At 43.8% G+C, this 57,671-nt stretch carries 50 protein-coding genes and 1 tRNA gene (2 of these 51 cut by a window edge); 33 read left to right on the forward strand and 18 right to left on the reverse strand.

The features are described from left to right. The 4 genes from PBAL39_RS02510 to PBAL39_RS02525 all read left to right on the forward strand — a co-directional run. On the forward strand, positions 1 to 1,158 hold the 3' portion of the coding sequence (locus PBAL39_RS02510) for a RagB/SusD family nutrient uptake outer membrane protein (RefSeq protein ID WP_008237937.1). Its footprint begins 279 nt before the window's first position; only the last 1,158 of its 1,437 coding nucleotides appear in the window; its start codon lies off the left edge, out of view; the stop codon is at positions 1,156 to 1,158. Positions 1,159 to 1,222: 64 nt separating this feature from the next. Next, the gene (locus tag PBAL39_RS24475; RefSeq protein ID WP_008237939.1) at positions 1,223 to 2,071 is read left to right on the forward strand and encodes a DUF4843 domain-containing protein; all 849 of its coding nucleotides are present in this window, start codon (positions 1,223 to 1,225) and stop codon (positions 2,069 to 2,071) included. Between the two features lie 48 nt (positions 2,072 to 2,119). Then, a complete protein-coding gene (locus PBAL39_RS02520) occupies positions 2,120 to 3,670 on the forward strand; it encodes a PKD-like family lipoprotein (RefSeq protein ID WP_008237941.1) in 1,551 nt (516 codons plus the stop codon). Between the two features lie 27 nt (positions 3,671 to 3,697). Then, positions 3,698 to 4,807 carry a TlpA disulfide reductase family protein gene (locus PBAL39_RS02525; RefSeq protein ID WP_008237943.1) on the forward strand — a complete coding sequence of 370 codons (1,110 nt, stop codon included), beginning with the start codon at positions 3,698 to 3,700 and terminating at the stop codon, positions 4,805 to 4,807. A 116-nt stretch (positions 4,808 to 4,923) separates the two neighbouring features. Here the strand turns inward: PBAL39_RS02525 and PBAL39_RS02530 are convergent, their stop codons facing one another. After that, positions 4,924 to 5,604 (reverse strand): hypothetical protein, encoded by a 681-nt coding sequence (locus PBAL39_RS02530; protein ID WP_157273871.1) that lies wholly within the window; start codon positions 5,602 to 5,604, stop codon positions 4,924 to 4,926. Between the two features lie 237 nt (positions 5,605 to 5,841). Between PBAL39_RS02530 and PBAL39_RS02535 the strand changes: the two genes are divergently transcribed. Further along, positions 5,842 to 6,498 carry a suppressor of fused domain protein gene (locus PBAL39_RS02535; RefSeq protein WP_008237947.1) on the forward strand — a complete coding sequence of 219 codons (657 nt, stop codon included), beginning with the start codon at positions 5,842 to 5,844 and terminating at the stop codon, positions 6,496 to 6,498. Between the two features lie 78 nt (positions 6,499 to 6,576). Next, complete coding sequence (locus PBAL39_RS02540; RefSeq protein WP_008237948.1) at positions 6,577 to 7,278, forward strand: DUF4288 domain-containing protein; 702 nt, start codon at positions 6,577 to 6,579, stop codon at positions 7,276 to 7,278. On the opposite strand, the gene PBAL39_RS02545 is transcribed toward PBAL39_RS02540, so the two are convergent. Further along, positions 7,279 to 8,130: an AraC family transcriptional regulator gene (locus tag PBAL39_RS02545; RefSeq protein ID WP_008237950.1), complete on the reverse strand. Its 852-nt coding sequence runs from the start codon at positions 8,128 to 8,130 to the stop codon at positions 7,279 to 7,281. Between the two features lie 145 nt (positions 8,131 to 8,275). Between PBAL39_RS02545 and PBAL39_RS02550 the strand changes: the two genes are divergently transcribed. The 3 genes from PBAL39_RS02550 to PBAL39_RS02560 all read left to right on the forward strand — a co-directional run bounded on the left by PBAL39_RS02550 (position 8,276) and on the right by PBAL39_RS02560 (position 11,220). Next, positions 8,276 to 9,190 carry an AEC family transporter gene (locus PBAL39_RS02550; protein WP_008237952.1) on the forward strand — a complete coding sequence of 305 codons (915 nt, stop codon included), beginning with the start codon at positions 8,276 to 8,278 and terminating at the stop codon, positions 9,188 to 9,190. 111 nt (positions 9,191 to 9,301) lie between these two features. Then, positions 9,302 to 10,141: an SDR family NAD(P)-dependent oxidoreductase gene (locus PBAL39_RS02555; protein WP_008237954.1), complete on the forward strand. Its 840-nt coding sequence runs from the start codon at positions 9,302 to 9,304 to the stop codon at positions 10,139 to 10,141. Positions 10,142 to 10,287: 146 nt separating this feature from the next. Beyond that, entirely contained in the window at positions 10,288 to 11,220 is a 933-nt protein-coding gene (locus tag PBAL39_RS02560) for an AraC family transcriptional regulator (protein ID WP_039866046.1), read from the forward strand. Positions 11,221 to 11,476: 256 nt separating this feature from the next. On the opposite strand, the gene PBAL39_RS02565 is transcribed toward PBAL39_RS02560, so the two are convergent. Then, positions 11,477 to 12,745 (reverse strand): hypothetical protein, encoded by a 1,269-nt coding sequence (locus PBAL39_RS02565; RefSeq protein ID WP_008237958.1) that lies wholly within the window; start codon positions 12,743 to 12,745, stop codon positions 11,477 to 11,479. Positions 12,746 to 13,249: 504 nt separating this feature from the next. On the opposite strand from PBAL39_RS02565, the gene PBAL39_RS02570 reads away from it, so the two are divergent. The 3 genes from PBAL39_RS02570 to PBAL39_RS02580 all read left to right on the forward strand — a co-directional run bounded on the left by PBAL39_RS02570 (position 13,250) and on the right by PBAL39_RS02580 (position 17,552). Then, positions 13,250 to 15,601, forward strand: a complete 2,352-nt coding sequence (locus tag PBAL39_RS02570; protein ID WP_157273872.1) for an ABC transporter permease — start codon at positions 13,250 to 13,252, stop codon at positions 15,599 to 15,601. A gap of 107 nt (positions 15,602 to 15,708) precedes the next feature. Continuing rightward, positions 15,709 to 16,680, forward strand: coding sequence for an aldo/keto reductase (locus PBAL39_RS02575; RefSeq protein WP_039866001.1), 972 nt, complete (start codon positions 15,709 to 15,711; stop codon positions 16,678 to 16,680). Positions 16,681 to 16,721: 41 nt separating this feature from the next. Then, complete coding sequence (locus PBAL39_RS02580) at positions 16,722 to 17,552, forward strand: AraC family transcriptional regulator (protein ID WP_008237979.1); 831 nt, start codon at positions 16,722 to 16,724, stop codon at positions 17,550 to 17,552. A gap of 101 nt (positions 17,553 to 17,653) precedes the next feature. Here PBAL39_RS02580 and PBAL39_RS02585 read toward each other — a convergent pair whose 3' ends face one another. From PBAL39_RS02585 to PBAL39_RS02595, 3 genes are all read right to left on the reverse strand, one after another. Beyond that, on the reverse strand, positions 17,654 to 18,469 hold the full coding sequence (locus tag PBAL39_RS02585; protein WP_008237980.1) for an alpha/beta fold hydrolase: 816 nt from the start codon (positions 18,467 to 18,469) through the stop codon (positions 17,654 to 17,656). A gap of 421 nt (positions 18,470 to 18,890) precedes the next feature. Next, positions 18,891 to 19,532: a pentapeptide repeat-containing protein gene (locus PBAL39_RS02590; RefSeq protein WP_008237982.1), complete on the reverse strand. Its 642-nt coding sequence runs from the start codon at positions 19,530 to 19,532 to the stop codon at positions 18,891 to 18,893. Positions 19,533 to 19,570: 38 nt separating this feature from the next. Further along, complete coding sequence (locus tag PBAL39_RS02595) at positions 19,571 to 20,131, reverse strand: hypothetical protein (protein ID WP_008237985.1); 561 nt, start codon at positions 20,129 to 20,131, stop codon at positions 19,571 to 19,573. 331 nt (positions 20,132 to 20,462) lie between these two features. Between PBAL39_RS02595 and PBAL39_RS02600 the strand changes: the two genes are divergently transcribed. Beyond that, positions 20,463 to 21,224, forward strand: coding sequence for a hypothetical protein (locus PBAL39_RS02600; RefSeq protein ID WP_039866002.1), 762 nt, complete (start codon positions 20,463 to 20,465; stop codon positions 21,222 to 21,224). Positions 21,225 to 21,321: 97 nt separating this feature from the next. Here PBAL39_RS02600 and PBAL39_RS02605 read toward each other — a convergent pair whose 3' ends face one another. Continuing rightward, entirely contained in the window at positions 21,322 to 21,774 is a 453-nt protein-coding gene (locus PBAL39_RS02605) for an SRPBCC family protein (RefSeq protein WP_008237989.1), read from the reverse strand. Positions 21,775 to 22,369: 595 nt separating this feature from the next. Between PBAL39_RS02605 and PBAL39_RS02610 the strand changes: the two genes are divergently transcribed. From PBAL39_RS02610 to PBAL39_RS02635, 6 genes are all read left to right on the forward strand, one after another. Beyond that, positions 22,370 to 24,178 carry a type VI secretion system Vgr family protein gene (locus PBAL39_RS02610; RefSeq protein ID WP_008237995.1) on the forward strand — a complete coding sequence of 603 codons (1,809 nt, stop codon included), beginning with the start codon at positions 22,370 to 22,372 and terminating at the stop codon, positions 24,176 to 24,178. 11 nt (positions 24,179 to 24,189) lie between these two features. After that, a complete protein-coding gene (locus PBAL39_RS02615) occupies positions 24,190 to 25,248 on the forward strand; it encodes a hypothetical protein (protein WP_157273874.1) in 1,059 nt (352 codons plus the stop codon). 4 nt (positions 25,249 to 25,252) lie between these two features. Then, the gene (locus tag PBAL39_RS02620) at positions 25,253 to 25,726 is read left to right on the forward strand and encodes a DUF4280 domain-containing protein (RefSeq protein ID WP_039866004.1); all 474 of its coding nucleotides are present in this window, start codon (positions 25,253 to 25,255) and stop codon (positions 25,724 to 25,726) included. An 11-nt stretch (positions 25,727 to 25,737) separates the two neighbouring features. Continuing rightward, positions 25,738 to 28,650 carry a hypothetical protein gene (locus PBAL39_RS02625; protein WP_008237999.1) on the forward strand — a complete coding sequence of 971 codons (2,913 nt, stop codon included), beginning with the start codon at positions 25,738 to 25,740 and terminating at the stop codon, positions 28,648 to 28,650. An 85-nt stretch (positions 28,651 to 28,735) separates the two neighbouring features. Then, positions 28,736 to 29,617, forward strand: coding sequence for a hypothetical protein (locus PBAL39_RS02630; protein WP_232282887.1), 882 nt, complete (start codon positions 28,736 to 28,738; stop codon positions 29,615 to 29,617). Positions 29,618 to 29,635: 18 nt separating this feature from the next. Further along, positions 29,636 to 31,105, forward strand: a complete 1,470-nt coding sequence (locus tag PBAL39_RS02635; RefSeq protein ID WP_008238001.1) for a YgcG family protein — start codon at positions 29,636 to 29,638, stop codon at positions 31,103 to 31,105. A gap of 31 nt (positions 31,106 to 31,136) precedes the next feature. Here PBAL39_RS02635 and PBAL39_RS02640 read toward each other — a convergent pair whose 3' ends face one another. Further along, the gene (locus PBAL39_RS02640) at positions 31,137 to 32,618 is read right to left on the reverse strand and encodes a hypothetical protein (RefSeq protein ID WP_008238002.1); all 1,482 of its coding nucleotides are present in this window, start codon (positions 32,616 to 32,618) and stop codon (positions 31,137 to 31,139) included. A 119-nt stretch (positions 32,619 to 32,737) separates the two neighbouring features. Here PBAL39_RS02640 and yiaA point away from each other — a divergent pair, with 119 nt between their 5' ends. The 4 genes from yiaA (at position 32,738) to PBAL39_RS02660 (ending at position 35,704) form a co-directional block, all read left to right on the forward strand. Further along, entirely contained in the window at positions 32,738 to 33,205 is a 468-nt protein-coding gene (yiaA, locus tag PBAL39_RS02645) for an inner membrane protein YiaA (protein WP_008238003.1), read from the forward strand. A 323-nt stretch (positions 33,206 to 33,528) separates the two neighbouring features. Then, a complete protein-coding gene (locus tag PBAL39_RS02650; RefSeq protein ID WP_008238004.1) occupies positions 33,529 to 33,894 on the forward strand; it encodes a hypothetical protein in 366 nt (121 codons plus the stop codon). 6 nt (positions 33,895 to 33,900) lie between these two features. Beyond that, positions 33,901 to 34,956: a DUF2931 family protein gene (locus PBAL39_RS02655; protein ID WP_008238005.1), complete on the forward strand. Its 1,056-nt coding sequence runs from the start codon at positions 33,901 to 33,903 to the stop codon at positions 34,954 to 34,956. 37 nt (positions 34,957 to 34,993) lie between these two features. Next, positions 34,994 to 35,704 (forward strand): hypothetical protein, encoded by a 711-nt coding sequence (locus PBAL39_RS02660; RefSeq protein WP_008238006.1) that lies wholly within the window; start codon positions 34,994 to 34,996, stop codon positions 35,702 to 35,704. Between the two features lie 167 nt (positions 35,705 to 35,871). Here the strand turns inward: PBAL39_RS02660 and PBAL39_RS02665 are convergent. The 5 genes from PBAL39_RS02665 to PBAL39_RS02685 all read right to left on the reverse strand — a co-directional run bounded on the left by PBAL39_RS02665 (position 35,872) and on the right by PBAL39_RS02685 (position 39,384). After that, positions 35,872 to 35,956, reverse strand: a tRNA-Ser gene (locus PBAL39_RS02665). Between the two features lie 97 nt (positions 35,957 to 36,053). Beyond that, complete coding sequence (locus PBAL39_RS02670) at positions 36,054 to 37,043, reverse strand: YihY/virulence factor BrkB family protein (RefSeq protein WP_008238010.1); 990 nt, start codon at positions 37,041 to 37,043, stop codon at positions 36,054 to 36,056. Positions 37,044 to 37,089: 46 nt separating this feature from the next. Beyond that, positions 37,090 to 37,497, reverse strand: a complete 408-nt coding sequence (locus tag PBAL39_RS02675) for a thioesterase family protein (RefSeq protein ID WP_008238021.1) — start codon at positions 37,495 to 37,497, stop codon at positions 37,090 to 37,092. Then, entirely contained in the window at positions 37,498 to 38,553 is a 1,056-nt protein-coding gene (gene mltG / locus PBAL39_RS02680; RefSeq protein ID WP_008238022.1) for an endolytic transglycosylase MltG, read from the reverse strand. A gap of 60 nt (positions 38,554 to 38,613) precedes the next feature. Continuing rightward, positions 38,614 to 39,384: a PASTA domain-containing protein gene (locus tag PBAL39_RS02685; RefSeq protein WP_008238023.1), complete on the reverse strand. Its 771-nt coding sequence runs from the start codon at positions 39,382 to 39,384 to the stop codon at positions 38,614 to 38,616. A 285-nt stretch (positions 39,385 to 39,669) separates the two neighbouring features. Between PBAL39_RS02685 and PBAL39_RS02690 the strand changes: the two genes are divergently transcribed. Beyond that, positions 39,670 to 40,656: a D-alanine--D-alanine ligase gene (locus PBAL39_RS02690; protein ID WP_039866049.1), complete on the forward strand. Its 987-nt coding sequence runs from the start codon at positions 39,670 to 39,672 to the stop codon at positions 40,654 to 40,656. Between the two features lie 562 nt (positions 40,657 to 41,218). Here PBAL39_RS02690 and PBAL39_RS02695 read toward each other — a convergent pair. The 3 genes from PBAL39_RS02695 to PBAL39_RS02705 all read right to left on the reverse strand — a co-directional run bounded on the left by PBAL39_RS02695 (position 41,219) and on the right by PBAL39_RS02705 (position 44,196). Beyond that, complete coding sequence (locus PBAL39_RS02695; RefSeq protein WP_039866005.1) at positions 41,219 to 41,980, reverse strand: DUF3575 domain-containing protein; 762 nt, start codon at positions 41,978 to 41,980, stop codon at positions 41,219 to 41,221. A 98-nt stretch (positions 41,981 to 42,078) separates the two neighbouring features. Then, entirely contained in the window at positions 42,079 to 43,503 is a 1,425-nt protein-coding gene (locus tag PBAL39_RS02700) for an MATE family efflux transporter (protein WP_008238026.1), read from the reverse strand. A gap of 273 nt (positions 43,504 to 43,776) precedes the next feature. Beyond that, positions 43,777 to 44,196, reverse strand: coding sequence for a thioesterase family protein (locus tag PBAL39_RS02705; protein WP_039866006.1), 420 nt, complete (start codon positions 44,194 to 44,196; stop codon positions 43,777 to 43,779). A gap of 124 nt (positions 44,197 to 44,320) precedes the next feature. Here PBAL39_RS02705 and rpsO point away from each other — a divergent pair, with 124 nt between their 5' ends. The 9 genes from rpsO to PBAL39_RS02750 all read left to right on the forward strand — a co-directional run bounded on the left by rpsO (position 44,321) and on the right by PBAL39_RS02750 (position 57,082). Beyond that, positions 44,321 to 44,599, forward strand: a complete 279-nt coding sequence (gene rpsO / locus PBAL39_RS02710) for a 30S ribosomal protein S15 (RefSeq protein ID WP_008238028.1) — start codon at positions 44,321 to 44,323, stop codon at positions 44,597 to 44,599. Positions 44,600 to 44,717: 118 nt separating this feature from the next. Then, the gene (gene pnp, locus PBAL39_RS02715) at positions 44,718 to 46,865 is read left to right on the forward strand and encodes a polyribonucleotide nucleotidyltransferase (protein ID WP_008238030.1); all 2,148 of its coding nucleotides are present in this window, start codon (positions 44,718 to 44,720) and stop codon (positions 46,863 to 46,865) included. Positions 46,866 to 47,007: 142 nt separating this feature from the next. Further along, entirely contained in the window at positions 47,008 to 48,753 is a 1,746-nt protein-coding gene (locus tag PBAL39_RS02720) for an ABC transporter ATP-binding protein (protein ID WP_008238037.1), read from the forward strand. Then, positions 48,743 to 50,506, forward strand: coding sequence for an ABC transporter ATP-binding protein (locus tag PBAL39_RS02725; RefSeq protein WP_008238041.1), 1,764 nt, complete (start codon positions 48,743 to 48,745; stop codon positions 50,504 to 50,506). Before PBAL39_RS02720 ends, PBAL39_RS02725 begins: the two co-directional genes overlap by 11 nt. 99 nt (positions 50,507 to 50,605) lie before the next feature. After that, positions 50,606 to 51,277, forward strand: coding sequence for a ribulose-phosphate 3-epimerase (rpe, locus tag PBAL39_RS02730; RefSeq protein WP_008238042.1), 672 nt, complete (start codon positions 50,606 to 50,608; stop codon positions 51,275 to 51,277). Positions 51,278 to 51,284: 7 nt separating this feature from the next. After that, positions 51,285 to 53,690, forward strand: a complete 2,406-nt coding sequence (locus PBAL39_RS02735) for a TonB-dependent receptor (RefSeq protein WP_008238043.1) — start codon at positions 51,285 to 51,287, stop codon at positions 53,688 to 53,690. A 46-nt stretch (positions 53,691 to 53,736) separates the two neighbouring features. Next, positions 53,737 to 54,801: a 3-phosphoserine/phosphohydroxythreonine transaminase gene (serC, locus tag PBAL39_RS02740; RefSeq protein WP_008238044.1), complete on the forward strand. Its 1,065-nt coding sequence runs from the start codon at positions 53,737 to 53,739 to the stop codon at positions 54,799 to 54,801. Positions 54,802 to 54,812: 11 nt separating this feature from the next. Next, positions 54,813 to 55,763, forward strand: coding sequence for a D-2-hydroxyacid dehydrogenase (locus PBAL39_RS02745; protein WP_008238045.1), 951 nt, complete (start codon positions 54,813 to 54,815; stop codon positions 55,761 to 55,763). A 74-nt stretch (positions 55,764 to 55,837) separates the two neighbouring features. After that, positions 55,838 to 57,082: a DUF1015 domain-containing protein gene (locus PBAL39_RS02750; protein WP_008238046.1), complete on the forward strand. Its 1,245-nt coding sequence runs from the start codon at positions 55,838 to 55,840 to the stop codon at positions 57,080 to 57,082. Here PBAL39_RS02750 and PBAL39_RS25520 read toward each other — a convergent pair. After that, on the reverse strand, positions 57,079 to 57,225 hold the full coding sequence (locus PBAL39_RS25520) for a hypothetical protein (RefSeq protein WP_008238047.1): 147 nt from the start codon (positions 57,223 to 57,225) through the stop codon (positions 57,079 to 57,081). The two genes, PBAL39_RS02750 and PBAL39_RS25520, sit on opposite strands and share 4 nt — an antisense overlap. Positions 57,226 to 57,271: 46 nt before the next feature. After that, positions 57,272 to 57,671: the 3' portion of a hypothetical protein gene (locus PBAL39_RS02755; RefSeq protein WP_008238048.1), read on the reverse strand. It continues 140 nt past the right edge of the window; only the last 400 of its 540 coding nucleotides appear in the window; its start codon lies beyond the right edge, outside the window; the stop codon is at positions 57,272 to 57,274.

A 57,671-nucleotide genomic window follows, 5' to 3' on the forward strand; every position in this document is an offset into this window, starting at 1 on the left:
GACAATGCCTGGCGTAAAGCCTATGAGCTGGTAGCTAACTGCAATGTGATCCTGGAGAAATGCGGTGATGCACCCAGCAGCAAATTGCCGGAACCGTATTATGGCTTGATTAAAGGGGAGGCCCTGGCATTGCGTGCGATGCTGCAGTTTGATATGCTGAGACTTTTCGGGCCAATTTATGCTGAAGAGAGCAAAACCAGACCCGCAATTCCCTACATTACCGGAACCGGCCTTCAGATTTCTCCGATACTAAGTTCTGAGCAAGTGATAGAAAATGTTACCAGCGACTTGAACACAGCCATGACATTGCTGGAGCGTACCGATCCTATCCGTACCGAAGGCGTACGTAATGGGAGCAATCCATCTGGAAGCAACGATTTCTATTATCGCCAATATCGACTGAACTACTACGCGGCGAAAGCACTCCTGGCGCGTGCCTATTTGTGGAAAGGCGACAAAGCGGAGGCCCTGACACAGGCTGTACAGCTGCTTGACGAAGTACAGTCGCCGGCAAAAAACACCTTTCCCTTTGTCACTTTCGCAAACGCCACCAATGCTGAGCGACCTGACCGCATGTTTTCTACGGAGGTGATGTTCTCTCTTTATGATGTTAACCGTATTGAAATGTATAGACGGTTGTTTGACGTCAACCTCACTTTAAATACGAAATTATCGTTCAGCAATGGCGATACCAATGGCGCGCGTGTCACGAACCTTTATGATGATGCCAACGATTACCGCCGAAGGATCTGGCAGAACGTCTCTTCCGGTGCGGTTACCGCACTTACCAATTTAAAATATCAGGATGTCGTGAACGCTCCCGGCCGCTATATGATTCCGTTGATCCGTCTTAGTGAAGTGCTCCTGATTGCGGCAGAATGTAGTCCTGATCTTACCACAGGAGTTACTTACCTCAATAAAGTCCGGACGAGCCGCAACTGTGTCAGCTTAAACCCGACTACGGATGCCGCACTTAAAACTGCCATTACTAACGAGTTCAGGAAGGAAGTGATCGGCGAGGGGCAGCAGTTCTTTTTTTATAAAAGAAATGCAGTACAGACAGTTCCGAATCATGCAGCCATCACGGGCACTAAAACGATGGTACTGACCAATTATGTCGTTCCATTGCCTGACAGTGAAACTTCGCAAAGAAACTAATGATTATTCGCAAAGAACCGATGATCAATTCATCTAAAAAAATGAACCACCTAAGCATTACAGTATGAAAAAAATATCAATATTTATCCTATTTTCCGTCCTGATTAGCAGTTTCTGGGGCTGTGAGAAGGACATCATGAGCTATGAAGGGCGTGAAGGGGTGTACTTTGCCATGCGTCACGGTAACCCAAGTCTTCCAAACTTATGGCCTTATCAGCCTTTTACAGATGTGGACTTTGTGCGGATCAATCAGGACGTAGTCGACTTCCAGTTAACAGTGATGATCACCGGTCCAGTTAAAGATTACGCGCGGACTTTTAAAGTCCAGGTTAACCCTGATTCTACCTCTGCAGTGTTGGGTCAGCATTTCGACGCCGTACAGGAAAACTGGACCATTCCGGCGGGTGCCACATCCACAAACATCACGGTACACCTGAAACGTACACCTGATCTGGAACAAGAGGTAAAAACACTGGGGCTGAGGCTTGTTCCCACCACAGATTTTGCTTTGTCGTTTCCTGAATGGGACGCCATCCCTTCACTCAACCAGGGAACGGTAGTGCCGGAGTTTGATGCCAGCCTGCACACGCTGCGACTTAATGACGTTATGGTACGGCCAGCAGTATGGGTCGGTTCCTTGCAGCCGGGCGATAGGGAATCTGGGATCATGGGTGTGTTTACGAAAAGAAAAATGGAATTTCTTACCCAATATCTGGGTCTTAAGTATGAGGACTTTGCCAGCGACCAGACGATGCCAATGGCACGTTCTATTCTGATTGGAAATGATGCAGCAGCAATATTGATTGAGAGATATAATGCCAATGATCCGATCCTTGAAGACGACGGCCGACTGATGTTTATCGGTTCTGTGCCCTGGACCTCCGTGCTTGGTGTACCATGGGTACGTCCATAATGCATCTCCGTTAATGGTATAAAAGTATGATCTCAATGAAATATTTACATGAAAATATATAAATACACCCTGACCCTTCTTGCGCTGGTCATCCTGGCGTCCTGCAGCAAAGACGAGGGCAACTACGACTATAAAGACATCAATGAACTGGCAATCTCCGGTGTAGATTCTTCCTACACCTTACTTCGCGGTTTTGATACCCTACGCATTAAACCTACTATTAATGCTACTATGGATGAAGGTGACCCTTCGAGGTACCAATACTCCTGGATCCTACGTAACAACAATAAACTGCTGGATACCATTAGCCGGGAGCGAAACCTGGAATATCCCATTGTGCTTGACCCTATTGCTCATGAGTTATATTATCGTGTAAGGGACACGAAGACAGGTATTGAATGGCGTACCAAATCGTTCCTCACTATTACTACTCCTTTTTCCCGCGGATTACTGCTGATGGGCGAGGATGAGCAGGGGTTTGCAGAAGCTGAAATGCTTTCCATGATTAATGACACGCTCCACTTGAAGCATATTCTGTCGGAAAGCGGATTACCAAGGCAACGTGAACCTGTCAGTTTTATTCATACTGGAGGTGCGCTGGACCAATATATGAAATTATGGTTGCTAAGTAAATCCGGATCTTATTACCTGGACCGGATAACCATGAAAGGCAGTATCAGTAATAACTTCGGTCGCAGTTTGTTTATATCTGACCAGATCAACCCGGAAACACTACATCCCACTGCCATCGCGCCACAAATTACTTCAGCTTCAGGAGAGATCAGCTCCAGGAATGTTCGTGCAATGTTAACAAAAGGGGGGGACATTTTTACTACCTACCTTTTGATTAATGGCGGAGATTTCTATAATAATCCGATAAACAGGGTCAGCACTGCTCAGCAGGAACGTATTCCGGCGGCACCCTACCTTTTGTATTCTCTGGGGAACATGAGTTCTCTTATCTGGTATGACACACAAAACCAACGGTTCCTAAATTTCGCCTCCTTTGGTTTTGGAACCTCCTCAGCACTACTCACAGACGCTGAAGGAAGTATTTTTCCATGGAATCAAGCTGCATCGCGCCGGACATTGGTATATGCTGAGAATACACGCAACACCGCTGGAGGTTCTACCTATGGAAATTCGTTTGCCATTATGAAAGATGTTGCTAATGCGTATTACGTTTATGAATTTTATGCCAGTGGATCAAATCCTATAAAACGTGCGGCTTACACAATCCCCTCAATGGCGACAGATTTTGATAAAGCCAATTTCTATGCTTTTTCTTCCAACCGTTCCGTCATCTTCTACTCGGTAGGCAACAGACTTTATGCCTACGATTATAACCCCGGACATGAACGACTTTATCAGTACCCGGAGATTGGAAGTGACCAGATTACGATGCTGAAGTTTGACACGCAGATAGATCACCTCACCAACAGCTTGTATATCGCCACTTATAACAGTACGACTAAAGGTACATTGCGCAGGTTTACACTCGGCAGTAATCCCGATGTGGTAGAACTAAAACCCGCTGATAACAGTACCTGGACGGGTCTTGTGAAAATTAAAGACATGAACTGGCGCGCAGTCAATTAACCTAACCGTAATCTCTAAATAAAAAAAATGAAAACAATATTCTTTTTGGGCCTTGCCCTTATACCCCTGGCGGGCTTTTCGCAAGCAGGAAGCTTTACCATCGACGGTAAAGTCAACAAAAAATATAACGGCCGTTTTATCAAAATCTTCTACGATAATGGGGAAACGAAACTGGCTGATAGTGTGGTCATCAATAAAGGGGCTTTTACACTGAAAGGACATGTGGATGCGCCGACAGTGGGTAAACTCAGCATGGGCACTACAGAGTCAGGCGACCGTGCAGATGTATTTCTTTCTGAGGGTGTCATCCGCGTTAATGCAAAAGATTCTATTCACTATGCTGCCATCGCGGGAACAGTATTGGCTGAAAGCCATGAGAAATTGGCCAGCAAGCTTAAGCCTGCAGACGATAAAATTTACAATGGACTGAATACTTTCAGAAATATGCCGGAAGGTGAAGAGAAAAAAGCCTACCTCACTAAAGTGATGTCGGGTTTTGACAGCTACTCCACATTTAAGCGTGAAACCATTCACCAGTTTGCAAAAGAAAATCCTACATCCTATGTGTCTCTTTATTATTTAGATAAAAATGCACCGGGCAGCCTTCTGAATTACGAAACTACCTATCCGTACTATGCATTGTTAAGCCCGGAGCTTAAAGCTACACCTCTGGGGAAACAAATGGAGGCACGTTTGATGGCCGTAAAGGGTGCCTTGACCGGACAGGATTACAAAGATTTCAGCTCCACGACTCCTGATGGAAAAACCTTAACATTGAAAGAGGTCATTGCCAAAAATAAGTTTACCCTTATAGATTTCTGGGCAAGCTGGTGCGGACCGTGTAGGAAGGAAAACCCGAACGTAGTCAAAGCTTATGATGCTTTCAAAGATCAAGGCTTTACCGTCTTGAGCGTTTCTCTTGACGATGACGGTGATAAATGGAAAGCAGCCATTGAAAAAGATGGCATGCCATGGTACCACGTGTCAAGTCTGAAAGGCTGGAAAGAGCCTGCTGCTGTACTTTATGGCATTAGAGCCATCCCTCAGAACGTTCTGGTAGATGGCAATGGGAAAGTGCTTGCGACCAATCTCAGAGCGGAAACGCTGTACAACAAAGTGCAGGAGCTGGTAAAGTAAAACCAATAGCGTCATAAATCCTCTGCAATAAATCCCCCCTAATAAATGCCGACCTTGCTCATGAACTGAGCAAGGTTTTTTTATGGTCAACGGACTTATTACCTAACTGATGTGTTCTAATTCTTGAAAAAGTCTGGAGATGGAATGGACTTGTAATCAAATTGAAGATCAATTTTGTTTAATTCCTGGATTTTATCAATAATTGAGCTATGAAATCTTATAAATGAAACACTATCTGTAATGGCTGTATCTGAAGTAGTTACAAGAGCATAGTTGTATACTTGCGATTGTAAATTATCAAACTTTATATAACTATTTAAATTACTACTAATACTAGTATCCTGTTTATAGACTACAGGTGAAAGGGCATAAAAAGTTGTCAGGGCTGCTAGAACATAAAATGTTATCTGAAAATTTGGATTTGCATTTCTTATGCCATTTTGAGCAGCTATAAAAATAAATACTGCTGAAATAGATGATAGAATAATCAACATTGTTACTGATGCAAAATGGTATCTGTACATTTCCATAAAAATAAGCTTGTGATGTTCTTTTTTCTGACTAAGAATTGAAAAAAGTGTTTTCAACTTTTTAAGTTCAACACCATTAATGCTCGATTGATATTCAATCGACAATCTTTCAATAGAATCAATTTTATGAAGCGGTGAAAGTATTGACATACCAATCTTGCTGGCCTCAGACCTAAAATAATATGCCATAAACTGAGATGTGATTATAATGGCAAATACTAGTGAAAACATAGTAATAGAGGGTTTGGAAAATAATTTTAATAACATAACTTTCGCTTTTATTATGAATATTTAGACGCTTTGTTTTTTGAATTTACAGTATTTTAAGGAATGTTTTGATTTTTTTTATGTAAAATACAAATAATGCAAATCGTTCATATACAGACTTATATATGATGATTTGTATAGAGGGATTAAATGAAAATTTAAAATTTTAAGAATGTTATCAGCATAAAGCACTGGCTTGATTGTTGTAAAATTTTATAGTCCATTAATCACGATAAAATGACAGCAGAAGAATACCAAAACATTTACAAAGAAGATGATGCAGTAGGGTGGTTGGCAATAGATGAAGTTGTTGATCAGCTTTACAAACAAGAACCAAGACATTACCCACCATTATGCGGATTACATTACATGGCAGGTGGAACAGATCCGATTGATGGTGCAAGTGTTTACGATAGTGAGCAGCAAACTTTTCATCGTCACATCATATCTTATGGAATGAGTGAGTTGTATTATAACCCGGAAAGCACCGAGAATGAATTCAGCAAGTGGGGCTTCGAATTTACCATGAGGATTGCGCCTTTTGAGGATGATAAGACCGACCCGCTCTGGGCAGTTGCGGTTATGAATAATCTCGCAAGATATGTTTTACAAAGTGGGAAATGGTTTGAACCTTATCATTTTGTTCCTGCAAATGGACCCATCAGACTGGATACAGACACTGACATTACCGGGCTTGTATTCGTCCTGGATCCTGAACTTGGTAAAATTGCGACTCCACATGGTGAGGTTTCCTTTCTCCAGATGGTTGGAATTACAAGCGCTGAAGTAGAGAGGCTAAAGGCTAATCCTGGAATCGAGGAGACAAAAAAGCTGATCGAAGAACTTAAAAAAGACAATCCCTTATTGATTACTGACCTTAACAGAAAAGGGTAGTTTTCAATGATAATGATGGAATATTACTGTATTTTTAGCGGTCAATAAGGAGTTAAATTTATAGTAATATTCCCTCTCATGCATTTTGATCACACTTCTTTAAAAAAGGTTTCAAACTTAAATAGTTGGGCCTTTCCCTCCGCTTTCTCATTTGAACAAGCATTGGCAGATGTAGATATTCGTTTTGAATATATTGATCTTGAGTCCATAAGAAAGGTTAGTAGGAAAGATAGAAAGCAGAAGGTTACTGAAGATCTGGTTGCTAACCTCCACAGATTGACTCAACTCAATTTGTTCGATCGTTATGAGATTCTTGGTACTCCCGCAAAACCTCTTGGTGCAAAGGTTCAGGTTACTCTTTCGACTTTAAAAAAGATCGGTGATTTAGCTTTTGTAGATTATATTTATATTCATATTATTCAAGGTGCTAAGAAAAAACGACAAATTAAATCTGCATTTTATTGTGTGAAAATGACAGTTGTTATTGAGATTGAAGGGGTCGAAAGCGGACTCCAGGATGTGGAAGACCGAATGGTAATTATTAAAGCGAAGTCTGAGCAAGATGCCTTGCAGCAACTGGAGAAAACCAAAGATGAGTATTCGAAGCCTTACCTAAATTGTGATCAAAGATTAGTGAGATGGAGAATAGAGAGTTTTGATGATGTTTATGAAACACTGATCACTAATTTCAGTGATTTGAGTAGTCCAAATGGTGCTGAAGTTTTTTCAAAGCTGCGGTCCAGACGTTTGAAAAAAGAAATGATATGGGATGGTCACTAGCTAAGAATGCTGTCTTCTCTTTGAAGCAGCATAACCCGACGGACTGATACCCCGTTTATTCTTATAATAATGTGAAAAGTGGCTTTCATCGTTAAAGCCAAACTCATTGGAAATTTCCTTGATGGAAACCCTGCCAGAAGCCAAACGCTGTTCAATCAGCTGCATCCTGTACTGATTGACGTATTCCCGGAAAGACATATCAAAGCGCCGTTTGAAATAGGAGCTGAAGTAAGAACCAGAAATGTTGAAATGAGCTGCGATTGGCTCCACCTTGATTTTTTCTGGGTCATAAATGTGCTGATGAATATAGGCAGTTAATTTTTCCTTAGCAGGGAGATGATCGCTTATGTTCAGAGAGATTTTGGGCATTACTTCTTTTATCATTCCAAAGATGGAGAGTATCTGATAGAAAACCATGGGAGAGGTGGATGCATCTTTATACTGATTGTATAATAGAATGTTATCAACCGTCTGTCTCAGGATAATTTTCTGCTCAGCATCAAAACTCAGTCTGATTTCTTTCAAGATCTTATTGTTCATCATGTTTTCCGGGCTCGCACCCAGACCTTGAAAGTGCTGGCCGTTGCTGCTGAAGTAACTGTTTGTAAACTTGATGGCAATGATCCTGGTACTTGAATTCGGCTCGAAATGATGAACATCTTCCTGCGAGATCACCAGCAGATCTCCGGCTTCAAACATTGTGTTCGTATTGTTCAGCAGGTGTACTCCACCGCCCCGGTAAATATAAACCAGCTCATAGTAATTCTGGCTGTGGTAGGGCAGCGGGAAATCCTGTTCTTCAAAATCCTGAATATTCAGCGTGTAAAATTGCTTAAGCTTAATCATTCCCATAAAGTCATTATCAGGCGTTTAAATAATCTACCCGGAAAGATGTCATAAATATACAATTAAAGAGCATAATTATACAAGCTCTAAGTTAGTGCTTGGACCTAATTTTGCCATCCGGACAACAGCGCATAGCGATTCCTAATTCATCATGGTAAATTTTATAATTATAGCCTTCAGCATTATTGCAGGGATGGTATTCCGCAGGGCAAAGCTGATTCCTCAGGACGCCCATAAAGGTATAAATGTATGGGTACTCTACCTGGCGTTGCCGGCAGTATCTTTTAAGTACATCCCAAAAATACAATGGAGTACGGAAATGCTGCTCCCGGCATTGTCCCCGTTGATTGTCTGGGCCGGAAGCTGGCTCTTCATGGAGCTGTATTGCCGCTATAAGAAATACAGTCAGCGCTCGAGAAGCACATTGGAGCTGGCCAGTGGATACAGCAACACCTCATTTATTGGATTTCCATTGATTGTAGCCTATTATAGTGAAAGAGAATTGAGTACAGCAATTGTCTGTGATCAGGCGATGTTTATCCTGTTGTCAACTGTAGGTATTATCAGTGCTATAAAGGGTAATCGTACGGAGACCGGAGGCATCAAGGCTGCTGTAATTGCCAAAAGGTTATTTACTTTCCCGCCGTTTTTAGGATGTATTGTCGCAATTGTATTGTCTTTTACTACGGACCTTAGTGTCGCTGAGCCCTTCTTTGATAAACTGGTAGTCACGGTAGGTCCGCTGGCTTTATTTTCTGTTGGTTTACAGCTAAAGTTTAATGGCTGGCGACAGGAAATCTACCAGATTTCCATGGCCTTACTTTATAAGCTGATTATTGCCCCGGCATTGGTATTGGTAGTTGTGTTATTTATTGGAATGAAAGGTCATGTAGCCCGCATCAGTGTTTTTGAAGCGGCGATGCCTACATTGGTCACCGGTAGCCTGATTGCAGAACAGTTCCGGTTAAATTCAAGACTCATCAACCTGATTATCGGCATTGGTATCATTTTAGGGTTTGTGACTACGGCATTCTGGAAGGCAATTATGGATCTGTTGGTGCTGTAGTGGTCGTAAAAAAGAATTCCTCATTTTGACTACAAAGCCACTCGTTTAGGTTACAAGCGCAGCACATTTACAAACCATCTTTGGTGTATTGAAAATTTAAACAAAAAAATCATGGTACAACAAAATGGAAATTCAGATAAAGTTTGGTTCATTACTGGAAGCTCCCGCGGCTTTGGCCGTGTATGGGCAGAGGCGGCGCTTAAGCGCGGTGATAAGGTTGCGGCGACAGCACGTAATCTGGATAGTATCGCTGAACTGAAAGAAAAATACGGCGAAAATGTGTTGACGCTGGAATTAGATGTCACCAATGCCAGCCAGGTAAAAGAAGCAGTCACAAAAGCGCATGAGCATTTTGGCAGATTGGATATTGTGCTCAATAATGCTGGTTATTCTCTTGTAGGTACTATTGAGGAGGCCAGTACTGAAGATGTGAAGGCCATGTATGAAACAAATGTATTTGGGCCACTCCATGTTATTCATGCAGCCTTGCCGATATTGAGAGAACAGGGCAGGGGGCATATCCTGGGAACATCAAGCAATCTTGGCCACGTGGTCTTGCCGGTAATTGGTTATTATTGCTCTTCAAAATGGGCTTTTGAGGCAATCCATGAAAGTCTTGCAGCAGAGGTTAAAGCTTTTGGTATCAACGTAACCATTATTGAACCGGGCGCATATGCTACTGAGTTCGGTAGCCAGGAGTCGCTGAAATTCGCTCCGGGCCTTGATATATATACTGATTTTAAAAACCAGTTTATCGAGGGTTTGAAAACAATGGAGAGGGGGAATCCTGAAGCGACACCAGATGCAATTTTCAAAATTGTAGACGCTGAGCATCCGCCGCTGAGGTTTTTCCTGGGTAACCAAAACCTGCCATGGGTGCGTAAAGCATATGACGAGCGACTGAAAGAGTGGGAAGACTGGGCCGAAGTTTCCAACGCAGCACAAGGTTAATTGAAATATAGCGGTCAAAATCCAGTTAGATCTTGATTCCAACAAAATGATAACCGATCTTTAATCTGAAATCGGTTATCATTTTTAAAAAGTTGAAATTTAATAACACTGGAACTAAGGAACATAGGAATTCAGGAAAACTGGACATGAAAAAAGAAGAGCAAAGCCCCATAAGATTTGAATCATTGTCTGACGCCCACCGCGCTATGGGTTTCCCACAGCCAAAACATCCGTTGATCAGTCTCATCAATAGTCCGCATAATGACGTCCAGCTAAACATGATGCGTAAATCTCATGTATTGAGCTTTTATAAAATCTCTTATAAGCCGAAGTTAAGCGGAAAGATTAAATACGGGCAAGGGTATTACGATTTTGACGAAGGTGGTTTGTTATTTGCCTCTCCAAACCAGGTTATCGGTAGTGAAGAAGAGTCGGGTGGTGTATGTTCGGAATACACCCTGGTCATTCATCCGGATTTTTTCTGGAATTTTCCTCTGGCTAAAAAGATCAGGCAGTATGGCTTTTTCTCCTATTCGACCAATGAGGCTTTACACTTATCCGAGGATGAAAAGGCAACCATCATGTCGATCTTTGAAATGATCGCAATGGAACTTAACAGCCGGATTGATGATTTCAGCCAGGATGTTGTCGTCGCCCAGATCGAACTCTTGTTGAACTATGCCAATCGCTTTTACAAGCGACAGTTCCTTACCCGAAAAGTTGTAAATAATGACCTCCTGCAAAAGCTGGAAGACCTGCTGGAAGATTACTTCAATCAGGAAAAAACCTTAACATCAGGACTGCCTTCTGTCAGCTATCTCGCCGATCAGCTGAACCTCTCATCAAGTTATCTCAGTGATATGCTGCGTTCCTTAACAGGACTTAATGCACAGCAGCACATTCATGAAAAACTGACATTGAAAGCAAAAGAAATCTTGTCAACTACCAGTTTATCTGCCAGTGAAATTGCCTATAAACTTGGTTTCGAACATCCACAGTCGTTCACCAGGTTCTTTAAAAGTAAAACTAGTCTATCCCCGCTTGAATTCAGGCAGACATTTAAGCAAAGTATAGCATAAATCAATGTATTTCGCGCAATAAAAAGCAGGCATGTGGTTTTCGGTATTTGTTCGCCACTTGTTCGGGTCTTGTTCGCTTCTCACAAGGGGTTGACAAGGTATTCACAAGGTGTTCAGATGGCCTGTGTAAGGTATAGGGCTATACAAAAACCATAGAAAAGCCGGCTGAATATGTCTTAAAGGGCGAGGGGTACCTTGTCAACCTCCGCACTTTATCATGAAAAGGGCATATTGCTTTTTCTTTATTGGATAATGACTATGAAAAATTGGTGGTATCAGAATAATATCGTTCCCTGAAATTTACAGCGGCATCTAAATATCTCTCTATGGATTCCGAATCCTTATCTGCAGTTTCTTTGGTTGCGAATTCCTTCAGATGGCCCAACTTTAGCAAAGGTCCACAACCAGCATCTTTAAACAACTGGTTGAGTTTTTCATTTTTTTCAAAATGATAGGAATTGAAGTCCGGAAGTGTATCTATTTCCATGTATTTTTTATCTTCCTTTACGATCCCTAAAAGACGTCCAAGTTTTTCACCTTCAGGCGTATCATTATTGGTTAAAAATAGAAAAGTATGAACTACCAGTTTAGTCCCATGTAATTTTACTACCAGATATCCAACTTTTTGATCTGACACCCGGTACTCAACCAGACTATAGTTGCGTTTCCAATGATGAGGTATCTGAGGCTGCATGAAGATTAGGAGTAGTATCCGATGCATAATGCCAGGGACGATATTTATCCTTTCTTGTAATCTTTTGAGTGTATGTGTGGTAAAGTACAATTCCAATGGAATATCCAGACCTTTGCGCTCAAAACCCAACAATGACGATTTTACAGCAAAATGTTCCCATTCGAAGTCTGGAGTAAGCCATCCCATGCGTATCACCTTGCGTTTTCCATTGGTGACTTCAATATCCTCTACCTCTGGCTTATGGGCATATATGATGATGTCATTATCTGGGTTGAATTTTGCAAAATAGGGTGTCATCGAAACATCAGCATTATAAATATGATCTTCATAGTCACTCAGAAACCCACATGCATCTGTTGTAAGTTCTCCCAGTATTTGCTGAAGGTACCGATGAAACTCACTGTCATAAGAACAGAAAGAGAAAGCCTCTTTTATTTCTTCGAACCTGGGACCGTTGGAAATATCAAATTCACCGATACATGCTGATAATGTCATTCCTTCAGAAAGGTACCAGCTAAGCGGAATTTTATTGCCATTTGGCAACTCGAGCTCCACCTCCTCAATCAGCTTCAACAGCAATTTGTTAAACTGGATGATCTTTGGCTTAGGTATGTTGGCACCGGGTGCGGATTTGGCTTTTAATACCGGATAACGCACTTCATAAAGTTTTTCCAGAAAAATAGGGGTGAACTTATTCAGCAACACCTCGCCTCCGACACGCATGATGATATTTATCGTGCGATCCAGGAATCTTTGTTTTAGTGCCTTACGCTGTTGTTCCACATTGGCTGCAGACTTGGTTGAGGCTTGTTTCTTTTTCTTTCTGTCCATCTGGATTGAAATTTGGGATCGGCTGGTATAGATAATTCTGTATTCTTAAAACGTTTACAGATGTGGGACCAAAGTAATAAAGTCAGGGGACTTATCAAAGGAATTTAACCTTCTCTATATGGCTCGCCCGATCGTCGTACACGGGCTACACACGGAAGCAGATTGACCTGGTCTCCACCCGGCCTAAACCGGGGGTTAACCCGGGGTTGACCTGGTAAAATCGGGGTCTGAGGCCTGCATTTTACCAGGTCGACCCCGGGTAGAGGCCCGGTTTACCCCTTGGAGAGGCCCGGTTAATCTTAAAGCGTGTCCGAAGGTCGTACTGCATTTGTGCCTTGCGTCAGGTTACTTAGATGTCCGAATTCGTTCAGTAACTGTTCGTATTCGCGCACAATATCATTAGAAATTAAATCTATTTGTTGATTTTTGGGCGTTTACGGTGTTTTAGACAAATGGCACATCCTTCGCATCAACCATTATTTATATGTTAAATTGAATGATCTCATGTTTCAACTCAATCTTAAAATCGCGCTCAGAAATCTATGGAAGAGTAAAGGTTATGCTGCCCTTAATATTTTCGGATTGGCAGTAGGTTTTGCCGGGTTCATCCTGATCCTGCTGTATGCCAACCATGAATATAGCTACGATACCTGGAACCCCGATGCGGATCAGGTTTATAGGATAGGCGTAAAGGCGGGTGCAGGTCAGGAGGAGTATGCCTCCAATCCTGGTGAGCTTGCCCCTGCATTGAAAAATGCTGCTCCGGAGATTGAGTCTTTTGCGAGGTATTATACCTGGGACCTCCATCAGCGCCTCCTGACATACGGAGGTAAAGAATTTTATGTCGATCACATCATGGGAGTTGATAGTAGTTGGTTTGCTGCTTTTCCTTACAAATTTTTATATGGTGACCCGAAGAGGATGCTGATCTCCGCTGATGACATTGTATTGTCGAGTAACATCGCTGAGTTGTATTTTGGTAAACAGAACCCTGTGGGCAAGTCGCTGGTGATGAACGGCAAAAAGACCTATATCGTCAGTGGTGTATATGAACAGCCCGAAACTCCTGAACACCTGGATCATGATGGTTTTGTCAAGATGTCTTCCCAGGGCGATGGATGGAACAATGGCAATTTTTACAGTTACATCAAAGTTAAAAAAGGGACCGATCTGGCATTGCTCAGCGAAAAAATCAATCGGGCACTAGTTCATCTGCCAATTACAAAAGACAATCCCTGGATCAAAGACATCAAGATCACGCTTACACCGGTAAAAGACATCTATCTTCAGGCTGCGGCGGTGCAGGATCCCGCAAAAAGGGGTAATGCAAAAACAGTAACCATCCTTGTTTTATTTTCGGCATTGCTGTTAGTGATTGCCTGTATCAACTTCACCAACTTATCAATTGCGAAGTCGATAAAAAGAGCAAAGGAAACGGGGATCAGAAAGGTGATGGGAGCAGGAAGAGGAAGTCTCGCGACCTACTTTCTTACGGAAACAGCCCTTCAATGTATCGTTTCCTTACTGCTCGCACTTGTCATTGCAGAAATTGCTTTACCAGCATTAAATACCGTGATGGACCTTAACCTGGCCTTGTTCAGTTATTCTTTTCCTGCTATGCTTACAGTTGAAGTACTCGGCGCGTTACTGCTGGTGATATTCTTCTCGGGTGGATATACCGCTTTTTTCCTGGCTAACTATGATCCGATAAAAGTGCTGAAGGGGAACTTTTCCAGGAGCAACCTGAGCTTATGGTGGCGTAAAACCCTCATTTCTATTCAGTTTTTGGTGGCTACAGTATTCATCGTATGTCTCCTGATCATCAAGCAGCAGGTCAACTATATGAAAAATAAAGATGTTGGCTTTGACAGGGAACATGTGGCAATTTTCAAAATCAGGAAACAGGAAACCAGAGCCAATTTCGCACAGATCAAGGCACGACTTACAAATATACCGGGTGTGAAATCTGTAAGCAGGGTGAACTACTTTCCGGGTTCCAATGATATTCAGATAATAGGAAGGGAATTTGATGGTCAGGCTGTTGAAGACCTGAGTGTGGTAACTGTCGATTTTGATTATTTTGAAGTCATGGGAATTGCTCCCAAATTTGGCAGGATGCCCTCAGTTCAATTTGGTACCGACAGTACCGCCGTGGTGGTGAATGAGGCTGCGGTTAAGAAGTATGGTTTGCAAAAACTGATTGGTCACAAATGGATTGACAACCGCACCATTGTGGGTGTAGTGAAAGACCAGGTTCAGAGTGGTATGGAAAAGAATACAGATCCTACTGCGTTTATGATCGAAAGTAAGGGCACTAATGGAGCCAATCATGTAGTCGTAAAGATCGAAAGCAATAATGTGCAGCAGACCATTGCTCAGATAAAAGCGACCTGGGAATCCATAGAGCCTTTTCCTTTTCAGTTTAACTGGCTGGACCAGACTTTCGAGCAGATCTACGTACAATATATCCGCCTGGATAAAATATTCAACATCTTCACTTATGTCACTATTGCACTGGCGATTATAGGCCTTTTCGCCTTAGCGTCTTTTACAGTTCAGGAACGTACCCGTGAAATTGGGGTAAGAAAGGTTTTGGGAGCTGATACGAGCGAAATCCTGAAATTGATCAATGGTGGCTTTTTGGTGTTGGTGCTCTCTGCAAATGTGATTGCTATACCTGTAGCCTATATTTTGTCCAGAAACTGGCTCAATGGTTTCGCATTCCGGACGTCGATTACCGTATGGCCTTTTGTCATCGCGGTTGTGGTTTCCATTATGATTACCCTGATTACCGTCAGCCTGCAGGCATATCGTGCCGCAAAGGCAAATCCTGTTGATGCATTGAAATACGAGTAGCTAAAAGCGTAATGTTGAGCCATACAGGCAAGTTAATTGAGCCGGACGGAAAAGCATCGTCTTGTTCAAAACCTGACCTTTGAACGGTTAACTAACAGATATTAGCTATGACAACAATAACAAAAATGCCTTTGGGTAAAAATGGGCCACTCGTTTCGAAGCTCGGACTGGGCTGTATGCGCATGTCGTCCGTTTGGGGAGGACAGACAAATGATGAGCACGAGAGTATTGCCACCATCCAGGCGGCATTGGACAACGGGATAAACTTTTTGAATACCGGCGACTTCTACGGCAGTGGGCACAACGAATTGCTCGTGGGTAAAGCGATCAAGGGGAGAAGGGATGATGCTTTCATCAGTGTTAAGTTTGGTGCCATCTTCTACAATGGTCAGTGGATAGGGTTGGATCTCCGTCCTATAGCTATCAAAAACTTCATCAACTACTCGTTGGTGCGGCTGGGAATTGACACCATCGATCTTTATCAGCCTTGCAGGATGGACAGTAGTGTTCCAGTTGAAGACGTCATTGGAACGGTTGCCGATCTGATCAAAGAAGGAAAAGTTCGTCACCTTGGTGTATCAGAAATCACTGCCGATCAGCTGCGCCTGGCCAATAGTATCCATCCCGTGACGGCATTGGAAATTGGTTACTCCCTTGCTGACCGCCAGATTGAAAGTGATCTGCTTCCTGCTGCCAAAGAACTGGGGATCGGTGTGGTTGCCTTTGCCAATACTGCAGAGGGACTGCTGACAGGTGAGATGAAAGCTCCCTTAGCGGCGGACGATTACCATCTGCATTTCTCCCGTTTCCAAGGCGATAACCTCGTAAAGAACCTGGAGAAAGTTGAAGTGCTGAAGAGAATAGCAAAAGATAAAGGATTTACACCAACTCAACTGGCAATTGCCTGGGTGAATGGGCAAGGCGACCATATCATGCCATTGGTCAGCATGAGCCGCAGGTCCAGATTGCCGGAAAACACGCAGGCGATGGAAATCGTTTTCAGCGCAGAGGAAATGGATGCCTTAAATACTCATTTTGCCCCGGGGTCAATCCTCGGCGGTACCTACCTGCAACGATAGCGAATGTCTTACAAGGCCCGTAATTTTTATATCTTTACGTAATGATCAATCCAAAAGAAATCATCCCTGGAGTGCTTTTTTACTCTTATCTCTCCACGATGAGAAAAGAAAAAGTTGGTTTTTTTGAACATACGACACTGGTGTTACAGGTTTCGGGCCTTTTTACAATGGAGACTGCCGACTACAAAATGTCTATGCGGTCGGGAGAAATGATGTTGATCCGAAAGAATCAGCTGGTTGAGCTCACCAAAATGCCCCTGGAGGAAGACAATTACCAAACCATTGTCATTGTGCTGAAAGAGGATCTGCTGAGGCAGATTGCATTGGAGCAGCAGGTAGAGATGGGACAACGATATACCGGGGCACCTAATCTCCTGATACCTGAAAATGAGTTTCTAAGTGGTTTTTTTCAATCAGTAATTCCTTATGTGCATCACCCGGATGAAAAGATTACCAATGCGATGGGCTTGCTGAAGGTAAGGGAAGTGGTGCAGCTGTTACTGTACAGTATGCCTGAGCTGCGCGGGTTTTTGTTTGATTTCTCTGAACCTCATAAGATTGATCTGGAGAAGTTCATGATCAGCAATTTTCACTTCAATGTACCTGTCGAAAAATTTGCGCAGCTGACCGGCAGAAGTCTGGCGGCATTTAAGCGTGACTTCCAGAAGGTCTTTGCGCTTTCCCCAAGACAATGGCTGCAGGAAAAGCGGCTTTCTGAAGCGCGTCATCTGCTGGAGAAAAATAAAAAATCATCGTCAATCTATCTTGACCTTGGATTTGAAAGCCTATCTCATTTCTCAAATGCCTTCAAAAAGAAATTTGGCAAGACACCAACGGAATGGTCTGTTGATGGCGGAGCTGTTAGGGCGTAATAATTAAGAATGGGTCTGGAAAATACCAGACCCATTCTTAATCATTAGTCTGTTTGAACTGGACAGGTCAAGCCTTATCTATGATCATCTGAATCCTGATTTTAGGATTTAATGAACTCCAGGATGTCTTTGTTGATGGTTTCAGCCTCAGTAGTTGGCATTCCATGAGGGAAGCCTGGATAAGAGATCAGTTTTCCGTCAGGCAATAATGCTGCTGCTTTTGGCGCCTGACCGTATGGCACAATCTGGTCGTCTTCCCCATGCAAAACAAGAACTGGCACGTTAACCGATTTAAGATCTTCAGTAGTGTCTGTCTCAGAAAAGGCTTTAATTCCTTCGTAATGAGCCAGTACAGAACCGGTCATGCCCTGACGCCACCAGTTGTGCCTGATTCCCTCGTTAACGGTTTTTCCCTCGCGGTTCCAACCGTAAAATGCTACAGGAAAGTCGTAGTAATACTGTGCCCTTGTGAAGCCAGTACCCTGACGTATTTCATCAAAAATGGATAGTGGTACGCCCTCCGGATTGCTGTCGCTTTTGATCATTACCGGAGTAATGGCGCTGATCAACACCGCCTTGGCCACGCGGTCCTGATTTTTTGAAACATACCTGATCACCTCACCACCGCCGGTAGAATGTCCAATGTGTATGGCATCCTTTAGGTCCAATGCTGCTGTTAACTCAGCGACATCGGCAGCATAAGTTTCAATATCGTGTCCGCTTGCAGCCGGGCTCGATTTTCCGTGACCACGGCGGTCGTGAGCAATTACGCGGTACCCTTGTTTTAAGAAAAACATCATCTGGGCATCCCAATCGTCGCTTGATAATGGCCATCCATGATGAAAAACAATTGGTTGTCCTGTACCCCAGTCTTTGTAGTAGATTTCTGTGCCGTCTTTTACTTTAATAGTACTCATAGTTTGATTTTTAGAAGTTATTAAATATGATTTGATTCTTTTTCACAAGCTGGTACATCTATAGGTGAATTGCTGCAGATATAGAATGACGGTTCCAATAATTCAATTTACATGCCTTTTGTTTAAGTTGTTGTAATTTAATTGTTTATGATTTTTTATGCAAGTTTTTACACGCTGTATTTCGTCAATTTACGTTTAATGCGTAAAAGGATTTCTTGTCGGTTCTAAGTACGGTATATGACTGCCCTGTGCTGGTTTTTATCAGCTTACTGCAGAGGGCAGTGAATTTAATATCTTTGTGACCATATTTCGCCAATCTGAAACTGCTTTTGATATGAGTTCGTTTTCGTATGATTCTACCAAAAAAATATGATCTGATTGAAGAATTAGATCAGTTGAATCAGTCAGAATAATCTGGTGATTATCGTTTTATCAATACAATTTTATCTTCATCACCAGTGCTTAAAATTCCGGAATTGTTGCTGTAAATCTGGTAAAGTAACTGATCAAAATTTTCACCTTCGGGAGGGATGCAGGAGGAGAGGTCACAATTGTAAAAAGTTACATACCTGCCAAAGGTTGAACCTGAAAAATCCACATTGTTCAGGCAGGCATCTTTTGATGGATTGATATTATACATTCCATTGAATGAAACATCATCAAGCTTTCCAGAAATTTCACAATTTTTGAAGGTGCTGCCATTAAAGTTTATTTTGCTGAAGGTCATCTTTGTGAATATGCAATCTATAAATTCAGTGTCATCAAATTCCTTTCCTTTGAAAATACATTTTTCGAAACTGCAGTTTGCATATTTAGCGTTGTTGCTTCCCAATGTCGTGTTCGACAAGTTTAAGTCTATGAATGCACAGTCCTCAAACTGTGCGTTATAAAAAAGCCTGGTGCCGCTCAGTTTTGATCTTTTGAAAATACATTTTTTAAAAGTCAGCTGTTCAAAAATTGCACTGTTGAAATCGGTGTCTGTGAAATCATAAGATTCAAAAACCTGAAAAGCTACCCTGGTTTTTAGTGGCCATTTTTTGCCTTTTTCTGTCTCGTTCATCATCCTTATTCAGATTGTAGATTATCATTATTGTGGTTAGACTATTGGGCTTTTAGGATCACCATCTGTACCCGTAATTTATCGCCCAAAAACTCAATTATAATGGTGTTATCCGTTTCTGTAATCAGCCTGGCACCAGTTAGCTCATTAACTTCCAGATAATTATTATTGGTGCTGAGTATTTCAGCATTTGTTCTGGCAATTCTGTGTTCGAGCAAGCCCTTATTTTCAATGATTTCGATATGTGGGCGGCTCATAATGCTATAATTGATGATTTGAACACGATATTGAGGGGTAATCTGCGTCTTAAACAATAAACCCTTGCCAGTTGCGGAAAGTATCATTGCAAAAAAGGGAATCATCATAGGCAGGATACTCAATATCAAACCTGTGAACAGGAGGCCCAGGTATATTTTGGTGATCCGATTTTTCCAAAAAACAATTAGATTGAAAATTGTAAGAAAAAGCCACAGCCAAAAGAGCGCCCGATCTCCCCAGTAGCCTGCCATGCTGGTTTGAAATTTAGCATCAGCAGTTAAATTTGCCAACAATAAAACCGAAGTAATGAGGTATATAATCAGATGTCTTTTTTTACGCGTCATCAGTTAAAATGAAAATCAGTGGTCCCTTATAATAATTTAAAACATTCTTATAGATCAAACATAGTTTTCTTTATCCACTAATGATAGCGCTTTTGCTATTTGCAATCCCTCAGTTTTTATCTGCCTCATGGAGTTGATTATCCGGATTTTCATGTCTTATATGGCCTGTCAATTTATATATTGGCCATTATATTTAATCAGATAAGATATTTCAGTCAGCAAATTATCCCTGATGAGCGGCAGATACTAATTAACATCAAACCTAATGAAGTATTTGCCTATTTTGGTCGAAGTTTACACATGATTAAAATAGTCCAAACCTATGACGCTTATGAAATCCCTACCTCAACTTGCAGCAGTGATATTGATGCAGCTTTTTTCCTCAGTAGCCTATGCTCAGCTACCTGAAGAGATCCAATGGAAACATCTGGTTAAAACCTATACTGCCGACAGCACGCAGCTCGTGCTCAGCCTGAATGGAAAGCCGCTACAGGGTAAATATAAAATCCCCCTGGATGAAAAAAGCTTTGCACTGTATGACATTAATAAGGGCATGATTACCGGAGAGGCGTTTTGGTATACCAATGGAGGAAACCTGGAGTGTAAGTTACACTATCGCAGAGGTGTCAGAGATGGTTTAAAGGAGAACTATGAAGGCAGCGGTCAGATATGGTTACGTCAGGAATACAAAGGCGGCCGACAAAATGGAATCAGCGAAATGTATAATGGCGGTAAATTGGTCAACAAGTCTGAATATAAGGACGGTAAAAAGCATGGTTTGTTTTTAACCTATGCGGGCGACAGGCTTTCGACAGAAAGCAGTTACGAAAACAATCAAAGGAATGGCGTATCAAAAACTTATGGTCCTGATGGTCAGGTGATCACTGAGACGAATTACGTGGACGATTTAAAAAGTGGTTTGAGTATCTCTTATATGATGGGTAAAAAGAATATGGAATCTACCTTCAAAAATGATAAGAAACATGGAATTTCCAGAATGTATAAACCGGATGGCACGCTGCTTTTCGAAAGTTACTTCGTAATGGGGCAGAAGGTCACAAAAGCGGAGTTTGAAAAATATGAAGACAATTAAAAAAATATGAAGAGAATTAAATGAGTACTTGCTGATCTTAGGAAGATAAGTGCCTCAAAAGCGTGTCTGATCTTTTGAGGCACTTCAGCCAAAACTGCTACCCCTGGTCTGGTATTTCAGGTTCAACCAGTTTGATGAGCTTTTCCAATGACTCCTGCCAACCCAGGTAACACATCTCGATCGGTATGATAGCAGGTATGTTTTCCTGCAGGATTTCCAATTCCGTTCCCACAAACGTCTTTTTTAAGCGGATGGTATTGACCATCGTTCCTGGGAGATTCGGATCATCAAATTTATCCGTGAATTTAAGCAGTTCATTTGGCTTCACCTCCAGATATTCGCCGCCGAAGGAATTGCTGCTCCCGGTTGTGAAGTTCTGAAATGACATTTTAAACGTTCCGCCTACTTGTACATCCATATGATGTACCGTACCTAGAAACCCGTAGGGAGGCATCCACCAGGCGAGGGCTACAGGCTCGGTAAATGCACGGTATAACTTTTCCGGAGAGGTTTTGATTACTCGGTGTAAGGTTACTTTGTTTTCTGACATCGTATAGCGTTTTTATGTTCCTGATTCTGGCCTTCGGTATTGCCCGTTTTTTTTGGTGGTTACTGCTCCACGCGATCTTTATCAAAGATGATGGTAATAAATGAAATCCAACAGGGGCTAAAACGACATTATCAGGGGTCACTTGCGGTAATGGAAAATACAGAACTGCTCATGTCCAGAAAAATGGATGACGCATTAATTTCGGTTTGCTAAAACAGCACAGCTGTTGATACTGTTGTCCAACATTGTATGTTTTTGTGGATCATCGCTACATAAAAGACAATCGGCATTAACATCCATATTCATCTCGTTTACAAGCGAATATTAAATTGCAATGAAAAATGTATTTATGAATATGCTTGATTATCAGTCAGTTTTGTGCTTGTAGTTTTTGCTGTTCAATACGGATTAAAGTTTGGTCGGTTCGGTTTCGTTCCCGGAGATTTTAATTGCTTTTATGGCCTGGTTATTGTTTTTGTACGGTATTGGTAAACCTGATCAAGCCTTGAAAATTAAATTTGATTTCTATTATGGAAATTAGTTCGGATGATGGGATCGTGATCTAAAATAAAGCAAATAAAACTAACGCCAGACCATGGAATTGAAAACTGTTATAGAGCTGGAGGTCGATGGAACCCCAATTATTCATTTTAACAACTTTAAACTGATTCAAAAATTCAACAGCCACCATGAATTCGAACTTTCGATCAATTACGATGTAATTGAAGCCAGTGGGAACATCAAACTCGGTGAAGCCCAGCGTTGGATTGGTGCTGTATTCACAGCAAGCTTCAATTCCGGTCAGAATAACTTCCGTGGGATTGTATGCGAAGTGAGCCTGTCACAACAGCATGGTTTGCGTTCCAATATCATTGTTAAAGGTTTTTCTACTTCCATTGTGCTTGAGTCAGGACCCAAACTGCAGTCATTCAATGAGAAGAAACTCGATGAAATCGTTAAAAAGGTAGCTGAGAAATGTATGCAGGGGCAGTGTGAGCTGAGTGCCAAAGCAAGTTACCAGGATCAGATTGGGTATCAGACACAGTTTAAGGAAAGCGACTTTGGTTTCATCAACCGGCTCTCATTTGAGTATGGAGAATGGTTTTACTATGACGGTGTTAACCTTTGCTTCGGTAAGCCGGACAAACTTCCTGAAGTGGAACTCACACTTGGAAGGAACCTTTCTGTCCTCAATTCCGCGGTGAGGGTATTGCCGATGCAGTTCTCCAATTACAGCTATCAGTCTTCAACGGATGATTTACTCGATGGCAAAGCGGAAGGCAGCAATAGCATGAGCAACAGCTACATTGATACGGCCATCTCGCGCTCTAAAGAGGTATTCAGCTCTAGCTCCAACTTGCCTGTTAAGCCCAGGACCATCAATAAACAGCAACTGGATACCTTGGGTAATAGCCGCCAGGCAGGTATCGCCGCCGGACTAACGGATGTTCATGGTGAAAGTACTGTTGCAGCACTTGCCATTGGCAGCATTGCAGACATTCAGGTGTCCATAAGAGAGGGGCTGGCGAGCTTCAATCAGCAGTCGCTTGACAAATACCTCATCACCGAAATAACCCATGAGATCGACGGCCTGTCCCGTTATAAAAATACTTTTAAAGGAGTTCCTGCAGATACATCCGTCATACCCAGCACTCCCTATCTGACGCCAATTGCGGAAGCTCAGGTAGCTACAGTTAAAGAAAACCTCGATCCTGAGAATAAAGGTCGCGTGCGTGTACAGATGTTATGGCAACAACACAATGACATGACCGATTGGATCCGCGTGCTGACGCCGGATGGTGGCAGCAGCGACCTGATCAGTCAGAATAGGGGCTACGTATTTGTGCCCGAAATTGGCGACCAGGTGATCCTTGGCTTCCGGTACAATGACCCCAATCGTCCATTTGTGATGGGTAGCGTGTTTCATGGGCGTACAGCGGCGGGTGGATATGAGCAAAACCACCTGAAGAGCATCACCACGCGCAGTGGTCACCTCATTGAGTTTGACGATGACCAAGAAACACAGGGGATTACCATCCGCGACCACAACAGCAACAAAATACACATCGATACCAAAGGGAATAACATTACGGTGACTGCTCTGGAGACCATGACCTTCAATGCGAAAAATCTGAACATCAATGTCCAGGAAGATATGACCGTAAACGTCAACCGCAACATGATCACTCAGGTGACGCAAGGCAATAAAATCAATGTAGGGAAGCAATATGAGCTGTTTGCGGACAACATTAAGTCGGAGGCAACCAACAATTATGTCGTCAATGCAAAGAAAGTTGACAAAACTGCCGATCATGTCAACATCAATAGTAAAGCTGAAAATCTGACCCTGTTTTCTGGAAAATCGGTGGTGTCAAAAAGTGTTGAAAAGAACAAACTCTTCTAATGGTCATGCAGATGCAGTCAGATCCAACGCCGACAAATGGGCTAGCTCCCGCGCTGAATCCTCTGGGGTTGCATCGCGTTTATGGTGTCTTATTTGAGATCATAAAAGGGGGAAAAGAAACCAGCATTCATTTTGAGGCAGCGCTAAGCTGCGATCAGAAACTCGCTGACTATTATTATATATATCAATTGAATAGGGGGCCACTGTATATCAATAACAGTATGCCCGAAATGCTTATCGATCAGCTGAATGCCAGCTGTGGCCAGGTGATCTATCCCCTGCAGGTAATCACCGGCCCGATGGGCGACTTTAAAGGGGTGAACAATAAAAAAGAAATCCTTCAACGCTGGATCGATGTAAAGCCTGAACTGGAAAGATACTATAAAGGTGCGCTTCCCATGAGTGTTATTGCCGAGATGGACAAAGCGCTGAATGACAATAGCAGGCTGCTAAACAGTATTTTAAGTGATCAGTTTATTGCTGTCTATTTCTCTGACGCTTATGAGCTGTCCAGGCGCTGGGGGGCTGGTGAAACCAGGCGTGGAATTCCGGTGCTCCCGTTTACCAGAGCGCAGGATTATCGTCTGGATTATCAAACCGACTTCAGCCCAACTGATAACGGTACTTTTCGTGTGCAGTTCAGCGGGACATATGTGGATGACAGAAGCGCCGAAGATCTGCACAAAAAACGACCTGTAGCGGTAGCCGATGCATTATCGGGCACAGCCACTCCCGTGACGGGGGCGGCAAATCTGAACTATGATTTTTACAGTGCAGATGGTACCATCGCTTCAGTAACGGGATCGTACCATCTTCGTTTGATGGACGAGCTGCATGAAGTAAGGCTGCAGATTTATCATCTTAAAGAAAAAGACAAGGCATCAAATGATAATTCGCAGAACGTTGAAAAGGACGGTCAGAATACGGAGGGGGGTAGACTCCATGATGTTGGCAGGCAGCTGAAGGATACTGGTGTGACGAACCTGCGGCAAGGTGCTGAGTCAAGGTTGATGGAGACAGAAACGGTGCAGAACAGCAAAAAAGGATTCTTTTCATTTTTAAATTTTTGAGGATATGAGTGAACAGCATTTGGTTTGCCAGGGGGCAATTTGCTTGTGTAAGTTCGGGACGACTCCGGATGAGCTCAAGGTAGATTCGCAAAAGAAACATTTTATCAATGATGAGCAGGGGGCAGAAAAGCCGCTTGGCAATACAAAAGACCTGGGACAGCCCTTTAAAGCCAAAACTTTCGGGAGCTGTAAGAAGTCGAACAACAATCCCTGTAAGCCTGCCATTACCAAATGGGAGGGTTTCTACGAAAATGTAGTACTCGATAACGGGGGACAAATTTTACTCGAGAAAAGCAAGGCCACCTGTGCGGTGGCAGGTTCGGCCTGTGTGGAATTCACTTTTCACGGGCAGACGGCAGCCATGGGGAATGCCCAGGCAAAAAAGGCAGAAGAGGAATCATCGGCCTTTCTCAACCCGATGTTGAATATTAAAAAAATTGACGATTATACTGGAAGCTTCAGTCTGCCGGTCGCCTAGCAATTATATTTATGCGTAAAATTAAGGAAGTTAAAGTAACCGTTCCTGCCTCCGTGGGCAGCTTGAATACTTCTAATCATCTGATCATGCTCAACCGTGGTGGTTCTTTCACCATCGAAGCCATAGGGGAAGAGGATGGTGTTGCAGACCCCAATGAGATTGTGCTTACAGTAAGGGGTAAAAGACCTGCAGGGCGTACTGCTCCAGCCAAACCAGCGACGCCGGCGCCACCTCCTCCGGATCCGCTGAAAGACTTCTTTTGGATCTGGAATACGATGAGCGAACGTACCTTCAGTAGCGCCGACAGGAATACTGGCTTAAATGGACACATCCTTAACCTTACCTACCCGCCTGCATTGGAAGGCGGCGGTCTGGCGTGGATTGAACCTTTTTATCCGGAACAGGGACCCATCAATAAATTGCCAAATGGCTATTTTATCGCCGCCCGGGGGGTACCGAAGATCCTCTCGGCTGTATGGCGTGAGTATAGTGAAAATAACGACGGCAGGATCATCAACGGCAACCTGAAGAAATTTAACCAGAGTGTGCAGCTGCACGTGTATACACAGGGCCTTTATGGGCATGATGTACTGGTCAACCTCATGGACAGGGATGTTGCCACGGCGAACGACCTCCTGATGATCGATAACAATCGTCAGTATGGTGCTCCTGTAGCTTATTTCACATCCGAGGTCCGCGTTTACGAGATGCTGCCGGACGAGAAGGATATGCAGCTTAGGGTGGCTTCTCCGCTTAGCCCAAGTGGCGACGGACAGCAGGCCAGCAAACACTATGTTCAGAAAACGATCTTAAACGTCCTCATTGAAAAGGGATGGATCGAACAGGGTGGGGAACGGCTGAAGATATTTCCTGAAGTGCAGATTCCCTCCAAACCGGATAAAGAATCTTTCAGTGATGTGTTTATCAATGTGCAGAGCGAACAGAAAGAAGATAGTCCTTTGACAAAAACAGGTAATAATCCTGTGGTTGTGGACCAGATCCCGACAGATATTGCAGCTTTCAAGCCATGCAAATATACCGCGATTGAGCTTAGTATCCCCGAAAAAAATGAGCAGACGCTGAAAGATGAGATGAAGGTGATCACACTCTTCCAGCAGGGCGGCACACATCGTACCCTGCGTCCTTTTGAGGTCGTAACCGGTGAAACTTCGGGTCTGCAAAAGATCAAGCTGACTCTCCATCAGCTGCAAACCCTGGAGTCCGATTGTTCTGAGCAACCCGGAAACAAACATAAGGGCAGAGTACTGAAACTGATTGATTATCCGGAGAGTACTGTTGACATCAACAACCCTAAGTCTACCGGTGGTAAAAGCGACTGGAGCGGACAGGGGGGAGGTAATTTCGGTCTTTTTGGTGTTCAGGCATCAACTACGCAAAATATAGGACATGCTGCCCTGCCACTGGAAATCAGCCAGCAAACGGATAGTGTGATTGAATTTAATGCACGCCACATCTATAAGAAGGATCCTGTGGTCATCTCGCTTTTCGGCAAGAGTTTGAGGCTGCCCTGGATTCTCCGGTATTTTTGGATCGGTAAAAATGTACAGGGCAGTCCATACATCGTCCAGGCCAGTACTTGCAGGCACCGGCTTAATGTGATGATTTATCCTTACCCTGATGTGGCATGGGAGATGGTCTTTCAATTTAAGGTTTCCGGCGCTAAGGAGAAACCGAATTACACTGGCTATGCACCTGCGCCGCGCCGCCCGGTAAGGGACAAGTTCAAGGGGCTGGACTGGTCTTTTGATTTCTCCCTCAAATCCAGCTGGAACGGCGGAGAGAAGTTTGATGTGACCGCCGATCTGAAGGATAGCATTTTCGAGAAATTGAAGACGGTGAAGAAGATGGGCGAGATGGTCACCGGGCTGATGTTTGGAGAACACAACTCAGAAGATACTGAAAACCGACGTCCGGATGCTGAGGCACAGATGCGTCTTGAAGAGGCGCGCCAGCGTTTTGGCAATGAGCAAAATACAGCGCTGCTGCGTCGGCAGGAGGAAGAGCGTGTGCAGGCTGAGCTGCAGATGGAGCGCGACAACATGAGAAATCATAACAGCAATTCCACGGACTATCGCGAAGCGGTGACGCGATTGAGAAGTCTTACAGAAAGGGCTACTTCCCTTAAGCGCGATCTTGTAGGATTTGACATTGTATGGCCGGAACTCAATGCTACCTTTAAGTGGCAGCGCGTAAATACGCGTTCCAATCAGCGCGACGACCTGCAGAACCTTACGGGGGTGATGTTGTCCGGGCACCTTGAAGCAAGTCCGCTGATCGGGCTGGAGGCCTACTTTGACTTCCTGGCACTTGTGCAACGTCTGCACCCGATTGCCCTGGCCGTAATTGCCGCGGTGGATCTGGCCATGCACCTGATTGGCGATGGCAGCAAGATTGTTGTAGAATTCCGAGTGAAAGGAACTGTTGGCGGAAAGTTACAGGGCTTCCTGAATACACTTACGCTTGAAAATTCGTTTAACGGAGAAGACCGGGCGGTAAATGGGAAACCTGCCATCACCTTTACGGGAGCGCTGGAGTTCAGTGCAAAGATTGAGATCAAGATAGAGGTACGGAAAGATTATGTCTTTGTATCTGTACAGGGAGGCGCACAGGCAAGCATCACCGCTGTTGCAAAGTTCTCCGCACGGGCCCAGATGGGAAGTGACGAACAGGGTTTCTTCACGGAGTATTTCGGTACGTTTGAAGGACTGGAAGTGATTGGCAAGGTGAAGGTGGAAGGAGACGTTTCGATGAGAAAAGCCGAGACACCAAGCACTCCTGCGAATGCCCCCCGGGAAAATCAGTCCATACTGAAAGGTGGTACTGAAGGTGAGATCAAATATCAGGCGATTGATAAGATGGATGAGACTCAACTCACAAAGTTGTATTTTGGCCTTTCTGAATAACCTGTTGAAAAATACAATGAAAAGAATAATTATTTATCTGTTAATGGGCGCTTCACTAACATCATGCGCACAAAAAGAAAAGAAAATGAACACTGCTTCAATAGCTGATTTATACAAAGAAGTAAAATTTAAAGAACAGAAGATTAGTTACCGGGCGGGAATACAGGTTGGTGCCTGTAATTTTCAGCTCCTCATCAATGATGTGCCCGTTGCGCAGAACTTTGGCGATGTACAGGGAACTTTCAGCACGAGCTCTCCCATCAACAGCGTATTGCTGAAAGGAGGGAGGCAAACTTTTAAACTGCTCCTCTATCCTGGGTTTCACAACAACCAGCCATTAACCACCTTGTCGGAAAATGTACGGGTACGGGTGGCCATAGAAGGGCTGAAGTATGAAGGTGAAGGTGTGAAAACTGTGGTGTCACCCTACGAAATCATCCAGGTGCCATCCGCAGAAGAGCCTTTTGTCTTCGGCGGTAAGCCTACTGCCGTTTATGAGGGTACCTTCTCCGTAAACCTTCCTTATGAAGTAACAGGCTGGTCGAAAAGTAAAGACCTTCGAAAAGAAGATCCTGATGTATTGCTGAAGCAGGTGCTTGCCGCTAACCAGTATTTCTCCAACCTGATTACCAAAAAGGACGAACAGGGATTACAGGAAATGGTGTATCAGAAAGAAAAGAACTACGCACAGATGATGTTTCTGGATCAGGCTGCTACCGCCAATCAATGGGCAAGCTATACCCAGAATTTTAAGGATCCCACATTGGAGATGCGCCCTCTCGAGCATTATAGGCTGAAGTTTTATGGTGATGGACGCCTGGTGACACTAGAGCGTACAGACATTGCCAATTTAGGTGAGCCTGCGCTGCGCGCCAGGTATCAGGAGAATGGCCGTAATATGATCAATGCGTTTTACCTTTATCTGCATAAACCTGAAGGCAGCGACAAACTTGAAGTGATTCACTAACCGTTTAATCTGCCTACATTGCTGAACAACCTTTATAGAAAATCGCCCTTAGCCATTTTCTTTTTGATCTTTTTGTATTGCTGCTCATCAGCCGCACAACAGCCTGCTGTTGCAGATATTGTTAATCCAAAGGACCATGGCGATGGATATGTCAGCAATAGCAATGGCATCATCTCCGGGGCCGCTGTAGCCAGGCTTGATGGCATGCTGAAAAAGCTGGATCAGGACCGCAAGGCGCAGGTTGCCGTGGTGTTGGTCAATTCCATTGGCAATGCGGTACCAAAAGAGTTCGCCACCGCTTTGTTCCGGAAATGGGGCATAGGCGACAAGCGTACTAACAATGGATTGCTGGTCCTCTTGATCAAAGACCAACGGCGGATTGAGTTTGAGGTTGGTTATGGCCTGGAGGGTGTGCTGCCGGATATGGTATGCTACCGCATACAGCAGAAAGCGATGGTGCCAAAGTTAAAGCAGGGCCGTTATGACGACGCTGTGGTAGACGGTCTGCAGCTGGTCTCAGATCGGCTATACGCATCTAAGGAAGCGTTGTCAGCACAGGACGATGAACTGGCAACAGCAAGGTCTGCCTATCCGCTGTGGGAGCTCTTCTATGATTTTATCGTATCGTTACTTTATTTAGGCATTTTCACGTGGTTTACGTTGTCGGCTTTCGGCCAGCGTCTGGTCAGTACTTCCTGCTGGTGGGGAATATTGCTTTTTCTTGCACCTATTCTCATTATCACACTCATGGCTATCTTTACGAACGTATATATGACCTGGCCGGTATTCCTGCTTGTTTTCTACGGATGCTGGTGTGTGACCACGAGTCTTTATTTTACGATTGAACTCAGCAGGCAGAAATCAGCGTTCTTCAAAAGCAGGTATGAGCAATACCGTAAAATGCGGGTCGAATTGCGCGATCTCAAAGTATATACATTGCTATTTCCTTTTCCGCTTTTGATTTTTCAATTGATCCGCTGGAAGATGTGGTTGAAGGATCTCCGTTACCGTCCTTATTATTCTGAAAAGTGTAAAGCAGATATGGTGCTGCTGAAAGGGGATAGGTCGGCCTACCTTAGTAAAGGACAGCAGATGGAGGAAAGCCTGAAATCGCGTGAGTATGACATCTGGATTGTTCCAGGATGTGATGATGAGCTGAGGTTTGTGTATGACAATGCCACATCTAAGATCGTCAAATGCAACCAATGTAAAAATAAGACAGGTAAGCTCGTCAGCACTAAAAAGATCATCAGTGCTACGTCAAAAAGAGAGGGGTTACGGTCAATGGATTATGTGTGTCAGTGCTGCGGATCCAAGTTCTCTCAGAAACGTTCCATTCCCAAAAAGGAGATTTTTTTCAAAATCGGAAATGCCGGCGCTGGCGGAGGAAGGAGGTCGGGTAGCAGCTCCGGCGGGAGCTCCGGATCATCTTCGGGCAGCTGGGGCGGAGGATCTTCAGGAGGCGGCGGCGCTGGCAGCAACTGGTAATTGCGCGCTCTATTGTACCTCCTTGTCATCCTTATAAGAGTGTCAGTACAACTTCGTATGCCGTCTTTTTCTCAAAATGTGCGATTAACCATGCGATAAAACTCAAGGTAAAGATGTCGTTGTTTTGTGCGAGCTCCAGCTGCTGTAAAACTGTCGTTTTGTATTCTTTTTCGTAGACGATATCAGGTTTTGACAGGTACTTTTCAACCAGTCCCAGGTATACCAGTACACGTCCCTCAGAAGTTTTCAGCAGGTACTTTTTATATCTCCGCCGGAAGCTGCTGATGCGGGAGATGGCCAGTTCGATGTTCGAGAACTGTGCCTGGACCAGAATTTCCATGAGATTCTTGCGGATGGTCCACAACATGCCCATCTTTTTCTCATACCAGGCATCACTTCGTGTCAGTAAAGCCAGCTGCTTTAAACTTGCCTTGTCATTACACAAGGCTAAAAACATGGTCAGGCATATTCGTAAATCCTCGATGTCTTCAGGTTTGGAGGCCTGCTTTGTATTGGAGAGTGATGCTTTTAATAATGCGACCGCATTGTCAGCAAAACCTTTAAAAAACAGGTTGAGTGCTGAGAGTAACTGGTGACGTAAATAAAATAACTGATGATAACGACTATCCGTTTCCATTAAATCCATCATTTCCTTAAGATAGGATGTGCTCTTTGCAAAATCTTTTTGTCGCAGGTGAAAGTTTGCCAAAAAATAGAGGATGGATATATGGTAGAACAGGTAAGACTGCTTTTTGTGCGTCTGGTCTTGTATAAATTGATCTGTTCGTTTGATGTAACGTTCTATCAATCCGTAATTCTGTTGTATCGCCGCATACTCATTTGCGATAAAAAGAATTTGGTAGATTGACTTGTAGGTCATCAGGTCCTGTAGAGAAATTTTGTATTTCCGGATTGTAGTTAGGATCAAGGTCGTTAAGTTAACGATCTTCCCTCTCAGGTGTATTTGATGCAGCTCCTGTCTTAAAAAGGCATAAGCCATATTCAGCTTCGCCTCGCGCTGCATGGCCGATTGGTTTTGTGAAAAGCGGGCGGTTAAGGTTTCGAGTTGTTCGGCTTCAGGAAGGTGGGCATATTGTATCTTCAATAACAAGAGCTCGTTTAGTAAGTTGAACTGCTCCAAATGTTCAGCGAGCCGCTCCGCTTTGTTCAAACATTTGAATGCGATCTTTACCACATCATTTTCTAATAAAAAACGCCCTACTACGACGAGACGCAAAGCATCGTAAGTATCAGAATGACTGCTCTCAAAGGTTTTTTGTGATAAGAATAACAGCAAATTATCCTGTAGCCTTTTACGTAAAGCATGATAGGCGTCTTTATTTTTCTCTAAGTTGTAGAGCTTATTTATGCTGACTATATCGTCAGTTTCCAGTAAATCCAGTAAGTGCAGGTTTTTTACATCACTCCTTTTGTTTTTTCGATGTAAAAACTGCCTAAATTGCGTTTTGTCAACGTTGCTGAGTAGCTTAATCAACTCCTGAATTGGATCCATTTGAATGTGTTAGTGTATGTAAATGTAAGATTTATATCGTCAGTAACTTTCATATTTTGATTTTTACAGGTCTGTTTTACATCCGACATTTACTTCCATATTAATCAAAACAAAATAATATGGAACCGCTACAACACAGAACTGAAGAAAATTCACCGCTCATAAAACATGGCGAGAAAGTTAGAAACCCCTTTAAACCGACCGCCGCATTTATTGGTGCCTCATGGTTTGCTTTATTAACAGGAGCAGTTGGCTATTGCATCGGCCTATGGAATGCAACAATGGAATTGAACGAAAAAGGCTATTACTTCACCATTTTACTATTTGGGTTATTTGCAGTAATCTCCGTACAAAAAAGTGTGAGGGACAGGGCTGAGGGGCTGGCTGTAACGGATCTTTATTATAGCCTGAGCTGGTTTGCCACTATTGCATCCATGATCCTGTTAACGATTGGTCTTTGGAATGCAGACATCTCGTTAAGTGAAAAAGGCTTTTATGCCATGGCATTCTGTCTGAGTATGTTTTCAGCCATTGCCGTACAAAAGAATACCCGCGACGCAAAATTGTTAGAGGATAAAGAGTTGTAACGTAGCGGTTGCCACCCCCGCAGATTCTTGCTTTGGCAAGGCTGCGGGGTTTTTACGTACTGCGTAGTTTAATACCTATACCTATGCCCGATAGGTGTCCCAGTATTACTTAAGTCAACGGACGTTCTGATCCTTTCACATCCAGTAAATGGATTGATGACTACTGAAATTGATGTGAAATCAAGGCATCAGCAGAAACAAATAGTAAGGCTTAACGGTCAAATCGGCCTTCTGCTTATTACGAATAATAAAGTGTGCCAATTCTCATTTCCCAATTCCTTATTTTGAGCTCAATTATTTTTATAACAAGCATAATCTGCAGCATGATACAACCACACCATAAGCTCAATGAAGAAGACAAACAAGGTGTAATCCATGAAAACGGGATGTTTGGTTTTGTCGTCCTGCTCTTAATATTGGTCAATGCCGTTGCGTTGCATGGTTTGTTAAAATCGTTTGGTCAGGACAGTAATCGTATTGATAGACTATGGGAACCTAATGAAGGAGCATTGTTCTATATTGCGCCTTCGTTCGTTTTGATTTCTTTAATGGTAGTATGGGGAATAAGTCCTGCTCGTTCTGAAATGAATAAGGTATTCAAAGTAGCAACCATTGTGGGCTTTATAGTTTTCGTGATTTATTCAATATTTGTCAGTTACATATTAGCCTTTGGAAGCGCAAGAACCTAGCATAATATGAAAAAGATAAAATACATCAGAGAGATAGGAGTGAGTATCGTCTTTGTATCCATATTTATTGGTACTGTAATAGCGCGAAGTTATGTGGCAGATTATTATAATGAAGGTAAGGGGTATGAATGGCAGGCCACAGCAAGCACAACTACAGGTTTGCCATTGATGTTCGCGAGATGCGACTTTCATTACACTGGTTATTATGGAAACAACTGTGACCGAAGTGTGATGTTATATGGTGATAGTAGTGATCGTCAGATAGATTGCGGAGGCTCCGGCATTGGAGGAAGAAAGGATTTATATCCGGATAATTTGGAAATACTATATTACTCATTCAATGAGAATAAATTTTATGGTGGGAAATTCAAACTGGACTATGACAAAATATTTTCAGTTGGAGCGCAAATGCGAAAAGCTGTTCAAATCGGTCATAATGGAAAAACCGAAAGTATAAAATTCAATGTGAAAGTTTATCCCAAAGGTAAAGTTGTTTTTTCCATGAAAAGCTACTTAAATACATCAATAGGAGAAATGGTGATTGCTGAATTTCAGGCAAGCGAGGAAAATCACGACTGGTCAGTTTTTGAGGATAAAGACCAGTCCAGCGGTGTGGGTAATGGCGAAAGTAACTCGGTAAAGGTTCAACATGCGTTATTGTTAAATAAGTACGATTGGCAACTAAAAGTCTTGTTGCCGACTGATTGCGCCATTCAAGACATAGCTGTCAATATGTACGGCAATAGAGGTTTGCGGATGGATACCCTGAAAAATGCAAAAGTCCCCACTTACGGCAATTTTGTTGGTTTACCGGAAGGGCTGATCCTAAGCTGGCACAGACAAGATACCATTCAGTTTAGTACCCGTTTCAAGTTTAATGAAGAGAAAATTATCAGCGCATTTGACATTGCAAGCAATGCAGGCAAGACTCCGGTTATCATGGAGCTGATCGTTAAAAATGATACTGCTGCATTACGAGCGGTGCTGCATGGCAATGGTAAACGTATTGAATTGAAAGATGATGAATTGTCGGCAATTAACAGTGAGAAAACATACCATTAGACGACTTCTAATGATTTAATAAAGAAACGCACAGACCATGAAAATAAACTTGTACCCAAACTTTGATGAAGTTTTTACAGACGAAACTCTTAAGGGAATATTTTACCCTTTATGTAGTTTGACACTTGAGAAGTATCCCAATAAAGTATTTCACTTCATCTCTTCAAATGGACTTTGGATGGACGAAGATTTTGAAATAAAAAATAATACTGTAAATTATACGCTTTTCGACATTGTAGACAATAAATACAAATTCAATGGGAACATCCAACTTTACAAAGGTTATAGATACGCAAAGGATGTCGTTGACAAATTACAGAATGACTTCGACCTGAACGGAAAATATTATATAGAAACAAGAACACAAACCGAAGATTATATTGAAAAACAAAAGCGTAATCTTGCCTTAGAAACAGACGATGATTTCGATGTTGACTACTACATTCAGACGTTTTATGAATTTTCGATTAACAAATTAAACTTTGAACTGACCAATGAATTTGGTGCATTTAGGGAAATAATTGATGATTGGCCAGGTCGCGATCAAATCAGCCCAGTTGTTTATGACGAAACCACCGATGAGCTGAAAGGAGCCCTCAATGATTATGACAAACCGGATATCGACAACATTGACACTTTTGAAGTAATTGGCAAAATAGTCGGCTTTGAATTTTTTACTGATGGCAATGATATTCTTTTGTTCTATAGTAGGTCGTGCAAAATACTGTGTATAAACTCATACTCGTAAATAACCGCCAATGGTTTTGTACATTTTGGCGGTAGTTTACCTATCTATTCACCGAATCACTCACCAATCTTATTAGAACTGATGTAAAATTCAGGTATGCTCAGAAACAAAAAAGCCTGCAAATCGTATGATTTGCAGGCTTTTGAAAGTTTTAACAACCTTTTCAGCGGAGAGTGAGGGATTCGAACCCCCGGAGCTATTACACTCAACAGTTTTCAAGACTGCCGCAATCGACCACTCTGCCAACTCTCCGCCGCAAAAGTACAAACTCAACTTGATTCTGCAAATTAACATCACAAAAAAATAACGAAAACTTGATAGCAGCTTAAAAATGAGGAGAATAAATTTTTTACCTTAGATTTTCAGGACCTCTAACCGGTGGTTTCTTGAACAAATTAAAGTTTGGCCTGATGATTTTTACGCTTCTTTTCGACAGATCCACACTCGCATTCAGCTCAAAACCTACCAAAAGTATCAGAGAGTTCAGGTAAAGCCAGATCATCAGGACGATTAATGCACTGATGGATCCATATACTTTATTATAGGAACTGAAGTTATTGATGTAAAATGAAAATCCCCATACGGTAAGGAAGGCGAGGATGGTTGCCAGCCATGATCCGGCACTGAAGAAACGCCATTTCTTAGCATGAGCAGGGCCATAGCGGTATAAGATGGAAATTGTCACGAAATACAAAATACCGAGCAGTGACCAGCGTGTGAGTTGAATGAGGTAGGGTATGAAGTTCCCTTTCATATGCAGTCCGGTGCGGATGTAAGTCAGCGCGATCTCACCAAGGGTCATGGCTACCGTGCAGAGGATCACAGAAAAAGCAATAGTTATGGTTAAAACGATGGCAATCAATCGCTGTTTCACCCAGCTTCTCGTTTCAATGATCAACGACGACTTATTGAAAGCCATCATCAGGTTATGAACACCATTCGTCGCAAAAAATAGTGATAAAAAGAAACCGAAGGATAGTAGCCGGCCATTTTGTTTGTTCACAATCTCATTTAAGGTGGTCTCAAAGGCTTTATAGGCGTCATAAGGTAGAATGAGTACAATAAACTCCATTAAGCGTTCCTGGAAGCCGATTTGCTTTGGTATAAAAGGGATCAGTGTGAATAGGAAGATGATGGCAGGGAAAAGTGCCAGCATAAAATTGTAGGCGAGGGACGAAGCTTTGTTGACTAATGAATCTTTACCAATCTCCTTGAAAAAGAACGTTCCAACGGTATATAGCGGGAGCGGACTAAAGCCAGGAAGGATACATCCCTTTGTCCATTCGATAAAGAGCGCATAGAATTTTAATTTTAACAGTTGCCGGTGAACCCACTCCATTGATCAAATATACGTTATTCGGGATATACACTACCGTAAATTTACACTACGAAAAATACACCTTTAGGCGATCCAAAAAGTCTGCCGGGGGCTGACAAGGTCTGTTCTTTGCCATATCCACGAAGACCAATGTGGTGGTGCCAATATTGATCAGTTCCTCCGCGGCGTTAAACAGCTCATATTTGAAATGGATCCTGACACCCGGCAAGTCCTGTATGGTTGTCTTGATGGTGATTTCCTGATCGTATCTTGCGGGTTTGATGTACTTGCAGTTCAGCTCCAGCACGGGCATCATCACTCCACTGCTTTCCATCGAAGCATAGTCCATCCCCAGGCTCCTCAGCATCTCCACACGGGCAACCTCATAATATTCCGCATAATTGCCGTAGTACACGTAGCCCATCTGATCTGTCTCCCCGTACCTTACCCTAACTTTGGTGCTGTGTGTATACATCTATCTGAAAATGTTTCTTTTATTAAGCGCGTCCCTATATTTCTTTGCATTTTTTTCATGCTCCTGAACGGTTACCGCAAAGTTGTGATAGCCAGAGAAATCTTCTTTAGCACACATATAAATATAGTTATTGTTGTCCCTGTTTAATACAGCATCAATGGCGTTGATGCTCGGCATCATGATTGGACCAGGAGGCAGGCCAGCATACTTGTAAGTATTGTACCTGGATTGCACCTGTAATAGGGAATTTGTTACCCGCTTCACAGTAAAATCGTTGTTTGCGAAGATTACCGTGGGATCCGCCTGAAGTAAGATGCCCTTATTAAGACGATTCAGGTATAAACCAGCTATGACTGGCATTTCCTTGTCATACAAGGCTTCAGCATCAACAATAGAGGCAAGAATAGATACCTGTACAGGTGTTAGATTTAATGCAGCTGCTTTCGATTTACGGTCTGATGTCCAGAATTTATCATATTCTTTCTGCATCTTCTCGAAGAAATCAATAGGAGATGTATTCCAGTACAGTTCGTAAGTGTTTGGAATAAACATTACATAGCTATTCTCTTTGTTAAATCCATATTTTTCAATCAATGCTGCAGAATCCAGCATATTGATAAAAGTAAGTGAATCAGACTCCATGTTTTTCGCCAGATAAGCAGCGAAGTTTTCTTTTTTTCTGATGTTCTGAAACTTTAGTTTCACAGGTTCCTGATTTCCGCTTTTCAGCATATTGACGATGCTGCGGTTGTTCATTCCTTTTTTGATCGTATAACGGCCGGGCTTCAATGAAGTGGCGAGGTTCATCTTTGCTGCCGCCTGACTAAAGCTGCCGATGTCCGTAAGGATGTCTTTATACCTGATTTCCTGAACCAGGTCGTCCAGATTATGGCCGGTTCTGACATATAAATATTTTTCTTTACCAGTGGTATTGGGAGCGAAGTAGACTTTATAGAATTTTAATCCGAAGTATCCTCCAACAATTACTGCCACAAACAGGGCGGCTAATATTACTTTCGTACTCGTTTTCAAGCTTTTTTTATTTTCGTTAGTCATATGGAAAATGAACGTATTAACTAAAGTTTAATAGGCAGCAAATAGCCGCCTGATCAGTATTTACTTTTGATTCGACAGTGTGATATTTACTGGTGTACCGATTTTGACCTTGGTAACGGAGTCTGTTGCCATAGGGTCCTGTCTGATGACTACTGCTGTTGCAGAATCCGTCACATCGCCTTCATAGCTGACCATTCCCAGGTTAAGCATCGCGCCATTGCGTAAGGCAAATAAAGCCTCGTCCCTGGTCAATCCTAGTAATGAAGGAATGTCTACTTCCTCGCTGCCTTTGCCATCGCCCAGTACAAGGTCAATCCTTGAGCCTTTAGGCATAGATGTTCCCGCCGCAACGGGCTGCCCGCCAAATAATGCCTGAAGTACCACATCCCGGCTCACATCAGGTTTATAGGTCGTGTCGCCCAGCTTCAATCCGAAGCTCTCTATCAAAGCCTGTGCCTCTCTTAGTGATTTGAATTCTACATCAGGGAATTTGACATTCGGCGCAAGTGCAACATTGACGGTCAGGTAAATGGTGCGGTTGTCTTTTACAAAGGTTTCAGCTTCCGGATCCTGATCGATGACGATACCCGGAGGCGAATCCTGCACATATACGGAGTCTACTTCATACCTGAGTCCCAGCTCTTCCAGTTTGCTGACAGCCTGTGTAAAAGCAAGGCCTTTCAGTGTAGGAACGTTCAGACCCTGACCATGTTTGGTATAATATCTTAAACTAAAGAATGCAGCAAGCAATATAACCACGACGGTTATAATGGCTGCAAGTAAATTGTTTCTAAAGGAAGAGGTCTTTAGGTAAGATACGAATTTGCTCATGTTACTTTTTTGTTTTTCTAGCGTAAAGGTCCAAATTTAGGCTAAAAATATATTTTATTGGAATTAAAATAACATCCGCGCGAATAATTTGAAAACGTAAAAACAGAACGACAATTATTATGCCCGATAAAACCCGTTGCAGTTGCTAAAATAGATTCCGACGAATTCGTCAGAATTATTGCGAAATTAACTGAGAAATATCTGCGACTGATTTATATTTGAGCCTGAAAAATCAGGTATGGCAATTATTCCATTTGTCATAAATTGAATAAAAAAGATAACCGCATGAAAAAGACAATTGCACTACTTACTGGTGGCACCACAGGCGAATGGGTGATATCTGTGAAAAGCGCAGCGACCATCGCTCATAACCTGGATGCCGATAAGTTCGAGGTATATAAAATAATGCTGACGCAGCAGGGGTGGTTTTACGAACCTGCGGATGCTGTAAAGATCGAAGTAGACCGCAACGACTTCTCTCTAACCATCAATGGAAAGAAAATTATCTTTGATGGCGTTTTCATCGCAATCCACGGTTCACCAGGAGAAGATGGCAAGCTGCAGGGATATTTCGATATGTTGAACCTCCCATACACCACCTGCAATGCACTGACCTCTTCCGTAACCATGAATAAAGGATACACCAAAGCGATTGTAAATGGGATCCCGAACCTGCATGTAGCAAAATCAGCACAGATTTTCAAAAACATCCCTTACGATATTGACCAGCTGAAAAATGACCTTAAGATCCCTTATTTCGTCAAACCAAATAACGGAGGTAGCAGTATCGGGATGAGTAAGGTGACCCATGCTGCCGATCTTCAGGAGGCGATCGAAAAAGCCTTTAAAGAGGATGATCAGATTCTGATTGAGGAGTTTATTTCCGGCAGGGAGTTCACAGTGGGGGTCGTAAAAATAGATGGAGAAATCACTGTACTTCCTGCCACGGAAGTAGAAACAGCTAAAGAATTCTTCGACTTTGAAGCAAAATATACTCCTGGAGTAGCTACAGAGACCACACCAGCGCCTATAAGAGCAGAGACGAAAGCCCGTGTCGGACAAATTGCCAAAGATGTATACCTGAAACTTAACTGTAGTGGCGTAGTGAGAATCGACTTTATCCTGACCGAAGATGAAGGCGACTTTTATTTCATCGAAATCAACACCATACCCGGACAAACTGCCACCAGCTTCATTCCCCAGCAAGTCGCTGCTATGGGTATGAAATTGAACGATTTTTACACAAAACTCATCAGGGAAACTATCGGATAATTGACCGGTAGAAAATAAGTCACCAGTTGCAATTGGCCGCAAAATCCGGTCTTTGCAACTGGTTAAAATCAACCACCTCTTATACTTGGCTTCAAATAAATAACCTGTTGCAATTGGTTTCGAAAGCTTGCTTCTGCAACTGGTTCAAAACAAACCACCTTTTACACTTGGCTTCAAATAAATAACCTGTTGCAATAGCTTCAAAAGCTGGCTTCTACAACTGGTTCAAAATCAACCACCTCTTACACTTGGCTTCAAATAGATAACCTTTGCAATTGGCTTCGAAAGCTTGCTTCTACAACTGGTTCAAAACAAACCACCTTTCTCAACCGACTTCAAAAATGTCTGTTGCATCTGGATTCAAAAAATGCCTTTGGCGACCGGAAAAAAGACCGTCGCATAGTCTTCAAACTGTACCATTATACCCGGAGTGGAGAGCGCTTGTGAAATCGCACAAAAAAACACAAGTTTCTTTGAAGACATGCAAATGTTTGCCCTTCAGCAAAGATTTGAGGATGAAAAGAAACTTGTGTTTTTTGTAAATGAACTTGGAAACGGAATCTTAAAATTTGTAGCCTATGCTCAGGCCAGATCTAAGCCCACCCCAGGGCCCATCAACCTTAATCTTCGCCCCACTACCATCAACAGAAGGTTTCAGTTTAACGATAGGAACGTCGTCTGCAAAGTTGTTCAGTTCAGTTCTCAATATTTCCTGTTCTATCGGGTTTAGTGTTTTGTAGGCAGAAAGCGTACCATTAGAAGTTCCCCAGTTTGGTCCGAGTATCCACCAGTCGAGGTAAAACCCTTTGTTAAGTTTGAATTGCGCACCGACGAGGACACCTCCGGTGAAGGTATTGACGTTGCCGTCGAAATTGGCCCTTTCTTCAACACCGTCGATGTTAGTATAAGCAAAAGGAATCGTAAAATCATATTTAGCATACCTTGCGAAAGGGGCGATGTAGAAGCCTTTGAAGACACTTTCGCCCAGGTAAAAGCGGACCTCGGGAGTGATGGCAAAGTTGCCCATTTTAAGATCCTTGATGCTGTTCCAGGTATCATCATCATCGATGGCATCTTCCAGAAGCGATTTAAAAGGAACGCCCGACTTAGGCATACTTTTCAGTCCGAGGGCAACAGACATCTTGTTTCCGACGGCCCTTTCATATTGAAAAGAGATGGATTTAAAAGCAAGTGCGCCAAAGTTCCATTTGACAAGGTTTGGCGTACTCCTCCAGTCAGTTGCAGTGGTATCCTGGCCATGGACGATGCCCATGATGAGGACAAGTGATGCCGTGAGTAATGTTCTGCTAAAGTTTCTATTCATTTTGATGGCTGTTTGTAGTACTTGTTGATGGCTATTTGTAGTAGTTGTAAACTTATGTATAAAAAGCGTACCAGAACACTATTTACGGCTATTGAAGATTATACTTTTATGGCTTTCCATTTTCCCCTTCTGAAGAGGAGGAAGGCACCAATTGCGAGCGCTGTTTCTGCTACCGGAATGGCGATAAACACCCCGGTAGGTCCAATTCCAGCATACTTTGCAAGGATATATGCAAGTGGGATCTGGAACATCCAGAAGCCGAAAAAGTTAAGCCATGTAGGCGTCCATGTATCACCGGCACCGTTGAACGTACTCATCATGACCATGCTGATGCCATAACATATATAACCACAGCTCATGATCTGCAGTGCGCGGAGCGCAAATTCCTGTACTGCCAGGTCATTGGTAAAGAAAGCAATGAAATAACGGCCACCGGCAAAGGTGAAAATCATGACTGTTGCCATATAGACGACGATGTATTTAGCAGTTTTCATCACCGATTTCTCCGCACGTTCCAGTTGGTTGGCGCCCAGATTTTGCCCGACCAGTGTTGCCGCTGCGTTGCTCATTCCCCATGCCGGAAGCATAAAAAACATCATGAGTCTCAAAGCCGTCTGGTATCCGGCAGAACCCTGATCGCCACCTGTAGTAGCCACCAACTGTGCCAGGAAGATCCAGCTGCAGGAGGCGATGATGAACTGGAAGATACCGGGGACTGCAATTTTCAACAGCGCAGGGATCTGTGTCAAGTCGGGAACGAAGTAAGTGAGCCTGATCCGGATGACGCTATTGCCAATGAATAAATGATACAGCTGATAGAGTACACCGATGCCTCGTCCAATGGTCGTAGCAATGGCTGCGCCTGTCAGCCCGAATGCAGGGACAGGACCAAAGCCGTTGATCAGAATAGGGCAGAGGATGATGTTGGCAATATTGGCGATCCACAGACTTTTCATGGCGATCGCTGCATTGCCGGCACCACGGAAGATTCCGTTGATGAGAAATAGCAGGACGATGATGAGACTTCCACCCATCATGATGCGGGCGAACGTAGTCCCATGGTCGGCAGTTTCTGTAGATGCACCCATTAAAAGCAGAATTTGTCTTGCATAGATGAACCCAACAGCACTGATGACGATATTGACGGCAATGGCAATGACGATAGCTTGCACACCTGCCTTGGCGGCGGCTTCAGGGTTTTTCTCCCCGATGCGCCTTGCCACTACTGCTGTTGCGGCCATGCTCATGCCGATGGCCAGGGAGTAGATGATGGTGAGTACTGATTCCGTTAACCCTACAGTTTGTATCGCGTGACTGCTGTTGTGCAGGTGGCCGACGAAATAAAGGTCGACTAATGCGAATACGGATTCCATGGCCATTTCCAGCATCATTGGAATTGCCAGCAGGAGCACAGCCCTGCGGATGCTGCCCTGCGTAAAATCGAGGTCTTCGCCTTTAATGGCCTGTTTAAGTAATGCGACTATTTGAGATAACCTGCCCTGTCGGGCTTGTTGTTGTGTCATAAGTAAGATTGAAAATTGAATAATAAACCTGCTTCAGCAGGGTGTGCTGGAGCTAAATGGCTGGAAGGGGAGGCTCCTGGGCTTGTCTTAAAACCTTAAAACGGAAGCAAATACTATCATGGTACTGCAGTTTTGTTCAGTGCGAAAATAAAATTTTACTGGATAAGCAGCAAGTGAAATTTTATTTTTTATACGTGTTTAAACATCTTAAACATCCCGTCAGCAGCCTTGTTGTTTGCTAAATGCTAAATGCTAAATGCTAAATGCTAAATGCTAAATGCTGTAAGCGCTGATCATTTCCGGCGTCACTTTACAGCCCTTACCGCTGCTGATGTCGATCATCACATAATCAAACCAGCCATCAGCAGCTACCTTATTTGTTCTCTTAATGATAATTTCAAACTGGACCCTGCAGCCCTTATCATTAATCGTCAGGATGCCCGTTCTGACCAGGGCAGTATCCCCCAGGATCATCGGTCTTTTGAAATCGACCATTGCCGTACGCACCACCCATCCGAAGCCGCTTTTCAGGAAAGATTCCATTGGCATTTTATAGAACTCTGCCATCTGGTCATACCTTGCAGAAAGCACGTAATCAAAGTATTTGCTGTTGTGCACATGGTTGAACATGTCAATGTCGTCGGGTCTGACTTTAAGCTCGCTTTCGAATATACTGTATTGGGTCTTTTCCATGATCGTCAGGTTGGTGCGACAAAAATAAGGTTTACTATTTACATACCACTTGCGAATCATCAAAACTTACTCTATCTTTGCACACAATTAATTAATCCATACACACTTTAGTATCATTCAAGAAATGTATTTAAGTAAAGAAAAGAAAGCCGAAATCTTCAAACAACACGGCGAAGTAGAAACCAACACTGGTTCTGCAGAAGGTCAGGTAGCGTTATTTACATATCGTATTGCGCACTTAACAGAACACTTAAAGAAAAATCGTAAAGATTTCTCTACTCAGTTGTCACTTCAAAAATTAGTAGGTAAACGTCGTGGTATTCTAGCTTATTTATTTAAGAAAGATATCAACCGCTATCGTGCTGTCATCAAAGCTTTAGGCTTAAGGGACATCATTAAATAGAACTACTTATATCAAGGAAAGCCATTCTTAAGGGATGGCTTTTTTACTTTGAAAAATAAAATAAACATATATAAATCAGGTGTGTAGAAAGAGGAAAACACACCACAACAAACTCTAAATGAATGTAATAAAAAAATCGTTCGACTTGGGCGATGGAAGAACAATCGAAATTGAAACAGGAAAATTAGCAAAACAGGCTGATGGTTCTGTAGTGGTAAGAATGGGAGATACCATGTTATTGGCTACTGTAGTATCTACTGTAGGCGCTAAATCTGGTGTTGACTTTTTACCTTTATCAGTAGATTATCAGGAGAAATATGCTGCCGCAGGCCGTATCCCTGGTGGTTTCCTGCGTCGTGAGGCAAGATTATCAGACTATGAGGTATTAATCTCCCGTTTGGTTGACCGTGCTTTGCGTCCAATGTTCCCTGAAGATTATCACTCAGATACTCAGGTAATGATCACTTTGATCTCTTCTGACAAAAATATCATGCCGGACTGCTTAGCTGGTCTTGCTGCATCAGCTGCAATCGCTGTTTCAGACATCCCTTTCAACGGGCCGATCTCTGAAGTACGTGTAGCTAAAATTGATGGTCAGTTTGTCATCAACCCTTATGTAAGTGATCTGGAGCGTGCGACAATGGAATTCCTTGTTGCAGGTACTGAAAACGACATCGTGATGGTGGAAGGTGAAGCTGATGAGATCTCTGAATCTGACATGGTTGAAGCGATTGAGTTCGCTCACAAAGCCATCGTTGTTCAGGTACAGGCTCAGAAAGAACTTGCTCAACTGGTAGGTAAAACTGAGAAACGTGCTTACTCACACGAAGACAGCAACCCTGAGTTGAAAGAGAAAGTTTATGCTGCTACTTATGATAAAGTATATGCCATCGCAAAAAGCAACACCAGCAAAGGTGAGCGCGGTGATGCTTTCGGTGCTGTATTGATGGACTTCATCGCTACTTTAGGTGAAGATATCGATGACGTTACCGGATTCTTGTCAAAAAAATATTTCCATGATGTACAATATGATGCCATCCGTAACCTGGTATTAGACGAAGGAATTCGTTTAGATGGTCGTGATGTACGCACCGTACGTCCAATCTGGAGCGAAGTTGGTTATCTTCCTTCTGCTCACGGTTCGGCAGTATTTACACGTGGTGAAACTCAGTCTTTGACCACTGTTACTTTAGGTTCTAAAGATGATGAGCAAATGATTGATGGTGCTTTCATCAATGGCTATAACAAATTCCTTTTACACTATAACTTCCCTGGATTCTCTACTGGTGAGGTTCGCCCGAACAGGGGTGCCGGCCGTCGCGAGATTGGTCATGGTAACCTTGCCATGCGCTCACTGAAGAAAGTATTGCCAGGAATTGAAGAAAACCCTTATACCATCCGTATCGTTTCTGATATCCTTGAGTCTAACGGTTCTTCATCTATGGCTACTGTTTGTGCGGGTACACTTGCACTGATGGATGCTGGTATCAAAATCAAAGCGCCGGTATCAGGTATTGCTATGGGATTGATCACCGATGAGAAAACTGGTAAATACGCCATCCTTTCTGATATCCTTGGTGATGAAGATCACCTGGGTGACATGGACTTCAAGGTAACTGGTACTGAAAAAGGTATCGTTGCTTGTCAGATGGACTTGAAAATCAATGGTCTGAAATGGGAAGTGTTGACAAACGCTTTAAACCAGGCTAAAGAAGCCCGTCTTCACATCTTAAATGAAATGAAGAAAACGATTGCTGCGCCTCGTGAGGATTACAAAGATCACGCGCCACGTATCGTTTCCCTGAGCATTGATAAAGAATTCATCGGTGCTGTAATCGGGCCCGGTGGTAAAATCATCCAGGAAATGCAACGTGAAACTGGTGCTTCTATCTCTATCGAAGAGGTGGGTAACAAAGGTATCGTTGAAGTATTTGCAGATAACAAAGCTTCAATTGACGCTGCTGTTGCACGCATCAATGCCATCGCTGCTAAACCAGAGATCGGTGCAATCTATGATGGTAAAGTGAAATCTATCATGCCTTTCGGTGCATTCGTAGAGATCATGCCAGGTAAAGATGGATTACTGCACATCTCGGAAATCGACTGGACCCGTCTGGAAACGATGGATGGTGTGTTCAAAGAAGGTGATAAACTTCAGGTGAAACTGTTGGATATTGATAAACAAGGTAAAATGAAACTTTCCAGAAAAGTGTTGTTGCCTCGTCCTCCAAAACCAGAAGGAGCTCCTGCCAACAAACCAGCATAGTTTCAATAGAAATTGACAAAGGAAACCCGCATCATTCAGTTGATGCGGGTTTTTTATTTGCGACTGTTTTATTAACGTTCATAGCTATTTTATTTGTCAAGGTATCTATAGCTTTGTGGTCTTAACAACGTCACCGCTCAGCATGGCAAAAGTCAAAGAAATTGAACAGCGTAAAAGAAAAGGAAATGGGATATTAGGCCTCCTAAAGCCTTATTCGGGAATGATCGCTTTCCTGATCCTCTTCCCATTGATCAGCAATGGATTGAACCTGTTACTGCCCAAACTGATTGGTCGTGGTATCGATACTTATACCAATGGCACATTTTCTTACAAGGTTGTCATCACAGAGTTCCTCATCGTCTCGCTGGTCATCTTTGTGTTCAGCTATTTACAAAGTATTGTACAGACCTATGCTTCAGAGCGTGTGGCGCGCGACCTCAGGACCAGGGTGGCCGATAAGATTTCCCGGCAGAGTTTTGTTTTTATTGAAGAGGTCCATCCGGCAAAGTTGCTGACCAACCTGACCGCAGACATTGATTCCATTAAACTGTTCATATCGCAGGCGATCGTATCTATCGTTTCTTCTCTTTTTATCATCATCGGTGCAAGTGTGCTGCTGCTGATCATCAACTGGAAACTCGGATTGGCGGTTATGGCGATCATCCCTATCATAGGAGGTGCCTTTTACTTTGTTTTTGGTAAGGTAAAAGTACTTTTCAAACAGAGCAGGGAGATGACAGATCAACTAAATAAAGTCATCAACGAGAGCATCCTCGGCGCAGCGCTGATCCGTGTGATCAATTCGCAAATGATGGAGTATGATAAATTTTTGACAGCAAGCACGCAGGCTAAAAATATTGGAATGAGTATCCTCCGTCTTTTTGCCTGGCTGAGCCCCATCATTACCTTTACTGCAAGCATGGCGGGGCTGACCATCCTCGTTTTAGGCGGCCATTTTGTGATCAGCGGCAGCATGACCCTGGGCGATTTTGCAGCGTTCAACAGCTACCTGGCTTTACTCATCTTTCCGATTCTTGTGATTGGTTTCATGAGTAGTGTGATTGCGCAGGCTTCCGCTTCTTATGGCAGGATCGAACAGGTGCTGGAAAAAGAGGACCTGCCTGAAACGGGTACAGAGAAGAAGGAACTTAGCGGGGCTATAGAAATGAAAGATGTTTCTGTTAGTTACGGGGAGACTGCCGTTTTAAAGGAGATCTCTATTGACATTCATCCTGGGGCCAGGATTGCCGTGATCGGCCCAACAGCGGCAGGGAAAACTCAGCTGCTGTACCTGCTCACCGGACTGATCTCTCCCTCAAAAGGGGAAGTGCTGTTTGATGGGAACCCCATAAGTGCCTATAACAGCGAACACTTCCATAGCCAGGTCGGCTTTGTCTTTCAGGACAGTATTCTTTTTAACATGAGCATCCGTGAAAATATTGCCTTCAGCGAACTGGTGACCGATGTTTCACTTGAAAGGGCAATTGCTACGGCAGAGCTGGAGAACTTCATCAATGAGCTGCCTGAGGGACTTGATACCATAGTTTCTGAGCGAGGCCTGAGCTTGTCCGGCGGACAAAAACAACGCATGATGCTCGCCCGTGCATTGGCCATTGAGCCTAAGATCTTGCTGCTGGATGACTTTACCGCCCGTGTGGATGTTCAGACTGAAGCTAAGATACTGGAGAACATCCGCACCAATTATCCTGGGATCACCCTGATCTCCGTTACGCAGAAGATTGCCCCCATCACACAATATGAACAAATCATACTCCTGATGCAGGGCGAGAAGCTGGCGTCGGGCACTCACCAGCAGCTCATGCAGCGCAGCCCGGAATATGTACAGATCTTTAACTCCCAGCAAAGTACCAATCAGTATGAACTATAATTTAAACAGCCAGCCTGTCGCGGAGAAAAAAGCGTCTACAATTTCCGGACTGAGGAGTTTATTGAACCTGGTGTCAGAAGAGAAACGAAAACTGATTACCGCACTGTTCTCCATACTGGTCAATTCCGGCCTTAACCTGCTCGGGCCATTCCTGATTGGTTATACGATCGACAAGTATATCCAGACGAAGCAATTTCATGGTGTGCTGGTCTTTGCTGCCATTTTGCTGGGCATCTACCTGGTTACTTTTGTCACAAATTATTTCCAGACCCAGTTGATGGGAGGGGTGGGGCAACGGATCATCCTCAAGCTGAGTAATTCGATCTTTAATAAGATACAAGAACTGCCGGTGGCCTTTTTTAACGACAATAAAGCTGGCGATCTGATTTCAAGGGTCAATAATGACACCGATAAGCTGAATCAGTTTTTCTCGCAAGCGCTGATGCAGTTTGTCGCAAGCATCGTGCTTATGGCCGGCTCGGGGATATTCCTGTTGGTGATCAACTTTAAATTGGGACTGGCCACATTAATTCCAGCAGTATTCATCATCCTGTTTACGAAGGTGATCTCACCATGGGTGAAACGCAGAAATGCACAAAACCTGACCAGTGCAGGGGCCATGAGTGCGGAGATCCAGGAGAGCCTGAACAACTTTAAGGTGATCATTGCCTTCAACAGGCGTGATTATTTCAGGAAACGCTTTGATGTAGCAAACCTGCAGAACTATAAAACGGCCATCCGCGCAGCAATGGCTAACGGTGTTTTTCTTCCTGTCTTCGGCTTGTTCTCCAGTCTGGCACAGCTGATGGTGCTTTCTTATGGCATCTACCTCATCATGGAACGGGATTTTACCGTTGGGCTGCTTGTCAGCTACCTTTCTTATGCCACCAACTTTTATAACCCTTTAAGGCAGCTGGCATCACTATGGACCAGCTTCCAGGTGGCCTTAGCAAGCTGGGACCGTATTGCACAAATCCTGACGCTGGAGAATAACCTTCCGGTCATTGCAGATGGCGCGCAGCGGGAAATGAATACTGCCGTCATGTCTTTTGAAAATGTTCATTTCGGATATTTGGAAGGTAAAGAAATCCTGCACAACATCAGCTTCAGGCTTGATGCTGGAAAGACCTATGCGCTGGTGGGGCCAACTGGTGGTGGCAAGACAACCACCGCATCTATCATGGCGCGTTTATACGATCCGCAAAAGGGAAAGGTGCTGCTGAAGGGAAGGGACATCCGTTCTTATACCCCTGCAGAAAGGGCGCAACGGATCGGCTTCATCCTGCAGGAACCTTTTCTGTTTGCGGGGACAATGAAAGAAAATATTTTATACAGCAACGATCGCTATAAAGGTTACGGCAATGAACAGTTCCTTAAGGTATTGCAGGAGGCTAAACTGGAAGCTTTACTGGTTTCTTTTGAAAAAGGTCTGGATACGGTGGTTTCCTCTGGGGGCGACAGCTTAAGTTTGGGCCAGAAGCAGCTGGTGGCCTTTATGCGTGCCGTACTGCGCAAGCCTGACCTCCTGATCCTTGATGAGGCAACGGCAAATATTGATACGCTGACGGAGCAGCTGCTGGAGCTGATCCTGAAACAGTTGCCGCAAGAGACTACATTGGTGATCATTGCACACAGACTGAATACCATTGAGAATGCCGATGAGATTTTCTTTATCAACTCAGGGGAGCTGACACCCGCAGGATCATTCAACGATGCCCTGGATAAGCTGATGCGGGGCAAGCGGATCAGCTAGTCTGAAAAATGCCACATAATTCTCATGATGTTCGCTTTGTTAGGTGACAATGGCTTATTTTTTTATATTTACTCCATAAACTTCCTTTAACTACCGGATATGAAGCACCTCATTGCACCCTCTGTACTTTCTGCTGATTTTGCCAACCTTCAACGTGATATTGAAATGATCAATTCCAGTGCTGCAGATTGGTTTCATGTAGATGTGATGGATGGTGTGTTTGTACCCAATATCTCATTCGGCTTCCCGGTGATGGAAGCCATAAAAAAATATGCCACGAAACCACTGGATGTGCATTTGATGATCGTTAACCCCGATCAGTATATTGAGCGTTTTGCCGCCGCTGGTGCTCATCTGATTACGGTACATTATGAGGCCTGCATACACCTTCACAGGACGGTACAGTCGATCCATGCGGCAGGTTGCAAAGCCGGTGTGGCCATCAACCCCCATACGCCGGTAAGCTTGCTCAGGGACATCCTGCCGGACCTTGATCTGGTTCTGGTGATGTCGGTAAACCCGGGCTTCGGCGGACAGAAATTTATTCCCAATACGTACAACAAACTTCGGGAACTGAAGGCGATGGCAAATGACTTAAACCCGGAGCTCATCATTGAAGTAGACGGAGGGGTGGGCATCCATAACCTCGGCGAGCTGATTGCCGCGGGGGCTGCAGCCTTTGTGGCGGGCAATGCCATCTTCGCCGCAGAGTCGCCCATACAGATGATTGCTGAAATGAAAAATCTGGATCCGGGAATCAAGACCATCTAAGAGGCTGATGTCCAAAATATACCTGCTGTTTTTAAGTATGCTGCTTATCCCCGCCTTGCTGAGGGCGCAGCCACTTGTCAAAATTACAGGCAAACTAACGGACGAAAATAAACATCCACTGCCCAAAGTCACCGTCATGGTGGTTGGTCAGAGCCAGTCGACACTTACCGACGAAAATGGCAACTACACCATTTATTCAATTACTACTGCCTTCACCCTGAAATACAATCTGCTGGGTTACAAAACCGTCATGCTCCAGGTGGAGCATGAGCAGGCAGGGCGAGTGGTTCAGGACGTAGTGCTGGAGGCCAGCGTCAGCGAGCTGGAACAGGTCACCATCACCACCAGGCAAAACCAGCTGAGCAATAGCATCACCCTGAACATCGCTGATGTATCATCCATGCCTTCCGCCTCCGGAAACTTTGAAACGCTGATCAAAACCCTGCCGGGTGTATCGGTCAACAATGAGCTGAGCGCGCAGTACAGCGTCCGTGGCGGCAACTTCGATGAGAACCTGGTCTACATCAATGATATTGAAATCAACAGGCCTGTGCTCATCAGGAATGGACAGCAGGAGGGACTGAGCTCCATCAACAGCGAACTGCTCAGCTCGGCAAAGTTCTCTGCCGGTGGTTTCGAGGCACGCTATGGTGATAAGCTGTCGTCGGTGCTCGACTTAAAATACGGGCGTCCAGACAGCACGCAGGCTACACTGATTGCCGGGTTGACAGGCGCTTCCTTCAGCACTAAAATTTTATATGAAAATAGTTATCTGCTTGCAGGAATGCGTTATAAGAATAATAACAGTGTCTTGAGCGGGCAGGATACCAGGGGGAGTTATACCCCCAGCTTTGGCGATGCACAGCTGATCTACCACCACAACATTTCCTCTAAATTCAGCCTCAACTTTCTCGGTAATTTCAACAGCGGGCTTTTTAAACTCGTCCCTGAAAACAGACAGACGGAATTTGGTACTTTAAATAAAACATTAAGACTGAACCTGAGCTATGACGGGGAGGAACAGGACGACTACCAGACGGCAGGGGCAGCAGTGACGGCCGTATATACACCTGTTTCCAATCTGGTGCTGCGTTGGATCAACAGCTACTTTAATACGCTGGAGCGGGAGCGCATAGACATTGCTGCAAGTTATGACCTGGACGAGCTCAGCAACAACATTGGGGTAACGGATGGCATTCCTCAAAACAGCGGAAGCGGCGGGACAGGACGTTACATCAGCTATGCGCATAACAACCTGACTTCAAATGTTTTTGCTTCTGAAATCAAGGCAGATCAGACTTTTAACAGTCATACGTTTTCCTGGGGTCTTCGGTTTGAGCATAAGAAATACAATGATAACCTCTACGAATACAGCCAGGTAGATTCTGCGGGTTACTTTGTGAATAAAGGTCTGGGTGGCTTTTATGAAGGATATCAAATCAATGCACAGAATAAACTGGCCATCCAGTATTTCACTGCATATACGCAGGATAGCTATAGCCTGTCGCCTCGTACTGATCTGCAACTTGGTGTGCGGGGGAACTTCAATACCTTCAGCAGGCAGCTGCTGATCAGTCCGCGCCTGCTGCTGGCCTATCGACCTGCCAGCAACAACCGCATCTTCCGCTTCAGCGCAGGGATCTACCAGCAGGCGCCAGACTACCGCAGTCTGCGGGACTTCCAGGGACTGCTAAACCTTGGTCAGAAGGCACAAAGGTCTTATAATACTTCCGGGGGACTGGACTATGCATTTGATGGCCTGGGCACACGATTGAAGTTCAGCACAGAACTATATTTCAAGTATCAGGACCGGCTGATCCCGTACATGATGGACAATGTAAGGATCAAATACCTGGCGAACCAGCTGGCTACAGGATATACGATGGGGGCCGACTTTGGGGTCGGAGGGGAGTTTGTCAAAGACCTGATATCTTACTTCAGGGTGTCGCTGATGAACGCCAGACAGGACATCCGAGGTGACAATGAAGGATACATGAAACGCCCGACGGATCAGCGCATCAACTTCTCTGCCTTTTTTCAGGACAGGCTGCAGAATAGCCCGGGTTATAAAGTGCATCTCAACCTGCTCTATGGTTCAAAACTCCCTGTGGGCGCCCCTTTGCTAAACCGTTATTCTGACAGTTTTAATATTCCTGCCTACAAAAGGATTGATATCGGCTTTTCAAAAGACTTTCTCGACGATTCTTCTCTTCGAAAGCCGGCTTTCCTGGATAAAAATTTCAGCTCCTTTGCTTTATTTGTAGAAATCTTCAATCTTTTGAACATAAATAACACAGTTTCTTATTTATGGCTCAGGGATATTGACAATGTACAATACGCCGTGCCCAATTACCTTACCGGCAGGCAGCTGAACTTCAAATTAATCATTAAGTTTAAAAATTCCCACCACTAAATGGTATAAAATATTACATTTACAAACAATATAAATTAGCAATAAAATGAGACATAATTTCGGCGCTGGACCCTGTATTTTACCACAGGAAGTTTTCAAGCAAGCATCACAAGCAGTATTAGATTTCAAAGACGGCTTGTCTATTCTGGAGATCTCGCACCGCACATCCGAGTTTGAGGGTGTCGTAGAAGAAGCTGGTAAGCTGGTTAAAGAATTGTTAAATGTTCCTGCCGGTTATTCCGTTCTCTTTTTACAAGGTGGCGCGAGCCTGCAATTTGCCATGGTTCCTATGAACCTCTTACCGGAAGGTAAAACTGCCAGTTATTTGGAAACTGGTGTATGGGCAAACAAAGCGATCAAAGAAGTCGCTACTTTCGGAACTGCAAATATTGTGGCTTCCTCAAAATCATCAAACTTTACCTTCGTTCCTAAGGACTACAGCATCCCTGAGGATAGTGCCTACTTCCATTGCACTTCCAACAATACCATTTATGGTACAGAGTTGTTCGACTTCCCTGAGACCAGCGTTCCTGTAGTTTGTGACATGTCTTCAGACATCATGAGCCGCGTGATTGACGTGAGCAAGTTCGACCTGATCTATGCTGGTGCACAGAAAAATATCGGCCCTGCAGGTTTAACGGTAGTGATCGTAAAAGATGAGATCCTTGGTAAATCAGGAAGGAAAATCCCTTCCATGCTGGACTACAAAGTCCACATCGACGGCGGTTCTATGTACAACACGCCACCGGTATTCTCTATCTATGTAGCAATGCTGAACCTGAGGTGGTTAAAATCTAAAGGTGGTGTTGCGGAAATTGAAAGGGAAAACATCGCCAAAGCGAAAGCCTTATATACAGAGATCGACAGAAATCCTTTGTTTAAGGGTACCTGCGCTGTAGAAGACCGTTCCAGAATGAACGTTTGTTTCGTGATGGAAAATCCGGAGCTGGAAAAGCCTTTCCTGAAATTCGTAGAGGAAAATGGCATCGAAGGTTTGAAAGGACACAGAAGTGTAGGCGGTTTCAGAGCTTCGATTTATAATGCGCTGCCAATCACCAGCGTCCATACTTTAGTTGAATTAATGCAGATTTTTGCTGAAAAACACCCATAAAAGATAGATTAATGATTAAGATACTTGCAAACGACGGGATAGATCCTATCGGTAAAGCGTTACTGGAAAAAGCTGGTTTTGTAGTAGATACAGAAACAGTTCCTCAGGATCAACTGGCAGAAGCCTTGAAAAACTATGATGGCATCACTGTCCGCAGCGCCACTAAAGTTCGTCAGGAACTGCTGGATCAGGTGCCTAACATTAAACTGATCGGCAGAGGTGGTGTGGGCATGGACAACATTGATGTTGAATATGCACGCAGTAAAGGTATTGCTGTAGTCAATACACCTGCAGCTTCTTCACTTTCGGTAGCGGAGCTGGTGTTCGCACACTTGTTTACTGGTGTTCGTTTCCTGCAGGATGCTAACAGAAAGATGCCTGCTGAAGGGGCAACGAAATTCAATGCGCTTAAAAAAGCATATGCCAAAGGGATTGAGCTGAGAGGCAAAACCATCGGTATCATTGGTTTCGGAAGAATCGGTCGTGAAACGGCTACGGTGGCACTGGGTCTGGGCATGAATGTCCTTGCCTATGACCTTTTTCCTTTTGATGGCAACCTGACCCTAAATCTTCAGGGAGGCATCCAGGTACCGATTCCTGTGAAAACAGTATCGCTGGATGAGGTGATTGCCAATAGTGATTTCATCAGCTTACATACACCTTTTGCAGACAGGCCAATCCTGGGTGCTGAGGAATTTGCAAAGATGAAAGATGGTGTAGCGGTAGTAAACTGCTCCAGAGGTGGTACAATAGATGAAGCGGCCCTGATTGCTGCTTTGGATAGTGGTAAAGTATCCTTCGCAGGATTAGATGTTTTCGACAATGAGCCTACGCCTAATGAGGCGATCCTGGCGCATCCGAAGATCTCCCTGACCCCACATATCGGCGCCGCTACTAATGAAGCTCAGGAACGCATAGGCGCCGAACTGGCCTCGTTAATTATCGAGCACTTTAATAAATAGCCCTCCATACCAATGGAACTGTGATGGCAAAAGGCAAAGCCTGAAGTGGTCACAGTTCCATTACCAACTAACTTATGCCAAATATTAAACCTTTCTGCGGACTAAGACCTGCGGAGCAACTGCAATCCAGGGTGGTGACGCGTCCTCTCGAGAATTACGGGACGGGCGAAGCCAGGCTGATCGCTTCTGAAAATTCATGCAGTTTCCTGCACCTGATCAATCCGGAGCTTGACAATCCCTACCTCAGGGGAAGCAGGCAGGAGCTGATCTTCAAGAAAATCACCGAAAACTTCGAAGGTTTTATAGATCACCATTACCTGGTTCAGGAACAACAACCTTGCATCTATGTGTACCGGGCAGAGCACGATGGCTTGATACAGAAAGGGATATGGACCTTAACACACATCGGGGATTACCTGAACGGGCATATAAAAAAACATGAAGCTACGGTGGAGCGCCGTGAAAAATTGCTGGCAGATTACCTTCAGCAAACGGGACTGGATGCCAATCCGGTACTCATCACTTATCATCCTGATCCTGTGGTTGACCTGGTAATTGATCAATATGTGCAACAGACTCCTGCACTTGATTTTACCTTTGACGACCATAGTAAACATACGGTTTGGGCCATCTCAGATCCTTCGGATGTACAGCGACTGGTAGATGCTTTTGCTAAGATGCCTGCGGTGTACATCGCTGACGGCCATCACCGCATTGCTTCCATGGTGAAGATGGGACTGCAGAAACAAGCCTTGAATGAGGGAAAACATACTGGCCAGGAGAGTTATAATTATTTTACCACGGTGTACATGAATACAGGGGAGGTGAAAGTGCTGGAGTTTAACCGGCTGGTAAGAGATCTGGCTGGATTGAGCCTGGAGGAGTTCATCACTGCCCTGAAGGTGTCCTTTGAGGTGGAGCTTCTGGATGGACCGTTGAAGCCTGACCAGCTGCACCACATCGGTATGTATGTCGCCGGACAATGGCATAGGCTGATACCCAAGCTCAATCTTTATGATGCAAATGATCCTGTCGCGGTATTGGACGTCAGCATCTTACAGCGGTTCATCCTGGAGCCCATCCTCAGGATTAAGGATCCTCGCACAGATGCCCGCATTACGTTTGAAGGCGGAAAAACACCAGTCACAGCATTACAGTCGCACGTAGACCACGGACTGTACAGCGTTGCATTTACCTTGTTCCCGACTTCTGTAGAACAGGTCATCGCCGTGGCAGATGCGGCAGGGGTGATGCCTCCAAAATCTACCTGGGTGGAACCAAAATTCCTCGTAGGGTTGCTGACCAGTTACTTTAATTAACTCAGTGAATTGGTTAATGCCCAGTAGCGGTAAGCAATAATTGCCTTCTGTACATTGGTCAGTTTCATTGGATCTTTTTTTGATAACACTGGAAGCACCAGTTTATTCAATCTGACCAGTGCTTTGAAAAGTTGTTTTTTCATGAGCTTCTTTTTTAATGATAAACAGATACATTCTTTGTACCGGAGGTTACTTCATCAGTGGCTGGTGCCTGATTTTTTTCATAAAAACATAGCTGCCAGCAGCCATAATCATGATCAGAAAAAGAATGATATAATGGGCCAGGTCTTTTGCCCTCTCCGTGGCGGTCACCTCTTCTCTTAATTTTTGTCGCTGGTCCTGCAGCTTCTTGATGGCGACCATATAACTTTCAATCCTGCTGTTGCTGCTGCTGGCATTGGTCATTACCTGTTTCACCTCCTGATCTTTGTAGTCCATCAGAATCTTGAGCTCCTTAAAAATGTTGTTGTCATTCAGCACAATCTGGCGGAGGATCTCATTGGAGTTTTTGATGTCCCTTTTGGTTTGAAAGCCGAAGATCCCTGTACGTGCATTCAGACTCTGGTCGTACTGGCCGAACCGCGCGCTG

The sequence above is a fragment of the Pedobacter sp. BAL39 genome (genome assembly GCF_000170795.1).
In the GTDB taxonomy this organism is placed as follows: domain Bacteria; phylum Bacteroidota; class Bacteroidia; order Sphingobacteriales; family Sphingobacteriaceae; genus Pedobacter.

Excerpts from the sequence above, each read along its gene's own strand:
- PBAL39_RS02690 (WP_039866049.1), top strand. The coding sequence starts at position 39,670 with ATGAAAAAGACAATTGCACTACTTACTGGTGGCACCACAGGCGAATGG.
- PBAL39_RS02700 (WP_008238026.1), bottom strand. The coding sequence starts at position 43,503 with ATGACACAACAACAAGCCCGACAGGGCAGGTTATCTCAAATAGTCGCA.
- PBAL39_RS02560 (WP_039866046.1), top strand. The coding sequence starts at position 10,288 with ATGAAAAAAGAAGAGCAAAGCCCCATAAGATTTGAATCATTGTCTGAC.
- PBAL39_RS02595 (WP_008237985.1), bottom strand. The coding sequence starts at position 20,131 with ATGACGCGTAAAAAAAGACATCTGATTATATACCTCATTACTTCGGTT.
- rpsO (WP_008238028.1), top strand. The coding sequence starts at position 44,321 with ATGTATTTAAGTAAAGAAAAGAAAGCCGAAATCTTCAAACAACACGGC.
- PBAL39_RS02580 (WP_008237979.1), top strand. The coding sequence starts at position 16,722 with ATGATCAATCCAAAAGAAATCATCCCTGGAGTGCTTTTTTACTCTTAT.
- PBAL39_RS02520 (WP_008237941.1), top strand. The coding sequence starts at position 2,120 with ATGAAAATATATAAATACACCCTGACCCTTCTTGCGCTGGTCATCCTG.
- rpe (WP_008238042.1), top strand. The coding sequence starts at position 50,606 with ATGAAGCACCTCATTGCACCCTCTGTACTTTCTGCTGATTTTGCCAAC.
- PBAL39_RS25520 (WP_008238047.1), bottom strand. The coding sequence starts at position 57,225 with ATGAAAAAACAACTTTTCAAAGCACTGGTCAGATTGAATAAACTGGTG.
- PBAL39_RS02670 (WP_008238010.1), bottom strand. The coding sequence starts at position 37,043 with ATGGAGTGGGTTCACCGGCAACTGTTAAAATTAAAATTCTATGCGCTC.
- PBAL39_RS02675 (WP_008238021.1), bottom strand. The coding sequence starts at position 37,497 with ATGTATACACACAGCACCAAAGTTAGGGTAAGGTACGGGGAGACAGAT.
- PBAL39_RS02585 (WP_008237980.1), bottom strand. The coding sequence starts at position 18,469 with ATGAGTACTATTAAAGTAAAAGACGGCACAGAAATCTACTACAAAGAC.
- PBAL39_RS02615 (WP_157273874.1), top strand. The coding sequence starts at position 24,190 with ATGCAGTCAGATCCAACGCCGACAAATGGGCTAGCTCCCGCGCTGAAT.
- PBAL39_RS02540 (WP_008237948.1), top strand. The coding sequence starts at position 6,577 with ATGCATTTTGATCACACTTCTTTAAAAAAGGTTTCAAACTTAAATAGT.
- mltG (WP_008238022.1), bottom strand. The coding sequence starts at position 38,553 with ATGACTAACGAAAATAAAAAAAGCTTGAAAACGAGTACGAAAGTAATA.
- PBAL39_RS02605 (WP_008237989.1), bottom strand. The coding sequence starts at position 21,774 with ATGTCAGAAAACAAAGTAACCTTACACCGAGTAATCAAAACCTCTCCG.
- PBAL39_RS02685 (WP_008238023.1), bottom strand. The coding sequence starts at position 39,384 with ATGAGCAAATTCGTATCTTACCTAAAGACCTCTTCCTTTAGAAACAAT.
- PBAL39_RS02610 (WP_008237995.1), top strand. The coding sequence starts at position 22,370 with ATGGAATTGAAAACTGTTATAGAGCTGGAGGTCGATGGAACCCCAATT.
- PBAL39_RS02620 (WP_039866004.1), top strand. The coding sequence starts at position 25,253 with ATGAGTGAACAGCATTTGGTTTGCCAGGGGGCAATTTGCTTGTGTAAG.
- PBAL39_RS02545 (WP_008237950.1), bottom strand. The coding sequence starts at position 8,130 with ATGGGAATGATTAAGCTTAAGCAATTTTACACGCTGAATATTCAGGAT.
- PBAL39_RS02565 (WP_008237958.1), bottom strand. The coding sequence starts at position 12,745 with ATGGACAGAAAGAAAAAGAAACAAGCCTCAACCAAGTCTGCAGCCAAT.
- pnp (WP_008238030.1), top strand. The coding sequence starts at position 44,718 with ATGAATGTAATAAAAAAATCGTTCGACTTGGGCGATGGAAGAACAATC.
- PBAL39_RS02575 (WP_039866001.1), top strand. The coding sequence starts at position 15,709 with ATGACAACAATAACAAAAATGCCTTTGGGTAAAAATGGGCCACTCGTT.
- PBAL39_RS02535 (WP_008237947.1), top strand. The coding sequence starts at position 5,842 with ATGACAGCAGAAGAATACCAAAACATTTACAAAGAAGATGATGCAGTA.
- PBAL39_RS02705 (WP_039866006.1), bottom strand. The coding sequence starts at position 44,196 with ATGGAAAAGACCCAATACAGTATATTCGAAAGCGAGCTTAAAGTCAGA.
- PBAL39_RS02725 (WP_008238041.1), top strand. The coding sequence starts at position 48,743 with ATGAACTATAATTTAAACAGCCAGCCTGTCGCGGAGAAAAAAGCGTCT.
- PBAL39_RS02530 (WP_157273871.1), bottom strand. The coding sequence starts at position 5,604 with ATGTTATTAAAATTATTTTCCAAACCCTCTATTACTATGTTTTCACTA.
- PBAL39_RS02590 (WP_008237982.1), bottom strand. The coding sequence starts at position 19,532 with ATGATGAACGAGACAGAAAAAGGCAAAAAATGGCCACTAAAAACCAGG.
- yiaA (WP_008238003.1), top strand. The coding sequence starts at position 32,738 with ATGGAACCGCTACAACACAGAACTGAAGAAAATTCACCGCTCATAAAA.
- PBAL39_RS02555 (WP_008237954.1), top strand. The coding sequence starts at position 9,302 with ATGGTACAACAAAATGGAAATTCAGATAAAGTTTGGTTCATTACTGGA.
- PBAL39_RS02750 (WP_008238046.1), top strand. The coding sequence starts at position 55,838 with ATGCCAAATATTAAACCTTTCTGCGGACTAAGACCTGCGGAGCAACTG.
- serC (WP_008238044.1), top strand. The coding sequence starts at position 53,737 with ATGAGACATAATTTCGGCGCTGGACCCTGTATTTTACCACAGGAAGTT.
- PBAL39_RS02650 (WP_008238004.1), top strand. The coding sequence starts at position 33,529 with ATGATACAACCACACCATAAGCTCAATGAAGAAGACAAACAAGGTGTA.
- PBAL39_RS02655 (WP_008238005.1), top strand. The coding sequence starts at position 33,901 with ATGAAAAAGATAAAATACATCAGAGAGATAGGAGTGAGTATCGTCTTT.
- PBAL39_RS02745 (WP_008238045.1), top strand. The coding sequence starts at position 54,813 with ATGATTAAGATACTTGCAAACGACGGGATAGATCCTATCGGTAAAGCG.
- PBAL39_RS02640 (WP_008238002.1), bottom strand. The coding sequence starts at position 32,618 with ATGGATCCAATTCAGGAGTTGATTAAGCTACTCAGCAACGTTGACAAA.
- PBAL39_RS02735 (WP_008238043.1), top strand. The coding sequence starts at position 51,285 with ATGTCCAAAATATACCTGCTGTTTTTAAGTATGCTGCTTATCCCCGCC.
- PBAL39_RS02550 (WP_008237952.1), top strand. The coding sequence starts at position 8,276 with ATGGTAAATTTTATAATTATAGCCTTCAGCATTATTGCAGGGATGGTA.
- PBAL39_RS02570 (WP_157273872.1), top strand. The coding sequence starts at position 13,250 with ATGTTTCAACTCAATCTTAAAATCGCGCTCAGAAATCTATGGAAGAGT.
- PBAL39_RS24475 (WP_008237939.1), top strand. The coding sequence starts at position 1,223 with ATGAAAAAAATATCAATATTTATCCTATTTTCCGTCCTGATTAGCAGT.
- PBAL39_RS02525 (WP_008237943.1), top strand. The coding sequence starts at position 3,698 with ATGAAAACAATATTCTTTTTGGGCCTTGCCCTTATACCCCTGGCGGGC.
- PBAL39_RS02660 (WP_008238006.1), top strand. The coding sequence starts at position 34,994 with ATGAAAATAAACTTGTACCCAAACTTTGATGAAGTTTTTACAGACGAA.
- PBAL39_RS02720 (WP_008238037.1), top strand. The coding sequence starts at position 47,008 with ATGGCAAAAGTCAAAGAAATTGAACAGCGTAAAAGAAAAGGAAATGGG.
- PBAL39_RS02695 (WP_039866005.1), bottom strand. The coding sequence starts at position 41,980 with ATGAATAGAAACTTTAGCAGAACATTACTCACGGCATCACTTGTCCTC.
- PBAL39_RS02625 (WP_008237999.1), top strand. The coding sequence starts at position 25,738 with ATGCGTAAAATTAAGGAAGTTAAAGTAACCGTTCCTGCCTCCGTGGGC.
- PBAL39_RS02630 (WP_232282887.1), top strand. The coding sequence starts at position 28,736 with ATGAACACTGCTTCAATAGCTGATTTATACAAAGAAGTAAAATTTAAA.
- PBAL39_RS02600 (WP_039866002.1), top strand. The coding sequence starts at position 20,463 with ATGAAATCCCTACCTCAACTTGCAGCAGTGATATTGATGCAGCTTTTT.